This window comes from Bradyrhizobium sp. 31Argb (genome assembly GCF_043638955.1).
GTDB lineage: Bacteria > Pseudomonadota > Alphaproteobacteria > Rhizobiales > Xanthobacteraceae > Bradyrhizobium.
Genome location: NZ_JBEGDB010000042.1, coordinates 1 through 44,571 on the forward strand (window position 1 = coordinate 1; position 44,571 = coordinate 44,571).

At 63.5% G+C, this 44,571-nt stretch carries 44 protein-coding genes, 1 tRNA gene and 1 pseudogene; 26 read left to right on the forward strand and 20 right to left on the reverse strand.

What is annotated here, in order from left to right:
• Window positions 1-37: 37 nt before the first annotated feature.
• A complete protein-coding gene (locus AAFX91_RS11130; RefSeq protein WP_394566463.1) occupies window positions 38-1,072 on the reverse strand; it encodes a LysR family transcriptional regulator in 1,035 nt (344 codons plus the stop codon).
• Window positions 1,073-1,189: 117 nt separating this feature from the next.
• Here AAFX91_RS11130 and AAFX91_RS11135 point away from each other — a divergent pair, with 117 nt between their 5' ends.
• From AAFX91_RS11135 to AAFX91_RS11170, 8 genes are all read left to right on the forward strand, one after another.
• Window positions 1,190-1,495, forward strand: coding sequence for an aldehyde dehydrogenase family protein (locus tag AAFX91_RS11135; RefSeq protein WP_394566464.1), 306 nt, complete (start codon window positions 1,190-1,192; stop codon window positions 1,493-1,495).
• A gap of 20 nt (window positions 1,496-1,515) precedes the next feature.
• A complete protein-coding gene (locus AAFX91_RS11140) occupies window positions 1,516-2,661 on the forward strand; it encodes an isobutyryl-CoA dehydrogenase (protein WP_394566465.1) in 1,146 nt (381 codons plus the stop codon).
• Window positions 2,658-3,734, forward strand: a complete 1,077-nt coding sequence (locus tag AAFX91_RS11145) for an enoyl-CoA hydratase/isomerase family protein (protein ID WP_394566466.1) — start codon at window positions 2,658-2,660, stop codon at window positions 3,732-3,734. The genes AAFX91_RS11140 and AAFX91_RS11145 overlap by 4 nt, the downstream gene beginning before the upstream one ends.
• Before the next feature lie 25 nt (window positions 3,735-3,759).
• Complete coding sequence (gene mmsB / locus AAFX91_RS11150) at window positions 3,760-4,647, forward strand: 3-hydroxyisobutyrate dehydrogenase (protein ID WP_130582776.1); 888 nt, start codon at window positions 3,760-3,762, stop codon at window positions 4,645-4,647.
• A 134-nt stretch (window positions 4,648-4,781) separates the two neighbouring features.
• Window positions 4,782-6,515 (forward strand): AMP-binding protein, encoded by a 1,734-nt coding sequence (locus AAFX91_RS11155; protein ID WP_394566467.1) that lies wholly within the window; start codon window positions 4,782-4,784, stop codon window positions 6,513-6,515.
• Window positions 6,516-6,518: 3 nt separating this feature from the next.
• The gene (locus AAFX91_RS11160) at window positions 6,519-6,995 is read left to right on the forward strand and encodes a MaoC family dehydratase (protein WP_394566468.1); all 477 of its coding nucleotides are present in this window, start codon (window positions 6,519-6,521) and stop codon (window positions 6,993-6,995) included.
• A gap of 114 nt (window positions 6,996-7,109) precedes the next feature.
• Window positions 7,110-8,024 (forward strand): SDR family NAD(P)-dependent oxidoreductase, encoded by a 915-nt coding sequence (locus tag AAFX91_RS11165; RefSeq protein WP_394566469.1) that lies wholly within the window; start codon window positions 7,110-7,112, stop codon window positions 8,022-8,024.
• A 104-nt stretch (window positions 8,025-8,128) separates the two neighbouring features.
• Window positions 8,129-9,358 (forward strand): NAD(P)/FAD-dependent oxidoreductase, encoded by a 1,230-nt coding sequence (locus AAFX91_RS11170; RefSeq protein ID WP_394566470.1) that lies wholly within the window; start codon window positions 8,129-8,131, stop codon window positions 9,356-9,358.
• Window positions 9,359-9,432: 74 nt separating this feature from the next.
• Here the strand turns inward: AAFX91_RS11170 and AAFX91_RS11175 are convergent, their stop codons facing one another.
• On the reverse strand, window positions 9,433-9,570 hold the full coding sequence (locus AAFX91_RS11175) for a hypothetical protein (protein ID WP_394566471.1): 138 nt from the start codon (window positions 9,568-9,570) through the stop codon (window positions 9,433-9,435).
• Between the two features lie 49 nt (window positions 9,571-9,619).
• On the reverse strand, window positions 9,620-9,997 hold the full coding sequence (locus AAFX91_RS11180) for a hypothetical protein (protein WP_394566472.1): 378 nt from the start codon (window positions 9,995-9,997) through the stop codon (window positions 9,620-9,622).
• Between the two features lie 161 nt (window positions 9,998-10,158).
• On the opposite strand from AAFX91_RS11180, the gene AAFX91_RS11185 reads away from it, so the two are divergent.
• Window positions 10,159-10,234 (forward strand) — tRNA-Thr (locus AAFX91_RS11185).
• 665 nt (window positions 10,235-10,899) lie between these two features.
• Here the strand turns inward: AAFX91_RS11185 and AAFX91_RS11190 are convergent.
• The 4 genes from AAFX91_RS11190 to AAFX91_RS11205 all read right to left on the reverse strand — a co-directional run bounded on the left by AAFX91_RS11190 (window position 10,900) and on the right by AAFX91_RS11205 (window position 14,948).
• On the reverse strand, window positions 10,900-11,298 hold the full coding sequence (locus AAFX91_RS11190) for a hypothetical protein (RefSeq protein WP_130579716.1): 399 nt from the start codon (window positions 11,296-11,298) through the stop codon (window positions 10,900-10,902).
• A 243-nt stretch (window positions 11,299-11,541) separates the two neighbouring features.
• The gene (locus AAFX91_RS11195; protein ID WP_394566473.1) at window positions 11,542-12,621 is read right to left on the reverse strand and encodes a D-TA family PLP-dependent enzyme; all 1,080 of its coding nucleotides are present in this window, start codon (window positions 12,619-12,621) and stop codon (window positions 11,542-11,544) included.
• A 3-nt stretch (window positions 12,622-12,624) separates the two neighbouring features.
• Complete coding sequence (locus AAFX91_RS11200) at window positions 12,625-14,436, reverse strand: ABC-F family ATP-binding cassette domain-containing protein (RefSeq protein ID WP_394566474.1); 1,812 nt, start codon at window positions 14,434-14,436, stop codon at window positions 12,625-12,627.
• Window positions 14,436-14,948: a YaiI/YqxD family protein gene (locus tag AAFX91_RS11205; RefSeq protein ID WP_394566475.1), complete on the reverse strand. Its 513-nt coding sequence runs from the start codon at window positions 14,946-14,948 to the stop codon at window positions 14,436-14,438. The genes AAFX91_RS11200 and AAFX91_RS11205 overlap by 1 nt, the downstream gene beginning before the upstream one ends.
• Before the next feature lie 115 nt (window positions 14,949-15,063).
• On the opposite strand from AAFX91_RS11205, the gene AAFX91_RS11210 reads away from it, so the two are divergent.
• Entirely contained in the window at window positions 15,064-15,861 is a 798-nt protein-coding gene (locus AAFX91_RS11210; protein ID WP_394566476.1) for a hypothetical protein, read from the forward strand.
• Window positions 15,862-16,009: 148 nt separating this feature from the next.
• Here the strand turns inward: AAFX91_RS11210 and AAFX91_RS11215 are convergent, their stop codons facing one another.
• Entirely contained in the window at window positions 16,010-18,385 is a 2,376-nt protein-coding gene (locus tag AAFX91_RS11215; RefSeq protein ID WP_394566477.1) for a xanthine dehydrogenase family protein molybdopterin-binding subunit, read from the reverse strand.
• Window positions 18,386-18,581: 196 nt separating this feature from the next.
• Here AAFX91_RS11215 and AAFX91_RS11220 point away from each other — a divergent pair, with 196 nt between their 5' ends.
• Together AAFX91_RS11220 and AAFX91_RS11225 are read left to right on the forward strand one after the other, a co-directional pair.
• Window positions 18,582-19,637 carry a Ppx/GppA phosphatase family protein gene (locus AAFX91_RS11220; protein ID WP_394566478.1) on the forward strand — a complete coding sequence of 352 codons (1,056 nt, stop codon included), beginning with the start codon at window positions 18,582-18,584 and terminating at the stop codon, window positions 19,635-19,637.
• Between the two features lie 18 nt (window positions 19,638-19,655).
• Window positions 19,656-20,357, forward strand: a complete 702-nt coding sequence (locus AAFX91_RS11225; RefSeq protein ID WP_394566479.1) for an RlmE family RNA methyltransferase — start codon at window positions 19,656-19,658, stop codon at window positions 20,355-20,357.
• A 9-nt stretch (window positions 20,358-20,366) separates the two neighbouring features.
• Here the strand turns inward: AAFX91_RS11225 and AAFX91_RS11230 are convergent, their stop codons facing one another.
• The 3 genes from AAFX91_RS11230 to AAFX91_RS11240 are packed head-to-tail and all read right to left on the reverse strand — an operon-like array spanning window position 20,367 to window position 22,381.
• Window positions 20,367-21,134 (reverse strand): hypothetical protein, encoded by a 768-nt coding sequence (locus tag AAFX91_RS11230; RefSeq protein ID WP_394566480.1) that lies wholly within the window; start codon window positions 21,132-21,134, stop codon window positions 20,367-20,369.
• Window positions 21,135-21,186: 52 nt separating this feature from the next.
• Window positions 21,187-21,636 (reverse strand): hypothetical protein, encoded by a 450-nt coding sequence (locus AAFX91_RS11235; RefSeq protein WP_394566481.1) that lies wholly within the window; start codon window positions 21,634-21,636, stop codon window positions 21,187-21,189.
• The gene (locus AAFX91_RS11240) at window positions 21,626-22,381 is read right to left on the reverse strand and encodes a hypothetical protein (RefSeq protein ID WP_394566495.1); all 756 of its coding nucleotides are present in this window, start codon (window positions 22,379-22,381) and stop codon (window positions 21,626-21,628) included. The genes AAFX91_RS11235 and AAFX91_RS11240 overlap by 11 nt, the downstream gene beginning before the upstream one ends.
• Before the next feature lie 343 nt (window positions 22,382-22,724).
• Here AAFX91_RS11240 and AAFX91_RS11245 point away from each other — a divergent pair, with 343 nt between their 5' ends.
• Entirely contained in the window at window positions 22,725-23,390 is a 666-nt protein-coding gene (locus AAFX91_RS11245; protein ID WP_394566482.1) for a response regulator transcription factor, read from the forward strand.
• Complete coding sequence (locus AAFX91_RS11250) at window positions 23,384-24,691, forward strand: HAMP domain-containing sensor histidine kinase (protein ID WP_130579726.1); 1,308 nt, start codon at window positions 23,384-23,386, stop codon at window positions 24,689-24,691. The genes AAFX91_RS11245 and AAFX91_RS11250 overlap by 7 nt, the downstream gene beginning before the upstream one ends.
• A gap of 9 nt (window positions 24,692-24,700) precedes the next feature.
• Here the strand turns inward: AAFX91_RS11250 and AAFX91_RS11255 are convergent, their stop codons facing one another.
• The 3 genes from AAFX91_RS11255 to AAFX91_RS11265 form a co-directional block, all read right to left on the reverse strand.
• On the reverse strand, window positions 24,701-26,572 hold the full coding sequence (locus tag AAFX91_RS11255; RefSeq protein ID WP_130579727.1) for a ferrous iron transporter B: 1,872 nt from the start codon (window positions 26,570-26,572) through the stop codon (window positions 24,701-24,703).
• A 19-nt stretch (window positions 26,573-26,591) separates the two neighbouring features.
• Entirely contained in the window at window positions 26,592-26,867 is a 276-nt protein-coding gene (locus AAFX91_RS11260; protein ID WP_130226273.1) for a FeoA family protein, read from the reverse strand.
• A gap of 93 nt (window positions 26,868-26,960) precedes the next feature.
• A complete protein-coding gene (locus AAFX91_RS11265; protein ID WP_130579728.1) occupies window positions 26,961-28,436 on the reverse strand; it encodes an MFS transporter in 1,476 nt (491 codons plus the stop codon).
• Between the two features lie 186 nt (window positions 28,437-28,622).
• Here AAFX91_RS11265 and AAFX91_RS11270 point away from each other — a divergent pair, with 186 nt between their 5' ends.
• From AAFX91_RS11270 to AAFX91_RS11285, 4 genes are all read left to right on the forward strand, one after another.
• Window positions 28,623-28,865, forward strand: a complete 243-nt coding sequence (locus tag AAFX91_RS11270) for a type II toxin-antitoxin system RelE/ParE family toxin (protein WP_394566483.1) — start codon at window positions 28,623-28,625, stop codon at window positions 28,863-28,865.
• Between the two features lie 9 nt (window positions 28,866-28,874).
• Window positions 28,875-29,285, forward strand: coding sequence for a helix-turn-helix transcriptional regulator (locus AAFX91_RS11275; RefSeq protein WP_394566484.1), 411 nt, complete (start codon window positions 28,875-28,877; stop codon window positions 29,283-29,285).
• Between the two features lie 298 nt (window positions 29,286-29,583).
• Window positions 29,584-31,080 (forward strand): IMP dehydrogenase, encoded by a 1,497-nt coding sequence (guaB, locus tag AAFX91_RS11280; RefSeq protein WP_282531858.1) that lies wholly within the window; start codon window positions 29,584-29,586, stop codon window positions 31,078-31,080.
• A 114-nt stretch (window positions 31,081-31,194) separates the two neighbouring features.
• The gene (locus AAFX91_RS11285; protein WP_394566485.1) at window positions 31,195-32,217 is read left to right on the forward strand and encodes an NADP-dependent oxidoreductase; all 1,023 of its coding nucleotides are present in this window, start codon (window positions 31,195-31,197) and stop codon (window positions 32,215-32,217) included.
• A gap of 235 nt (window positions 32,218-32,452) precedes the next feature.
• On the opposite strand, the gene AAFX91_RS11290 is transcribed toward AAFX91_RS11285, so the two are convergent.
• Window positions 32,453-32,695: a hypothetical protein gene (locus AAFX91_RS11290; protein ID WP_394566486.1), complete on the reverse strand. Its 243-nt coding sequence runs from the start codon at window positions 32,693-32,695 to the stop codon at window positions 32,453-32,455.
• A 43-nt stretch (window positions 32,696-32,738) separates the two neighbouring features.
• Window positions 32,739-33,578 (reverse strand): metallophosphoesterase family protein, encoded by an 840-nt coding sequence (locus AAFX91_RS11295; protein ID WP_394566487.1) that lies wholly within the window; start codon window positions 33,576-33,578, stop codon window positions 32,739-32,741.
• A gap of 124 nt (window positions 33,579-33,702) precedes the next feature.
• Between AAFX91_RS11295 and AAFX91_RS11300 the strand changes: the two genes are divergently transcribed.
• From AAFX91_RS11300 to AAFX91_RS11320, 5 genes and pseudogenes are all read left to right on the forward strand, one after another.
• Window positions 33,703-34,086, forward strand: a complete 384-nt coding sequence (locus AAFX91_RS11300; protein ID WP_394566488.1) for an MAPEG family protein — start codon at window positions 33,703-33,705, stop codon at window positions 34,084-34,086.
• A gap of 9 nt (window positions 34,087-34,095) precedes the next feature.
• A complete protein-coding gene (locus tag AAFX91_RS11305; RefSeq protein ID WP_394566489.1) occupies window positions 34,096-35,397 on the forward strand; it encodes an RsmB/NOP family class I SAM-dependent RNA methyltransferase in 1,302 nt (433 codons plus the stop codon).
• A gap of 190 nt (window positions 35,398-35,587) precedes the next feature.
• The gene (gene guaA / locus AAFX91_RS11310) at window positions 35,588-37,186 is read left to right on the forward strand and encodes a glutamine-hydrolyzing GMP synthase (protein WP_394566496.1); all 1,599 of its coding nucleotides are present in this window, start codon (window positions 35,588-35,590) and stop codon (window positions 37,184-37,186) included.
• Complete coding sequence (locus tag AAFX91_RS11315) at window positions 37,183-38,454, forward strand: Hsp70 family protein (RefSeq protein WP_394566497.1); 1,272 nt, start codon at window positions 37,183-37,185, stop codon at window positions 38,452-38,454. The genes guaA and AAFX91_RS11315 overlap by 4 nt, the downstream gene beginning before the upstream one ends.
• A gap of 31 nt (window positions 38,455-38,485) precedes the next feature.
• Window positions 38,486-38,689 (forward strand): annotated as a pseudogene (locus tag AAFX91_RS11320) (GMP synthase (glutamine-hydrolyzing)); the annotation flags it as partial.
• A gap of 260 nt (window positions 38,690-38,949) precedes the next feature.
• On the opposite strand, the gene AAFX91_RS11325 reads toward AAFX91_RS11320, so the two are convergent.
• Together AAFX91_RS11325 and AAFX91_RS11330 are read right to left on the reverse strand one after the other, a co-directional pair.
• Window positions 38,950-39,549, reverse strand: a complete 600-nt coding sequence (locus AAFX91_RS11325) for an NADPH-dependent F420 reductase (RefSeq protein ID WP_394566490.1) — start codon at window positions 39,547-39,549, stop codon at window positions 38,950-38,952.
• 40 nt (window positions 39,550-39,589) lie between these two features.
• Window positions 39,590-40,324, reverse strand: coding sequence for an SDR family NAD(P)-dependent oxidoreductase (locus AAFX91_RS11330; RefSeq protein ID WP_394566491.1), 735 nt, complete (start codon window positions 40,322-40,324; stop codon window positions 39,590-39,592).
• Window positions 40,325-40,610: 286 nt separating this feature from the next.
• Here AAFX91_RS11330 and AAFX91_RS11335 point away from each other — a divergent pair, with 286 nt between their 5' ends.
• Window positions 40,611-41,507: a LysR family transcriptional regulator gene (locus tag AAFX91_RS11335; RefSeq protein WP_394566492.1), complete on the forward strand. Its 897-nt coding sequence runs from the start codon at window positions 40,611-40,613 to the stop codon at window positions 41,505-41,507.
• A 297-nt stretch (window positions 41,508-41,804) separates the two neighbouring features.
• On the opposite strand, the gene AAFX91_RS11340 is transcribed toward AAFX91_RS11335, so the two are convergent.
• The gene (locus AAFX91_RS11340; protein WP_394566493.1) at window positions 41,805-42,710 is read right to left on the reverse strand and encodes a LysR family transcriptional regulator; all 906 of its coding nucleotides are present in this window, start codon (window positions 42,708-42,710) and stop codon (window positions 41,805-41,807) included.
• 125 nt (window positions 42,711-42,835) lie between these two features.
• On the opposite strand from AAFX91_RS11340, the gene AAFX91_RS11345 reads away from it, so the two are divergent.
• Window positions 42,836-43,258 carry a DoxX family protein gene (locus tag AAFX91_RS11345; protein WP_282529886.1) on the forward strand — a complete coding sequence of 141 codons (423 nt, stop codon included), beginning with the start codon at window positions 42,836-42,838 and terminating at the stop codon, window positions 43,256-43,258.
• A gap of 40 nt (window positions 43,259-43,298) precedes the next feature.
• Window positions 43,299-44,171, forward strand: coding sequence for an NmrA family NAD(P)-binding protein (locus AAFX91_RS11350; RefSeq protein WP_282529887.1), 873 nt, complete (start codon window positions 43,299-43,301; stop codon window positions 44,169-44,171).
• A 187-nt stretch (window positions 44,172-44,358) separates the two neighbouring features.
• On the opposite strand, the gene AAFX91_RS11355 is transcribed toward AAFX91_RS11350, so the two are convergent.
• Window positions 44,359-44,571 (reverse strand): hypothetical protein (locus tag AAFX91_RS11355; RefSeq protein ID WP_394566494.1); only part of this gene is annotated, 213 nt, incomplete at its 5' end.

Consider the following 44,571-nt stretch of genomic DNA (forward strand, 5'->3'; position numbering starts at 1 on the left):
CGCGCATCCCATCTTGGCCAGCGATCATCCGATCGCATCAAACAGGCCGGACATATGGATGCAGCGATCCGATCACCTCAAAAGCTCTTGTGCCACGGGGGCCGTCCACATATGGGTCCCGGCTTTCGCCGGGACGACGCGGTGTTGTTGTGGCGGGCGGCTCATACCCATTGAACAGCGCGCGCTCGTCCTCGACCGTCTCGTAGATGTAATCCGCCACCGCGCGGATGCGGGCGAGGTCCTTGCTGTCGGCGTGCATCAACAGCCAGAAGGTGCGTGAGATCCGCACCTCGTCCGGCAGCACAGGACGCAATTCCGGATGCGCCGTTGCCATGAAATGCGGCAGCACCGCAATGCCGTAGCCGGCGATGGTCGCGTTAAGCTGCGCGATCAGATTGGCGCTGCGGAATTTGGCGGAGATCTTCGGCGAGACCTGCGGCAGATAGTCGAGCTCGGGCGTGAACAAGAGTTCATCGATATAGCCGACGAAGCGATGCGTCGGCAGATCGCTGCGCGCGGTGATCTTCGGCGCGCGGTCGAGATAGGCGGGCGCCGCGTAGAGGCCGAGGCTGTAATCGAGCAATTTGCGGCCGACGATGCGGCCTTCCTTCGGCATCGACAGGCTGATCGCGATATCGGCCTCGCGCTTCGACAGGCTGAACAATCGCGCGGTCGCCACCAACTGCAGATCGACATCGGGATACCGGTCGGTGAATTTAACCAGGCGCGAGGCCAGGAAGTGGCTGCCGAAGCCGTCGGGCGCGCCGATCCGTACCGTGCCGGTCAGATGCGCGCGCGAGCCGCCGACCGCCTCCTGGTTGGCGACGATGGTCGATTCCATCGCCTCCGCGCTGTCGGCGACGCGCTGGCCGGCTTCGGTCAGAAGGTAGCCGGTCTTGCGGCGGTCGAACAACTTCGCCGAAAGGTGATGCTCCAGCCGGTCGACACGGCGGATCACCGTGGCATGATCGACGCCGAGTTGTTTTGCCGCAGCCGACACCGATCCGCCGCGCACGATGGCGAGCACGAAGCGAAAATCATCCCAGTCGATCGCGCCGCCTTGATCCAGCATTTCCGCACATCTATGGTGCAATTTATCGGACTTGAATCCCATAAAATGCGGGTCGATAGGGTTTGTAAAGCGATCTAGGTGCGGATCAGGCGTTCGGCCGGGACCAGGGAGGTTTTCATGCGTTCAATCGGACATTTCATCGGTGGCAAGGAGGTCAAGGGCACCTCGGGCCGGACGGCCGACGTCTTCGAGCCGATGACCGGCGCCGCCAAGGTGAATGTCGGCATGGTCGGCGTCAACGTGCCGATCCCGGTGCCGATCGCCTATTACACCTTCGGCGGCTGGAAGAAGTCTGGCTTCGGCGACCTCAACCAGCACGGCCCGGATTCGATCCGCTTCTACACCAAGACCAAGACGGTCACCTCGCGCTGGCCGTCGGGCGTCAAGGAAGGTGCGGAGTTCTCGATCCCGACGATGAAGTGACCTCGCGCGAGGCGGGCGCTATGCAGTTCGCTCTGAACGAGGACCAGATAGCCATTCGCGACATGGCGCGGGCGTTTGCGGCGGAGAAGATCGCGCCGCACGCGCTGCGCTGGGACGAGGAGAAGCATTTTCCGGTCGACGTGATGCGGGAAGCGGCGGCCCTCGGCATGGGCGGCATCTACATCAAGGACGATGTCGGCGGCTCAGCGATGACGCGGTTCGACGCGGCGCTGATCTTCGAGGCGCCCGCGACCGGCTGTCCGACCGTGTCGGCTTACATCTCCATCCACAACATGGCGTCCTGGATGATCGATGCCTTCGGCAACGACGCCCAGCGACAGAAGTGGCTGCCAAAACTCTGCACCATGGAGCTGTTGGCGAGCTATTGCCTGACCGAGCCGGGCTCGGGTTCGGACGCCGCGGCGCTGCGTACCCGCGCGGTGCGCGACGGCGATCATTATGTGCTGAACGGCCAGAAGCAGTTCATCTCGGGCGCCGGCGGCGGCGATCTCTATGTGGTGATGGTCCGCACCGGCGGCGACGGCCCCGGCGGCATCTCGACATTGGTCATTCCCGCCGACACGTCCGGCCTCTCGCTCGGCACCAATGAGCGCAAGATGGGCTGGAATGCGCAGCCGACCCGCGCGGTGATCTTCGAGAACGCGCGCGTGCCGGTCGAGAACCGGCTCGGCGAGGAGGGCATCGGCTTCAAGATCGCGATGGCCGGGCTCGACGGCGGCCGGCTCAACATCGCCGCGTGTTCGCTCGGCGGCGCGCAGAGTGCGCTCGACAAGGCGCTCGCCTATATGAAGGACCGCAAGGCCTTCGGAAAGCGGCTCGATGAATTCCAGGCGCTGCAGTTCCGCGTCGCCGACATGGCGACTGAGCTGGAGGCCGCGCGCACCTTCCTTTGGCGCGCCGCCGCCGCGCTCGACCGTAGGGATCCCGAGGCGACCAAGCTTTGCGCGATGGCAAAGCGCTTCGGCACCGATGTCGGTTTTGAAGTCGCCAACCAGGCGCTGCAGCTCCACGGAGGCTACGGTTACCTCAGCGAATATGGCGTCGAGAAAATCGTGCGCGATTTGCGCGTGCACCAGATCCTGGAAGGAACCAACGAGATCATGCGGCTGATCGTGGCGCGGAAGTTGATTGAGGGAGCGCGATGACGGCTGCCGTGCAGGATGAAGGCGACCTGATCGTTCGCCGCGAAGGGGCGGCGGGCGTGATCCGCCTCAACCGTCCCAAGGCGATCAATGCCATGACGCTGGAGATGTCTGAGGGCATCGACGCGGCGCTGGACCAGTTCGAGGCCGATCATGCTGTTGCCGTCGTGCTGCTGGAAGGCGCCGGCGAACGCGGCCTCTGCGCTGGAGGCGACATCCGCGGGCTCTATGAGAGCTCCAAGGCGGGAGACGATCTCGGCAAGCGGTTCTGGCGCCAGGAATACATCATGAACGCGCGGATCGCGAAATATCCGAAGCCATACGTGGCGTTCATGGATGGTTTGGTGATGGGCGGCGGCGTCGGCCTGTCCGGCCACGGTTCGCACCGTGTCGTCACCGAGCGCACGAAACTGGCGATGCCCGAAGTGGGCCTCGGCTTTTTTCCTGACGTCGGCGGCACTTGGCTGTTGTCGCGTTCACCGGGCGAAGTCGGCGCTTACTTTGGCCTGACCGGGCAGACCATGAACGGGCCCGATGCGATCTATGCGAAATTCGCCGACGCCGAGGTGCCGTCGTCGAAATTGCCCGAATTGCGCGCGGCGCTGACGAAGGTCGGCGCCGGTGTGACACACGCCGAGGTCAGGAAACTGATCGACGGCTTTGCGACCGGCGAGACATCAGGTCCTGCCGCGGCGATGCAGCCCAGGATCGATTCCTGGTTCGCGCATGATCGCATGGAAAACATCATCGCATCGCTGCAGCGCGACGGCTCGGAGTTCGCGCTGTCGACGTTGAAGGTGCTGAACGAGAAGTCGCCGCGCGGCATGGTGGTGACGCTGAAGCTGTTGCGGCTGGCACGCACGTCGTCCTCGCTGGAGGAATGCCTGGTGCGGGAATATCGCGCCGCGCTCGCGGTGTTCGCCAGCGACGATTTTCGCGAGGGCGTGCGCGCCGCCGTGATCGACAAGGACCGCAATCCGAAATGGTCGCCGCCGCGGGTCGAGGACGTGACCGCGGAGATGCTGGCGCCATACTTCGCCGAGATCGGCGCCGACGAATTGACATTCGAAAAATAGAAGACAGGACGGGGAGGACATCGAGATGGCAACGATCGCATTCATTGGCCTTGGCAACATGGGCGGCCCGATGGCTGCCAATCTGGTAAAAGCCGGCCACAAGGTGACGGCGTTCGACCTGGTGGCGGCGTCGCGCGATCAGGCGAAGGGTGATGGCGCTGCGATCGCAGAGAGCAGCGTCGCCGCGGTGAAGGGTGCCGACATCGTCATCACCATGCTGCCGGCCGGCAAGCACGTGCTGTCGGTGTGGAACGAGGTCCTGCCTGCGGTGACCAAGGGGGCGCTCATCATCGACAGCTCGACCATCGATGTCGAAAGCGCCAGACAAGCGCATGCGCTTGCGGCGAAGTATGGGGTGTTGTCGGTAGATGCGCCGGTCTCCGGCGGCACTGGCGGCGCCAAGGCGGCGACGCTCACCTTCATGTGCGGCGGCGAGGAGAAGGCGTTCGCCGCGGCCAAGCCCGTGCTCGAGAACATGGGCAAGAAGATCGTGCATTGTGGCGGCCCCGGCGCAGGGCAGGCGGCCAAGATCTGCAACAACATGATCCTCGGCATTTCCATGATCGGCGTCGGCGAAGCGTTTGTGCTGGCGGAGAAGCTCGGGCTCTCGCATCAGGCGCTGTTCGACGTCGCCTCGACGTCGTCAGGCCAGTGCTGGGCGATCACGAGCTATTGCCCCGTGCCGGGCCCGGTTCCGACCTCGCCCGCCAATAACGGCTACAAGCCCGGCTTCGCCGCGAACCTGATGGTGAAGGATCTGACGCTCGCGCAGGACGCCGCCAACACCGCCGGTGCGGTCACGCCGCTCGGCAAGCATGCCCAGGAAATCTATAAGGCGTTCGATGCCTCTGGTAACGGCGGGGTCGACTTTTCCGGAATTATCCAGCACGTTAGGGCGCTCGCCGGAAAATAACTTTGCTCGTAGCCCGGATGGAGCGAAGCGAAATCCGGGACAGCTTCGTCCACTGGCGCGACCGGCCCCGGATTGCGCTTCGCTCCATCCGGGCTACGGTCTAGCGACCACGAGGGCGCGGAGGGAATGACCTGATGACGACCTTTCAGGAAACGCGCGCGTTTCTGCTTCAGCACCGCACAGACTATGAGACCGCGGTAAAGAGCTTCCGCTGGCCCGATCCGGTGCCCTTCAACTGGACGCTGGACTGGTTCGATGCGGAGCTCGCGCAAAATCCTGACAGCCGCGACCGCGCGGCGTTGTGGATCGTCGATGCCGGCAGCGACCGTGAGACGAAGCTCTCCTTCGCCACGCTGTCGCGCCGCTCCAATCAGGTTGCGAATTTCCTGCGCGCGCAAGGATTGAAGCGCGGCGATCATCTGCTGCTTCTGCTCGGCAATGTCGTGCCGCTGTGGGAGACCATGCTGGCCGCGATGAAGCTCGGCGTCGTCGTGATCCCTGCGACCACGCTGCTGACGTCAGACGAATTGCGCGACCGGCTCGACCGCGGCAAGGCGAGGGCGGTAATCGCAACGCAGGATCAGGTCGGGAAGTTTGCCGATCTCGGCAGCGACAAGCTCGTGCGCATCGTGGTCGGCGCGACGTCGCAGCAAAACGGCTGGCTGCCGTTCGAGCGGGCGGCGGATGCGTCGGAAACCTTCACGCCTGACGGACCGACCAAGGCCGACGATCCGATGCTGCTCTATTTCACTTCGGGCACCACGGCCAAGCCAAAGCTGGTGCGGCACAGCCAGCGCAGCTATCCGGTCGGTCATCTCTCGACCATGTACTGGATCGGCCTGCAGCCGGGCGACGTACATCTCAATATCTCTTCGCCCGGCTGGGCCAAGCACGCCTGGAGCTGCTTCTTCGCGCCCTGGAATGCCGGCGCGACCGTGTTCGTGGTCAACCAGCCGCGCTTCGACGCCAAGTCGCTGCTTTCAACCATCGGCCGCTGCGGCGTCACTACGCTCTGCGCGCCGCCGACGGTGTGGCGCCTGTTCATCCAGGAGAAGCTGTCGAGCTTCAAGGTGTCGCTCCGCGAAGTCTGCGGCGCCGGCGAGCCACTCAACCCTGAGGTGATCGATCAGGTGCAGGCGGCATGGGGCCTGACCATTCGCGACGGCTATGGGCAGACCGAGACCACTGCGCTTGCCGGCAATTCGCCGGGCCAGAAGGTCAAGATCGGCTCGATGGGCCGGCCGCTGCCCGGCTATCGCGTCGAGATCACCGATCTCGACGGCAATCCGACCCGGGAAGGCGAGGTCTCACTGGTACTCGGTGCCGACAGGCCCGCCGGCTTGATGCAGGGCTATCAGGGCGATGACGGCAAGCTCTCGGGCGCCGACGGCGCGATCTATCGTAGCGGCGATGTCGTGTTCAGCGACGAGGAGGGGTATTTGACCTTCGTCGGCCGCACCGACGACGTGTTCAAGTCATCCGATTACCGCATCAGCCCGTTCGAACTAGAGAGCGTTCTGCTCGAGCATGAGGCGGTCGCGGAAGCCGCCGTCGTGCCGAGCCCCGATCCAATTCGGCTCGCGATCCCGAAGGCCTATGTGCTGCTGGCCGCAGGCGTCGAGCGCACGCCGGAGACGGCGCTGTCGATCTTTGGGCATCTGCACACGCGCCTCGCGCCGTTCAAGCGCATCCGCAAGATCGAGCTCGTCACCGAGCTGCCCAAGACCATCTCCGGAAAAATCCGCCGCGTGCAGTTGCGCCGGCTCGAACATGAGGATAATCGCGAGGACAGTTTGCGTGGCGTCGAGTTCCGCGAGGAAGAATTCCCGGAGCTGCAGCGGGTGCGCAATCCGGGATCGGAGAATTAGCGAATGAACGAAGTCTGGACGAAGCCGCCCGTGTCGCTGGAAACGTATCAGGGCATGGTCGGCAAAGAGATCGGCGTGTCCGCCTGGCACCTAATCGATCAGCAGCGGATCGACACCTATGCGGACGTGATCGAAGATCACCAGTTCATCCATGTCGATCCCGAGCGCGCGAAGGAAACCGCGTTCGGCACCACGATCGCGCACGGTTTCCTGACGATGTCGCTGCTCAGCATCATGTCGTATCAGGTGATGCCGGTGATCCAGGGCACGACGATGGGCGTCAACTACGGCTTCGACAAGCTGCGCTTCATCTCGCCGGTGCGCTCCGGCAAGCGCGTCCGAGGCCGTTTCGTACTTGCCGAGGCCAAGCTGCGCAAGCCGACCGAGCTGGCGTCGCGCACCAATGTCACCGTCGAGATCGAGGGCGAAGAGAAGCCGGCGCTGGTCGCCGACTGGCTCGCCCTGATCTACTTCGCCTAGAACTCCGGCCGTCATGGCCGGGCTTGACCCGGCCATCCATCGCTGCTCAAAACGCTCTGATTTTTGATGGATGCCCGGGTCAAGCCCGGGCATGACAAACCGGGAACACACTTCATGACAATCAGGTTTGACGGACGCGTCGCCATCGTCACCGGCGCCGGCAATGGTCTCGGACGGGCGCACGCGCTGGGGCTCGCGAGCCGCGGCGCCAAGGTCGTCGTCAACGATTTCGGCGGCGCGCGCGACGGCACCGGCGCCTCGCTGTCGCCGGCGGAGACCGTGGTCGAGGAAATCCGGAAAGCCGGCGGCACCGCGATGGCCGATGGCGCCGACGTCTCGAATTTCGAGCAAGTCACGGCGATGATCGAGCGCGCGACCAAGGAGTGGGGCAGCGTCGACCTTTGCGCCAATGCCGGCATCCTGCGCGACAAGTCGTTCGGCAAGCTCGAGGTCGCGGACTTCCAGAAGGTGCTGGACGTCCATCTCGTCGGCACCTTCTATTGCTGCAAGGCGGCGTGGGCCGGCATGCGCGACCGCAACTACGGCCGCATCGTGCTGACCACCTCGTCCTCGGGTCTGTTCGGCAATTTCGGCCAGGCCAATTACGGCGCCGCCAAGGCCGGCATGGTCGGGCTGATGAACGTGCTCGCCGAGGAAGGCCGCAAGAACAACATCCGCGTCAACACCATTTCGCCGACGGCCGCGACCCGCATGACCGAAGAGCTGCTGCCGCCGCAGGCGCTCGCGCTGATGAAGCCGGAAGCGATCACGCCGGCAGTGGAATATATGCTGAGCGAGGATGCGCCGACCCGCACCATCATGGGCGCCGGCGCCGGCTCGTTTGCGGTGATCAAGATCCTGGAGACCGAAGGCATCAACCTGCCGCCCTCCGAATGGACGCCCGACGCCATCGCCGCGCATTTCGCTGAGATCAGCGACATGTCGAAGGCTAGGGCGTTGCAGGGCGCATTCGAGCAGACGCAGAAGTACGTCGCCCAGGCGGCGGCCAGAGCAGGGATCAAGCTTTAGGCCGTCGTTCCGGGGCGATGCGCAGCATCGAACCCGGAACCTCGAGATTCCGGGTTCGCTCGCTGACGCGAGCGCCCCGGAATGACGAGTTCTAAACTCACGCCATGCCTGCAGACCAAGCAAACATCGCCGTCGTCGGCGCCGGTCCCGCCGGCCTGATGGCGGCCGAGGTGTTGGCGCAGGCCGGCGCGCAGGTTGCGATCTATGACGCGATGCCGTCGGCCGGCCGCAAATTCCTGATGGCCGGCCGTGGCGGGCTCAATCTCACCCACAGCGAGCCGCTGCCAAAATTCCTCGCGCGCTATCGCGAGGCGATGTCGCATCTTGAGGCCGCCATCGAAACGTTCCCGCCGCAAGCGTTGCGCGACTGGTGCGAGGCGCTGGGTCAGCCGACCTTCGTCGGTTCCAGCGGCCGAGTCTTCCCGAAAGCGTTCAAGGCCTCGCCGCTGCTGCGCGCCTGGCTGCGCCGGCTCGACGGCGTCGGCGTGCGGCTCTTGCTACGGCATCGCTGGACCGGGTGGGACAATGACGGCCGCCTGCTGTTTCAAACGCCGGAAGGACAACGCGCGGTCAAAGCCCGCGCCACCATCCTGGCGCTCGGCGGCGCGAGCTGGCCGCGACTCGGATCTGACGGATTATGGGTGGATGTGCTCGCGGCGAGAGGCGTGAAGATCTCGCCCCTGCGGCCGGCCAATTCCGGCTTCACTGTTGCCTGGTCGGATATCTTCCGCGATCGCTTCGAGGGCCAGCCGCTTAAAGGCGTCGCGCTGAGTTTTGGCGGGCAGCAACTGCGCGGCGAAGCGATCGTTACCCGCACTGGCATCGAGGGCGGCGCCATCTATGCGCTATCGGCCGATTTGCGCGAGGCGATTCTCCACGACGGCGAGGCAACGCTCCATATCGCTTTGCGGCCCGATCTCGCGATCGATGAGCTCACCACGAAGCTATCGATGCCGAAAGGCAAGCAATCCTTCTCGAACTTCTTGCGCAAAGCCCTGAATCTCGCGCCCATCGCCGTCGGCTTGTTGCAGGAGGTGGCAAAAACCTCAGGCCTGTCTCTGCCGTCGCAGTGTCCCGCCGATCTCGCCCGCCTCATCAACGCCGTACCCCTGCGTCTCACCGCCATCGCGCCGATCGCCCGCGCGATCTCCACCGCCGGCGGCATTGCATTCGACGAACTCGACGACAACTTCATGCTTCGCCGTTTGCCCGGCATCTTCGCCGCGGGCGAAATGCTCGACTGGGAAGCCCCGACCGGCGGCTATCTATTGCAGGCGTCGTTTGCGACCGGTGTCGCCGCGGGGCAGGGCGTGCTGAAGTGGCTCGACGCGTAGGGTGGGCAAAGCGAAGCGTGCCCACCTTCTCTTGTACCGACCGTGAATGGTGGGCACGCTACGCTTTGCCCACCCTACAAGGCTAACGCTTCACGGATGGCTATGTGCCGTTTGTCCGGCGGCAAATCCTCAACAGCCGGCATACATCGCTCAATATAAAATGAAAGAGAATCTTTCAGCTTCGCATATTCCAATTCAGGGTCATCTTGCATCCCAACCATCCGTCACTGCCCGCGAGCCCTAGGCGCCGGCTGTGGTCAACTATGGTCCGGTGAAAACCGGTTCTACCGTGAGAACTTTTAGTTTCCGGTCTTCGTCCAACTGAATTTTTGTCGATGCGTCCTTCTGGATCAGAAATCCACCGCCCCAAATGAAATGTATCATCGCATAGACTTCATTGATGTCCTTGATATAGCTATGTTCAATCCTATTCTCCGTGAAATATCTGTCTATTTCCGAAAGTGGTGTTCCGCGGGGCAAATCTATCGTCACCCTCTCGGTGATCTGTTTGAGAGTGAGCCAGTTGTTGAGCCTGTCTGCACGCAAGAACACAACCAGCCCCCAAATGGTACATATGAAAAATATCAATCCGACCGCGGCAACAACTGGTTGGCTGGCTGCAGCGAGCAATCTCTTCATGAGTATGTCTTCGGGATGATTGCTGAACGAGCGTCTTTTTGAAAATACTACCGAGAATTGTATATCTCTTTCGTCCCGCTTAAACAACACCGTCGCTTCAGTACCGCAACGTGTCCCGATCCGGGGGCGCCTCGGATTGTGAGTACAGACCCTAGTTTTCAGTCGGCTTAGCTCAACAGGTAGAGCGCCCGCATCGTAGGTGGGCGGTTGTTGGTCCAACTCCGGCAGCCGGCTCCAAATCAATGCGGGCTGGAGCAGGGGTAACTCGCGGGCTCATAACCGTGAGATCGCCGGTTCGCGGACCCTTGAGGCGGCCCGCGTGGTTCGTCGTGGTCCTTCTGGCTCTGATCTTTATTACGACGCTCTCGAAGAGCTAGCCCACGCTAGTTGCACATAGCCTCGCAATCGCAGCCGAAGGCGCTGTACGACGTCCAGATTTCTTGCGCAGCGCGGCACAGTTTTAACTGCCATCAGTTCGACGGTTGTGCTCTCCTTGGCAGCGCGACCTCTCCTTGACCACTCAGCCCCCAGCCCCGGTCGGCGGAGAGGAAGCGCGCCCCGGCGTTGATCCCCACGATCGCGCCGGGGCACGATCGCGCTGGTCGCCTTGTTCATGAGTTGAGCTGGAGTGGCAGCCATGGTGCAGAACCTCGTAGCCGGATTGGTCGTAGTGGCTTTGATTGTCATGGGCGTGCTTGCCTACGCCCAGAAACATGAAGGGTGCTTGCACGGGCACTCGCTTCAAACCTTCAAGCCCTGTGGATCAGTCAGCGCTGAAATGTAGCGCTGGCCGCGATGCTACCAATGCTTGTCGATTAGCACGAGCCACTTTGCTCGATTGAGAGAGAAAACGAGCGCCCGCCTACAATGCGGGCGTTCGGATAGCTCATCAGGGCCGACGCCTAAATCCCATTCGGCGTGCAGGCCATCAGCAGCTTGGCCGATTCGAGAAGCTGATGTTGGCTTGAGCCTTTGATTATCCGGCTTAGGTTCGGCAGCACAAAGACGATTTCGTCATCGTCTTGCATGGCATAGTGATTATCGTGCTCTTCTTCGGTGATGATGACGGCACGCCTCAGTGCCATGCCGGTTTCTCGATTAATCAGTTCTGTAGCCTCAGCCACGGCCTGTTTCGTCGGAATGTTGCTGTCGGGGGGGTCCCGGTCCAATATGTGTCCACGGTTGTTCCACACCTCAACGATCACTCTCGGAAGGTCGGTGTCGGGGTAGGAAAGAGTTGGCTGTGTGATGTCTCTATCTTCAGTGCCCCGAGCTGTCTTCACTTTCCTGATGATGGCCACGGTCAATTCCTCCCTAATGAAAAGCATTTTGCAGTAGGGCGCTACTCAGTCGTAGCAATTTATGCCTGCAAGCTAGCGTTGTACATGCGCCAGATTAGCGCGTGAACTAGACAGCGCCTCTGTCATATAGGCGCTGCGGTCGACCGGATGTTCTCCATCGGCTTTTCGTCGCAGACACGCGGAGTGCTGGTTCGTGAGTTGAGGTCGACCAGCGTATCCTGACAGATTCAGGCAAAGATCCAGCTAGCGCAGCTTGCCGCGCGCGGCGACCGGCAGTGTGCCGATGATCTCCTCGCCGCGCACCATTACCACTTCGTCCATCATGTTGACGACGACGCAGACGTGATTGGGCACGATGCGGACGACGTCGCCGACATTGGGCCGCGTGTTGCTGCGGGAGAGATCGAGAAAGCCGTGCTCCTCGGCAAAGCGCGCGATCTTGGCCTCGGGATGTTCGAGGATCAGCCCGTGGCCTTCGAGCCCGCCGGTGTCCGTGGTCAGCGTCTTCGAGCCGGCATCGAGGATGCCGCGATCGGTAGCGGCGCGGCTCACCACCGTCGAATAGATGTGCAGCGCGCAGTCGTCCCAGGTGGCGACGCCGGCGGCGACCTGCATGCGGTCGTTGTAGATGTAGGTGCCGAAGCGATGCTCGGTCGCACCTTTCAGCTTGCCGAGATTCTTCAGGTTCGGCGTGCCGCCGGTGGACACGATGGCCGCGTCAAGGCCGTGCGCGCGCACGCCGGCCAGCGCCTCGTCGAAGAACTTCTGCGCATCCGCCCAGCCGGTTTCGGTCGGATACAGCATGAAGCCGGCAAATTGCAGCCCCTTGCTGCCGGCGATCTCCCGCGCCAACGCGACCGCCTCAGTCGGCGTCTCGACGCCGGCGCGCTTGCGTCCGGTGTCGCATTCGACCACGACTGACAGCGTGCGGCCCGAGGCAGCCGCGGCCTTCGGGAGGTCGGCGACAACAACCGAATTGTCGGCCGCCACGGTGACGTTTGCCTTGCCCTGCAGCGCGCCGAGCCGCGCCATTTTCTCGTCGCCGAGCAAATTGTAGCTGATCAGGATGTCGGAGATCCCGGCATCCGCCATGATCTCGGCCTCGCCGAGCTTCTGGCAGGTGATGCCCTTGGCGCCGGCCGCGATCTGCATCTGCGCCAGCATCGGGTTCTTGTGCGTCTTGATGTGCGGACGATGCGCCACGCCCGCGGCATCGCACGCCGCCTGGATGCGCGCGATGTTGCGCTCGACGCGGTCCATGTCGATCACGGCGCAGGGCGTGCCATGTTCACGGGCGATCTTTGCGGCGAGGGGAGAGGTCATGGATTATGCCTGTTCAATTTCTTCGCGGAGTACTTCAAGCTCGAGCCAGCGGTCCTCTGCTGCCGAAAGCTCCTGCTGCGCCTTGGCGATCGCGGCGGAGGCGTCGTCGAATGTCTTGCGATCCTTCGCGTAGAGGTTCGGATCGTCAAGCAGCTTCTGCTGCTTCGCGATTTCCGCATGCAGCTTCTCGATTGTCTTCGGCAGCGTCTCCAGCGCATGCTTTTCGTTGAAACTCAGCCGCCTTTTTGGTGCGGCCGTCGGCGCCGCAGCCTTCGCTTCCTTTTTCTCCTCGACAACCGCCGTCTTCACCGCCTCGCGCTTCAAATCCGCGCCGCGCTGCGCCAGCATGTCGGTGTAGCCGCCGGCATATTCGATCCAGCGGCCATTGCCCTCGGGCACGATCACCGACGTCACCACGCGATCGAGGAAATCGCGATCGTGGCTGATCAGGATCACCGTGCCCTCGTAGTCGCCGAGCATCTCCTCGAGCACGTCGAGGGTGTCGAGATCGAGGTCGTTGGTCGGTTCGTCCAGCACCAGGAGGTTCGATGGCTTCGCCAGTGCGCGCGCCAGCATCAGCCGGCCGCGCTCGCCACCGGACAGCACCTCCAGCGGCGTGCGGATCTGCTCCTGCGAGAACAGGAAATCCTTCATGTAGCTGACGACATGTTTCGGCTTGCCGCCGACCATCACATGGTCGCCACGGCCGCCGGTCAGGGCTTCCGACAGCGTCGATTTCGGGTCGAGGCTTTCGCGGTGCTGATCCAGCGTCGCCATCTCCAGGTTGACGCCGAGCCGCACACTGCCGCTGTCGGGCGCTTCCGCGCCGGTCAACAGGTTGACGAGCGTGGTCTTGCCGGCGCCGTTCGGGCCGACCACGCCGATGTGGTCGCCGCGCTGGATGCGGATCGAGAAATCCTCCACGATCCTGCGGTCACCGAATGCCTTGGCGATGTTCTTCGCCTCGATCACCAGCCGTCCGGATTTCTCTGCCTCCGCAGCAGCGAGATTGGCGCTGCCCGCAGTGCCGCGATAATTCCGCCGCTGCGAACGCAGCGCATGCAGATTGGCAAGCCGCTTGACGTTGCGCTTGCGCCGTCCCGAGACGCCGTAGCGCAGCCAGTGCTCCTCGTTGACGATCTTGCGGTCGAGCTTGTGCTGATCGCGCTCTTCTTCCGCCAGCACCTCGTCGCGCCAGGCCTCGAACGCACCGAAGCCGCGGTCGATCTGCCGGATCTCGCCGCGGTCGAGCCAGGCGGTCGCGCGCGACAGATTCGTGAGGAAGCGGCGGTCGTGGCTGATCAGGACCAGCGCGCTGCGCCGGCTCTGCAATTCGCTCTCCAGCCATTCGATGGTCGGCAGATCGAGGTGGTTGGTCGGCTCGTCCAGCAGCAGGATGTCGGGCGAGGGCGCCAGCACCCGCGCCAGCGCCGCGCGGCGTGCTTCGCCGCCGGAGAGATGGGCGGGATCTTCGTCGCCGTGCAGTCCGAGCTGCTCGATCAGATAACGCGCCTGATAATGGTCATCGCCCGGCCCGAGCCCGGCTTCCACATAGGCGAGCGTGGTGGCGTGATCGCCAAAATCCGGCTCCTGCGGCAGATAGCGGATGGTCGCGCCCGGCTGCACGAAACGGCTGCCGGCGTCAGGCTCGACAAGTCCGGCCGCGATCTTGAGCAGCGTCGATTTGCCGGAGCCGTTGCGTCCGATCAGGCACACGCGCTCTTCGGCCGACACCGACAACTCGACCCCCGTCAATAGCGGCGTGCCGCCGAACGTCAGCCTGATGTCCTTGAGTTGGATGAGAGGAGGCGCCATCAACCTTGTCCCGTTGCGGTCTGTTCAGCGCGGCGGCGCTGGATGCGGCGGATCGCGGTGTCGAGCGCCGAGAGGAATGCCGAGCGGTCGCGCGGCGAGAATGATCGTGGCCCGCCGGTGACCTCGCCCGACGAGCGCAGGTCGGTCATCAAATTGCGCATCGCCAGTGTCATGCCGATCGATTGCTCCGTGAACGGTTTGCCGTTCGGAGCAATCACGTCCGCGCCCGCCTTCACGCAGCGGCTTGCCAGCGGAATGTCGGCGGTGATGACGATGTCGCCATCTCCGGCGCGCTCGGCGATCCAGTTATCAGCAGCATCCATGCCGGAACCGGCGGCGACGCGTTCGATCAGCGGGTCCTGCGGCACACGGATGAAATTGCCCGCGACCACGCTGACGGGCAGCCCGTGGCGGAGCGCGACACGATAGATCTCGTCCTTCATCGGACAGGCGTCGGCATCGACATAGATGCGGGTGGGGTTTTCAGTTGGCATCACGGCTTGGCGGTTCATTCGTGGGCCGCATGTAACCCATCGGGCGGAAAATTGCGAGGCCGCCCGCAGGCTTGCCACGGACGGTTGATGGCGTACGATCCTGTCAGAAAATAACTGAAATAAGGGGAACCCCATGAGCAATCCTCAAACCCACCGCGTCTCGGCCTATAACACCTCGAAAGAGTCCGAGAACAAGATCCATGACGACACGGTAGCGCGGCGGTACGGCTTCTCGGGCGGGCTGGTCCCCGGCGTCGACGTGATGGCCTATATGATGCACCTGCCGGTTGCGAAATGGGGCCGCGATTTCCTCGAGCGCGGCCTGATCGACGCGCGTTTCGTTAAGCCGGTCTATGACGGCGAACAGGCCAAGGTGAGGGGCGAGGAGCGCGACGGCGCGCTGGCGATCGAGGTGTTCAGCCGCGGAGAGCTTTGCGCCACCGGCAGCGCGTCGCTACCGACTGCGGCGCCCGCTGTTTCGATCAAGGATTACACCGAGGTCCCCGCGGTCGCCGAGCGCAAGCCGGTGAACGCATCATCCTACGAAGTCGGCAAATGGCTCGGCACCCGCCCGTACGTCTGGGCCGGGGACGCCGCGACGGGATATCTCGCCGATATCAGGGAGACGGACACGATCTACACGCGCGAAAATCTCGGCCATCCCGGCATGCTGCAGAAAGTGATGAACAAGTTGCTCGTCGACAACGCCATCCTCGGCCCCTGGATTCACGTCGGCAGCCGGATGCAGCTCCTCTCGGCCGCGAAGACCGGCGACGAGCTGACGGCCCGCGCGCGCGTCACCGCCAATTACGACAAGAAGGGCCACCGCTTCGTCGAACTCGACGCGATCGTGGTCGCCAACGGCACCACGCCGCTCGCGCATTGCTGGCACATCGCGATCTACCAGCCACGCGAGCAAGCCGCGGCGTAGCCTCTTCGCCTCTCTCTACGGGAGATCCATAGCCCGGGTGGAGCGCAGCGTAACCCGGGGCCGCTCGCCAACGCTGATGCAGAAGTCCCGGGTTGCGCTGCGCTCCACCCGGGCTACGAGCTCCCTTCGCCTCTCCTCGGCGGGCGGCCTACGCCGCCTCCGCCTTCTTCGCGTCCTGGATCGCGCGCCACACTTTTTCCGGCGTCAACGGCATGTTGATGTGCTTGATGCCGTATTCCGACAGCGCATCGACCACCGCATTCACCACCGTCGCGAGGCTGCCGGCGCATCCCGCTTCGCCGCAGCCTTTGGTGCCGAGCGGATTCGACTTTGCCGGCGAGGGGTGATCGCCGACTGCCATGGGCGGAATGTCCTCGGCGCGCGGCAGCGCATAATCCATGAACGAGCCGGTGATCGGCTGGCCGGAGGCATCGTAATTGACCTCTTCCATCAGCGCCTGGCCGATGCCCTGCGCGACGCCGCCGTGCAACTGTCCCGCGACGATCATCGGATTGACGATGGTGCCGAAATCGTTGACGCCGGTGTAGCGCACGATCCTGATCACGCCGGTGTCCGGGTCGATCTCGACCTCCGCGACATGGCAGCCATTGGGGAAGGTCGACGGCGTCTCCTTGGTGGCGTGGTCGACGTCAAGCGTATCGGGCCCGCCCTCGGCAATCTGGCCCTCGCGCATCCGCTGCGCGAGCTCCATGATGCCGATCGAGCGATCGGTGCCGGCGATGGTGAAGCGGCCATCGGCGAATTCGATGTCGGTTTCGGAGGCTTCCATCACATGCCCGGCCGCTTTCTTGCCCTTCTCGACGACGAGCGCGGAAGCCTCGACGATGGCCTGGCCGGTCGCGGTGATCGAGCGCGAGCCGCCGGTGCCGTTGCCGAACCGCACGAGATCGCTGTCGCCCTGTTCCAGCTTGATCTTGTCGAAGGGCACGCCGAGCTGGTCGGACAGCACCTGTGCGAATGGCGTCGCATGGCCCTGGCCGTAATCGAGCGTGCCGGTGGTCAGCGTCACCGATCCGTCCGGATCGAAGGTGATCTTGCCGAGTTCGCCGCTTGGCGGCGCGGTGACCTCGAGATAGGAGCCGACCGCGATGCCGCGTAGCTTGCCGTCCTTCTTGCTCTCCCGCTTGCGCTTGCTGAAATTCTCGTAGTCCGAAATCTCCAGCGCCTTCTCGAACACGCCCTGGAAATCGCCGCTGTCATAGGTGACGCCGGACGCAGCCGGGAAGGGCAGTTGTGACGGCTTGATGAAATTGCGCTTCCGCAAGGTCAGCCGGTTGATGCCCATCTCGTCGGCGGCCTTATCGATCAGCCGCTCCATGTAGTAATTGGCCTCGGGCCGGCCGGCCCCGCGATAGGCGCCCATCAGCGTGGTGTTGGTCAGCACCGTCTTGATGTCGACGCCGAGCAGCGGCGTGCGATAGACGCTTGCGAGGTTCTTGCCGGTGTTGAGCGACAGCGGCCCCGGCGCCACGCCGGTGATGTAGGCGCCGAGATTGCCGTAGCCGGAAAGCCGCACCGCCAGGAACTTGCCGTCGGCATCGAGCGCGAGCTCGGCATGGATGAGCTGGGCGCGGCCCTGGCTGTCCGACAGGAAGCTGGTCGAGCGCTCGTCGGTCCATTTCACCGGACGCCCGAGCTCCTTCGCCGCATGCGCGATGCAGGTATATTCGGGATAGTTGAGGTTCTTCATGCCGAAGGAGCCGCCGACATTGGCGGTCAGGATCCGCACCTTCTCCGGCGGCACGTTGAGGATTTTTGCCAGTGTCACCTTGTTGCCGGAAACGCCCTGCGTCGGCACCTGCAGCGTATAGCGCTCGGTCGTCTTGTCGTAGGCAGCAAGCGCCACGCGCGGCTCCATCGAGACAACAGCGACGCGGGTGTTGACGATGTCAAGCTTGGTCACATGCGCGGCGCCGGCGAAGGCGGCATTGATTTTGTCGGTGTCGCCATAGTGGTAGTCGAGCGCGACATTGTTCGGGATGTGGTCGTAGAGCTGCGGCGCGCCAGGCTCGGCGGCCTCGGCGGCATCCGTCACCGCCGGCAGCGATTCGATATCGAGCTCGACGGCTTCGGCCGCATCGCGCGCCTGCGCCGCCGTTTCCGCCACCACGAAGGCGACGGGGTCGCCGACGAAGCGGACCTTGTCGGTCGGCAGCGGCAGGCGGTTGGTCTGCAGCAGTGGGGAGCCATCCCGGCTTTTCAGCGGCATGCCACAGGTGAAGGGGTTGTAGTTGGCGGCCGCGAGGTCGGCGCCGGTCCACACCCCGAGCACGCCCGGCATCGCCCGGGCCGCCGAGGTGTCGATCCCCTTGATGACGCCGTGGGCGTGGGAGGAGCGCACCATCCAGCAATAGGCCTGGCCGGGCAGGGCGAAATCGTCGGTGTATTTGCCCTTGCCGCGCACCAGCGTGTCGTCCTCCTTGCGGCGGACCGGTTGCCCGACACCGTATTTTTGCAGTGCGATGGCATTTTCGAGGGCGGCGGGAGATGTGTGATCTTGCATGGTAAATAACCTGAAATGCCGCGATTTGGAGCAATTCCGCGGAGTTTCGACCAGATAACGTAGGGTGAGTTCAGCGACAACGCCCGATTAGGCATGTCGCGTGTGATGATTTGTTGCGTAGGCCTTTGGCGCTGCTAAAGTTTCCGTGAAGGGAAATTCTTCGGCGGGCGCCTGCGCCGGCGGAAAGACAGTGTTGATGAAGGATGACACGCGGCCTTGCGTCGGCCTTGCGGCCCGCGAGAGCCCGTCAGGGTTGGCTACGGCGGCCGTCGAAAGCGGCGTCTACGCTGCGCTCGACCTTGGCACCAACAATTGCAGGCTCCTGATCGCCTGTCCCACCGGGGACGGGTTCCGCGTGGTCGACTCCTTTTCGCGAATCATCCGGCTTGGCGAGGGCATTTCGGCGACCGGTTCCATCAGCGACGCCGCGATCGAGCGCGCGATCGCCGCGCTCTCGATCTGCAGCGACAAGATCCGGTACCGCAGGGCCCGCCGGCTGCGGCTGATAGCGACCGAGGCCTGCCGTGCCGCCGCCAACGCCGACAGTTTCCGCGCCCGCGTCGCCGCGGAGACCGGCATCAAGCTCGAGGTGATCGACCGCGAGACCGAGGCGACGCTGGCCGTGATCGGCTGCTCGCCGCTGCTCGACCCAAGGGGCCGCGGCGCGATCCTGTTCGATATCGGCGGCGGCTCGACCGAATTGGTGCGGATCGAGCGCGATCCGGCAAGGCCGGATGCAGCGCCCTGGATCAAGTCCTGGATGTCGATCCCGTTCGGCGTGGTCAGCCTTGCCGAGCAATTCGGCGGTCGCGATGTCACAAAAGAGTTGTATTTGCGGATGGTCGCCGAGGTCGCGCAATATGTCGCCCCGTTCGCGGCCGAGCACGGCACGGATTTGCGCGACATGCATCTGCTGGGCACATCAGGCACGGTGACGACGCTGGCCGGCGTATTCCTCAACCTGCCGCGCTACGATCGCCGCCGCATCGACGGCATCTGGATGAACGACGCCGACGTGACCGCGACGATTCAAAAGCTGCTTGGCATGAGCTATGAGGAGCGCATCAACAATAGCTGCATCAGCATCGAGCGCGCCGACCTCGTGCTTGCGGGCTGCGCGATCCTCGATGCCGTCAGGAACGCATTCCCGCTGCCCCGGCTCAGGGTTGCCGACCGCGGCCTGCGCGAGGGCATGCTGGTCGAGATGATGCGCGAGGACGGCGCGCTGAAGGCGTGCCTGCACGTGCCGTAGCGAGATCGAGACAGATTCATGGCGAAAGATTCGACCGGCCGGCTGCACGTGACGGTCAAGAGCGGCGGCAAGCGGAAATTGTCGTCAAAGCTCTGGCTGGAGCGGCAGCTCAACGATCCCTATGTCGCGAAGGCCAAGGCGCAGGGCTATCGCTCGCGCGCGGCGTTCAAGCTGACCGAGATCGACGACAAATATCGCCTGCTCAAGCCGGGCATGACCGTCGTCGACCTCGGCGCTGCGCCCGGCGGCTGGAGCCAGGTCGCGGCCAAACGCGTCGGCGCTGTCGACGGCAAGGGCAGGGTGATCGCGATCGACCTCCTGGAAATGGGGGAGATCCCGGGCGTCACCTTCGCGCAGCTTGATTTCCTCGACCATGACGCGCCGGAGAAACTGATCGCGATGATGGGCGGCCGCGCCGACATCGTGATGTCCGACATGGCCGCCAACACCACCGGCCACCGCAAGACCGACCAGCTCCGCATCGTCGGCCTGGTCGAGACCGCCGCGGCCTTCGCCTGCGACGTGCTCAGCCCCGGCGGTGCGTTCCTGGCAAAAGTCTTTCAGAGCGGCGCCGATGCGGAGCTATTGGCGCAATTGAAGCGCGACTTCGCAACCGTGCGTCACGTGAAACCCGCCGCCAGCCGCCAGGATTCCTCCGAACGTTACGTGCTCGCGACAGGGTTCCGCGGCGGCGTCACCAAGAGCGAGGGCCGCTCATGACGAATCGCGTCAGGCTCGCTGGTCCGCTCGCTGCGGCAGGAGAAAAACCAGCGCCGCGATGGCGGCTGCGAGGGCGCCTGAAGCCGCATATCGGCTGAGAGCCAAGCCGCCGTGATCGAGGGGCTTGTCCAGGAAATCGCCCACGGTCGCTCCAAGAGGCCGGGTCAGCACGAAGGCGACCCAGAAGAGAAGCGTCCTGGACAGATTGGTCCAAAGGTATGCGCCAGCGACGATGGCGATGCCTGCTGCGAAGACCAGGGCTCCGCCGCGATAGCCAAGCCCGGTCGAGTCGGCCATCCAGTCTCCGAGCGCCGTTCCGAGCGTTTGCGAAAACAGGATCGTGACCCAATAGAAGGCTTCCGCCGCCTTGTTGTCGATCGATGCAATCGAGACCGACCCCATCGTTCGATGCCAGACCGCGAGCGATGCGACGAGCAGTGCCGCGAGCAGGGAGGAGCCGCCGAGATAGCCGATCCCGAGTGACCGGTCCACGAAGTCTGCCAGCGTCGTGCCGACGGTGGTCGTTGCGATGATGACCGTCCAATACAGGAACGGATGGAATCGCTTCGCTGCGATCTGGGCGGCGACCACCACGGCAAAGATGATGGCGAAAATCGCCGTACCAACCAGATAGCCGAGACCCATCGACATCGTCACGGCATCGCCGCCGGTTTCGCCCAGCGTCGTGGCCGAGATCTTGACGATCCAAAAGCCCAACGAAATGGCCGGCACCTTGCCGGCGTCGTCGACGCCGCCGTTCTCGTTGATGAATTCCATAGGCTCTTCACTCCGGAGATTGAGGGGATCGAATGGAGGCACTTCTAGGCCTCTAGGCCTTCATCGAATCCATCACAGCCAGCAGCTCGGCGAGGGCCTTCTTGCATTTGGCGGCATCGGGAGTGCTTTCGCGGACGGCTTCGAGCGCGCGATCGATAGCCTTGTCGACCGTGTGCCAATCGGCGGCGGCCCGTGGTTTCAATCCGGCCTCCACCTCATCCCACTTTGTCTCGAGGTCCTTGATCCGCGCCTTGGCGCCCGGAAAATCGCCCTCGTCGACCAGGGCGGCGACGTCGATGACAATGCTGCGGAACGGGCTCAGGTCTCCGAGCTTCGACGCGGCGGCTTCGGCGCGTGGCCATAAGGACACGCCTCCATTGGCGTTGGGGACCGACTGAGCGGCAACGACCGCAAGAAGCCCGGCGGCGAGGGTAAGAATCTTCCTTTTCATCATGCTCTCCATGGTTAACTGGCACGGACCTTGGTCGATCTCATTCGCCAAGGTAGGCTGCGGCCTTGTGGGTGCGGCCGTCTTCGAAGGAAATCCAGGCAACCAGAGCCACGATCACCGCGAGGAAGACGAGGCTGGTGTGGATCGTGCCGAAGCCGAGACCGCCATATTCGCGTGCCTGCGACAGCAGGTCTCCGAACGACGCGCCCAGTGGACGTGTCAGGATGTACGCCAGCCAGAACGTCAGCACGGCGTTGGTGCCGAGGGCATAGGACGCCGCGATCGATGCGATCAGAGCCGCGAACGCCACGACGCCGACGTTGAACCCGAGGCGCAGGGCTTCCGTCGCAAGATCGCCCGCCGCTGTCCCGAGCGCGAAAGTGGACAGAATCGCAGCCCAGTAGAAAAGCTCGCGGCGCGTGGTCACGATGGTTTGGATCGACAGCGTCCGCTCCACGGCGTACCAGACGGCGAATATGGCGGCGAGGATGAGGGCGAAGACCGCCGTGCTGACGTAAAGGCTTATCTCCAGCCTGTCCGTCAATGCATCGGTGATCTGGGTGCCGACGACGCTGACCAGCACCACTGTCAGCCAGTATATCCAGGGTGTGTAGCGCTGCATGCGCAACTGCGCGATCAACGCCACGATGAGGAAGCTAGCCATCAGGAGCCCGGTTACGGTGGCCCCGAGACCCACATGCACGGCAAGGTAGTCCGCGCCCGTCTCGCCGACTGTCGTTGACATGATCTTGATCACCCAGAAGATTAGCGTGACTCCAGGGACCTTGTTCAGCATCGGCGCGCCAGTGCGTTCAGGATAGGACACTTTGCGGAACTCCAATCGGGGATGTCTTGCGGTGTTGCCGAATTTCGAATGGAGCGTGCCTGTCCCAACTTAGCTCCGACTTAGGGGCGCGATCGTGCCGAAGGATGAACGGGAGTAGAGCTAAGTATCGGCTAAGTCGGAGCTGTCATGCTTCCCGCGGAGGCCCAGACCCGACAGGAGAACCAGAGGGAAGATGATGTCCCGTTCACGGACCGTAGCCTGCTCGCTGGCCACTGGCATTGCGACGGCCGAGACTCCCGGCGCAGCCGCGAACGATGCCGGTCCGCCGGCTCCATAGCGGGTGCCGACTGTCATGCGAGTGCTGCTGGTCGAAGACGACAAAATGATCGGCGCGGCCGTTCTGGAGGCGCTGAAGGATGCCGCCTACGCCGTCGATTGGGTCAGGAACGGCGATCTCGCCATCGAGGCGATCCACAGCGAGACCTACGATATCGCGCTGCTCGATCTTGGCCTGCCCCTCGTCGATGGCCTCGATGTTCTAAAACGAGTCCGCGCGGAACACGCGCGCCTTCCGATCATCGTACTGACGGCGTGCGACGCCTTGAGCGATCGCGTGGCTGGTCTCGACCTTGGTGCCGACGACTACTTGGTCAAGCCATTCGAGATCGGGGAATTGCTGGCGCGCATGCGCGCTGTACTGCGGCGCGAAGGCAGCGGTACGCCGCCGGTTCTCACCAACGGCCGGCTTTGGCTTGATCCAGCCACGCGCGAGGCGACCTTCTTGGGTGAGCAAGCGGTACTGAGCGCACGCGAATTCGCTCTGGTTCAGGCGCTGCTGATGCGGCCTGGTGCGATCCTGTCCCGCAGCGAACTCGAGCGCCAGATCTACGGCTGGACCGAGGAAGTCGAAAGCAATGCTGTCGAATTCCTTATTCACGCGGTGCGCAAGAAGCTGGGTGCCATTGCGATCAGGAACGTTCGCGGCGTTGGGTGGATGGTGGATCGTCCTACATGCTGAAATCGTTGCGCGCACGTCTGTTCGTCGGCCTCACGGCGATTATCGTGCTGACGGGAGTGATCGGAGGCACCTTCGCTTATCTATGGGCCTACAGCGAAGCCATCGAAATGCAGGACTCGGTCCTGATCCAGGTCGGCACGTTCGCGCTGAACGCTTCGGTCAGGGAAAGCCAGCCCGTCAACGGTGTCGACGCGGAGGCCGAGGTTGCGGTCATCGAACTGGGAACGTCGCCGCGCGGCTCGGCCGACGACCGTAATCTCTGGACGCTGCCGGACGGATTGCACAACGGCGTATATAGAGGGCAGCCGATTCGCCTGTTGCTGCGCACGCGCGCCGACGGCAGCCGATTCGCGGTGACGCAGCGCACGGAGATCCGCACCGAGATCGCAGACGACATGGCGTTGCGGACATTGCTGCCGATTGTCGCGCTGGTTCCATGTCTTCTGCTGGTGACAGCATTGGTGATCGCAAGTTCGTTCCGACCGATGGTCAAGCTGGCTCATGATCTCGATGCGAGAAGGGGCGACGACATCCATGAATTGAAGGCGGCGGGAATGCCGAGCGAGTTACATCCGTTTCTCGTGTCGATTAACGGATTGTTGGATCGCATGCGCGGCATGATGGAGCAACAGCGGCGGTTTATCGCAGACGCGGCCCACGAACTCCGGACGCCGATTACGGCGCTGAGCCTTCAGGCCGAAAATCTGGATCCGCGCGAAATGCCGCCCCAGGCGCGCGAGCGTCTCAACGCGTTGAAGAGCGGCATGCGGCGAACCAAGCATCTGCTCGAGCAACTCTTGGCACTTGCGCGCCAGGATGCCGTGCAAGCCACGGTTTGGGAGACCGTCTCTCTCGACGAGATAGCGAAGGAAGTCGTCGCCGATCTTCTGCCGGAAGCCGCCGCGCGAGACATAGATTTGGGCTTTAGGATGGCCGAGACTGTTGCGGTCAGCGGTGATGCGCTGTCGCTTGCCTCGGCCGTGCGCAATCTCGTCGAAAACGCGGTCAAGTTCACGCCCGATGGCGGAAGCGTCGACCTTGGGGTCTATCGTGAAGGCGAGATGGCGGTCCTGCAGATCGAGGACACCGGGCCGGGGATTCCACCGAGCGATCTCGACCGGATATTCGAGCCGTTCTTTCGAGGTGAGCGGCCGACGGGGGAGGGATCCGGGCTTGGATTATCGATCGTGAAACGGATCATCGATCGTTGCGGTGGCTCGATCGCGTTCGAAAACGTCAACGGGACCGGCCGATCGGGCCTTCGCGCGACCATCAAGATGCCGTGCAAGAGCAACCCATAGTTTTGGGGTTTAGCCTGCCCCCAATGCGACCGCGATATTGTAGGTCGCAAAGCTCGCCAGATACGCCAGTGTGAGCATGTAGAAGAAGGTGACCGCCATCCATCGCCAGCCGCCGGTCTCGCGGCGGATCACCGCGAGCGTCGAGGCGCATTGTGGGGCGAAGATGTACCACACAAGCAACGACAAAGCGGTGGCGAGGCTCCATTTGGTGGCGAGCACATGGCCGATCTGGTCGGCGGCTTCCTTGCCACCTTCGATGGCGTAGACGGTGCCAAGCGCTGCCACCGCGACCTCGCGGGCGGCCATGCCGGGGATCAGCGCCACCGCGATCTGCCAGTTGAAACCGAGCGGCGCCAGCAGTGGCTCGATCGCCTTGCCGATGATCGCGGCGAGGCTGTAGTCGATGGCGGGATCTTGGGCACCGGTCGGCGCGGTCGGGAATGATGCCAGGAACCAGATCAGCACCATCATCGAGAAGATCGTCGTGCCGGCCCGCTGCAGGAACATCTTCGCCCGCGTGTAGACGCCGATGGCGATGCTCTTCAGCCGCGGCAGTTTGTAGTCGGGCAATTCCAGCATGAACGGCGCAGGGGCGTAATCGCGCAGCATGAAGAATTTGACCAGGAACGAGACGCCGAGCGCGCTGGTGATTCCAGCCGCATAGAGGCCGAACAGGACGAGGCCACGCAGGTTGAACCAGCCCCACACATCGCGGTCCGGAATGAACGCCGAGATGATCAGCGTGTACACGGGAATGCGTGCCGAACACGTCATCAGCGGCGCGATCAGGATGGTTGTCAGGCGGTCGCGCCGGTTGTCGATCACGCGCGTCGCCATGATGCCGGGGATCGCGCACGCAAAGCTCGACAGCAGCGGAATGAAGGCGCGGCCGTGCAGGCCGGCGCCGCCCATGATGCGGTCCATCAGGAACGCCGCGCGGGCCATGTAGCCGAAATCTTCCAGCAGCAGGATGAACAGGAAGATGATGATGATCTGCGGCAGGAACACGATGACGCTGCCGACGCCGGAGATGACGCCGTTCTGCAGGAAGCTCTGCAGCAGCCCTTCCGGCAGCGTGTCATGCACGAACTGGCCGAGCGCGTCGAAGGCCGAGGACAACAGCTCCATCAGCGGCTGTGCCCAGGCGAACACGGCCTGGAACATCAGGAACAGGATCAGCGCGAGGATGAAAAGTCCCGCCACCGGATGCAGCACCACCGCGTCGATCCGGGCGGTCCAGGTGTCGGGCTTGGCCGGTAGCGAGACGGCGGAGGCGATGATGCGGTCGGCCTCGCGCTGGGTGGCGCGCAACTGGGAGGCGGTGAGGGGCTGCCATCGATTCGGCCCGACGGGTGATTGCTCTTGCGCCGCGATCTCGTCGGTTCGACGCAACAGTTCCGCGATCCCGCCTTTGCGAACTGCGATCGACGTCACGACGGGCACGCCGAGCGCCTCGGACAATTTCGGCACGTCCACGCTCACACCGCGGCGGGCCGCAATGTCGAACATGTTGAGCACCAGCATCATCGGCCGGCCGGTGTTCTTCAGCTCCAGCAGCAGGCGGATCGTCAGCCGCAGGTTGGTCGCGTCCGCGACACAGAGGATGAGGTCGGGCACGGCCTCGCCAGGGGTGCGGCCGAGCACCATGTCGCGGGTGATTTCCTCGTCCGGGCTGCGCCCGCGCAGCGAATAGGTGCCGGGCAGGTCCACCAGCGAAACCTGCCGTCCGGCGGGGGTGACGAAAAACCCTTCCTTGCGCTCGACGGTCACGCCCGGATAGTTCGCGACCTTCTGGCGGCTGCCCGTCAGCGCATTGAAAAGCGAGGTCTTGCCGCTGTTGGGCGTGCCAACCAGCGCGAGATGCAGCAGTGGGGCTTCCATCGCGTTACCGCTCGCTCCATCAGGCGACGATGATCGCCATGGCCTCGCGCCGGCGCAGGGCGATCGTAACGTTCTCGACCCTGACCGCGATCGGGTCGCGTCCAACGATCCCCTCGTGCAGCACCTCGACCCGGGCGCCCTCGACGAAACCGAGCTCGATCAACCGGCTCTCGAGTTCGTGGCCGGCGAGCGCTGAAGCTGCCTCAGCTACGGCCAGATGCTGGATCACGCCCGAATATCCCCGCTTGGCCAGTCCCAACGGCTGAGATGTTCGGATATCGGTTTGTTCGCTCATCACACGTGTTTTTCAGCCGGGCGCGAAACGGTCAAGCGCTGCGACCAACACGAAGCTGGGATTTAGAACGATTACAAGTTGGTGACGCGGGCGCTATCCCAATCGCTGATCCCGCGCGTCCTGCGTTCCTTCGGTTGCGGCCTTCACGGCGGCGGTGGCCGCGCCCTTGCGGCTGGAGATCTCGACCGCCTTGCGGCCGGAGATCTCGTGGCCGGCATCGTCGGGCATTTGCCAGAAGAACCAGGCCGACGCCGCGGAGATGACTGCAACTACCAGGAAGGCGGGCGCGAACATGATCGCGCTCAAATCGCTCGCACCGTGCAGCAACATCGTCGTCTCCACCGAGAACGCGCCGACCGCGACGCCGGCGGAGATCGCAAGCTGCTGGTTGACGCTGACCAGCGTTGTGGCGCGGCTCATCTGCGCCGGCTCGACCTCGGCATAGGCGACCGTGTTGATGGCGGTGAACTGCAGCGAGCGGAAGAAGCCGCCGACCACCAGGATGATCATGATCAAGAGCAGCGGGGTCGTCGATGTGAACAGCGCGCAGGCGGCAAGGAAGAGCGAGCTCACCACAGCATTCACCGTCATCAGGTTGCGGAAGCCGAAGCTGCGGATGATGCGTGCGGCAAGCGTCTTCATGCCCATGGCGCCGACGGCGGACGCGAAGGTGACGAGGCCGGACTGGAACGGCGACAGCCCGAAGCCGACCTGCATCAGCAACGGCAGCAGGAACGGCAGAGCGCCGACGCCGAGGCGGAACATGAAGCCGCCGATGATGCTGGCGCGCAGCGTCGACAGGTTCAGCAGGGAGAAATCCAGCACCGGCGATCCGGTCCGTCGTGCGTGGATGACGTAGAGCGTCATCGAGATCGAGCCGACCGCGATCAGCGAGGCGACAACCGTCCATGGCAAAAGGTTGAGGCCGGCGACCGAAAGCCCGAAGGCGATACCGGCAAGGCCGATGCCGGCAAGCACGAGGCCGTAGAGGTCGAACGGCTCCGGGTTCTCGCTCTTGATCGGATCGATGTATTTCAGCGCCATGAAGATGCCGAGGAACCCGATCGGAATGTTGATCAGGAAGATCCAGTGCCAGGAGAAATAGGTGGTGATGAAGCCGCCGAGCGGCGGCCCGATCACCGGTCCGATCAGCGCCGGCACCGTCACCCACGCCATCGCGTTGACCAGCGCGCTCTTGTCGACCGAGCGCAATAGCACCAGCCGGCCGACCGGTGTCATCATCGCCCCGCCGAGGCCCTGCAGGATGCGCGCGAACACGAAATCGGTGACCGAGGACGACAGCGCGCAGCCGATCGATCCCAGCATGAACACACCGACCGCTCCCGCAAAAACCATCCGCGCGCCGAACCGGTCGGCGGTCCAGCCGCTCGCCGGAATGAAGACCGCAAGCGAGAGCAGGTACGAGGTGATCGCGAGCTTCAGCGTCAACGGACTGGTGCCAATATCGGCCGCAATCGCCGGCAGCGAGGTCGCAATAACCGTCGAATCCATGTTTTCCATGAATAAAGCGGTGGCGACGATCAGCGGGATCAGGCGTTGCTTGTCCATCGGTATCGGAGAACAGGCGAGTCAGGGGCGGGATGCCGTGCGGCTTAGCACCGCGTTGCGTGCGAGGCTATTGCGGAGTGCCCGCGAAAGCTAAATCCTGTGTAACCTTCAGTTCCCGCCGTGCGCACTATATCGCACTATGCGAAGGTATCTTGTCGAACGAATCGCGTTGTGCGATAATTGCCAGTGAAAGAGATCGAATTCACCTCTGCTGCCGTCCGCCAATGGCGCAAACTCAGCGCTGCGACACGCGCCCAGATCGATCTCAAGCTAAAGACGTTCGCAGAAACCGGCGCTGGTGACGTGAAAGCGCTCAAGGGCGTATCAGGCATGCGATTGCGTTCGGGTGACTGGCGCGTCCTGTTCACGATGAAGGGCAATACCATCACGGTTCACGCCGTAGGCCACCGCCGCGAGATCTATGATTGAGAGGATGCCATGGCAAAAGCCGGCACAGCAAAGAGCAATGTCCAGTTTATCCGTACCCCCGGCGGCGACGATCTCGCCGTGCTGCCGCGCAACGAATATGATCGACTGGTCGCCTTGGCCGCCGAGGCGCAAGAGGATGCCGGCGCGAGCCGGATTGTCCGTAATTCCGTGCGTGCCCTGAAGGAGGGGCGCGAGGTCGTGCTGCCGAAGGCCGTCGCCGATCGTCTGGCGAACGGCGATAATGCAGTGCGCGTCATCCGTGAGTGGCGTGGCATGATTCAGGGCGAACTGGCTGTCGCGGTCGGGATCAGCCAGAACTACCTGTCCGAGATCGAGACGGGGCGCCGCAAAGGCCCGGCCGAACTGCAGAAGAAATTCGCTCGCGCGTTGGCTGTACCGGTTGACCTGTTGATCGACTAGGGCAGCGGGCTCGGTCGCCACGACCGGATCCGGCTATTGTTCCCGGCGGAAAACCACCTAAATCCCAGCCTGACGCGGCCATTCAGGCCGAAGGCGATCGGCGGCGCGGTTGCCGGCGGGCGCTGAAAAAGCCTGTGCATGGCTGGCAAACACTTTGATTCGTCATGTCGCCATGCTATCGACCAGCGTCAACCCCACCGATGGGCTCCGATTCGACGGCGATGCAGCAGGCAGCGCCGGGAGGCGGCGCTCATCCTTTTACGTTATCGCGGCGGATCGCCGCCGAAAGGAGTTGGCAATGGCGACGGTACAGGCATCCCCCGCGATCCGCGAGGCCTTCACGTTTGACGACGTGCTGCTGAAGCCGGGCCTCTCGGACGTGCTTCCCTCGGAAGTCGACATCCGCTCTTACGTCACCCGCGCCATCCCGCTCAATATCCCGATCATCGCTTCCGCGATGGACACGGTCACCGAAGCGCGCATGGCGATCGCGATGGCGCAGTCCGGCGGCATTGGCGTCATCCATCGCAATTTCGACGCCGAGGGCCAGGCCGCGCAGGTGCGGCAGGTGAAGAAGTTCGAATCCGGCATGGTGGTCAACCCGCTCACCATCGGTCCCGACGCGACGCTCGCGGATGCGCTGACGCTGATGAAGGACCACGGCATATCAGGCATTCCCGTGGTCACCGGCGCGGCGAAGAATGTCCCGGGCAAGCTGGTCGGCATTCTCACCAACCGCGACGTGCGCTTTGCCACCGATCCCAGGCAGAAGGTCTCGGAATTGATGACGCACGAAAACCTCGTGACGGTGCGCGAGGGCGTCAGCCAGGACGAAGCCAAGCGGATGCTGCACAAGCATCGCATCGAGAAGCTCTTGGTCGTCGACGATCAATATCGCTGCGTCGGCCTGATCACCGTGAAGGACATCGAAAAGGCGGTGGCGCATCCGCTGGCCGCAAAGGACGCACAGGGCCGCCTGCGCGTGGCCGCGGCGACCACGGTCGGCGAGGGCGGTTTCGAGCGCACCGAGCGCCTGATCGACGCCGGCGTCGATCTCATTGTCGTGGATACCGCGCACGGCCATTCCTCGCGCGTGCTCGAAGCCGTCAACCGCATCAAGCGGCTCTCCAACGCGGTGCAGGTGATCGCCGGCAACATCGCGACCAAAGACGGCGCGCAGGCGCTGATCGATGCCGGCGCTGACTCGATCAAGGTCGGCATCGGCCCGGGCTCGATCTGCACCACCCGCATCGTCGCCGGCGTCGGCGTGCCGCAGCTCACGGCGATCATGGATGCGGTCGAAGCGGCGAAGAAGGCCAATGTGCCCGTCATCGCCGATGGCGGCATCAAATATTCCGGCGACCTCGCCAAGGCGCTTGCGGCCGGCGCCGACATCGCGATGGTCGGCTCGCTGCTCGCCGGCACCGATGAGACGCCCGGCGAAGTCTTCTTGTGGCAGGGCCGCTCCTACAAGGCTTATCGCGGCATGGGCTCGGTCGGCGCGATGGCGCGCGGCTCGGCCGACCGTTATTTCCAGCAGGACATCAAGGATACGCTCAAGCTCGTGCCTGAAGGCATCGAAGGGCAGGTGCCCTACAAGGGCCCGGTCGCCAATGTGATGCACCAGCTTGCCGGCGGCCTGCGCGCCGCAATGGGCTATGTCGGCGCCAGGAACATCGCCGAATTCCACAACAAAGCGGAGTTCATCCGGATCACCGGTGCTGGCTTGCGCGAGAGCCACGTCCACGACGTCACCATCACCCGCGAATCCCCGAACTATCCGGGCGGGGCGTAAGCTCCGTCTCTCTGTTATTCCGGGCTTCATGCGTCGTATCGTCCCCGAATGACGCTTCCGATTGATTGGCTGCTTCGCTACGGTGACGCGAAGCAAACAATCGGAGGAAACATCATGCCCCAGGGCAAGCGCATCGTTCTCGCCTCGCGTCCCGTTGGCGAACCCAAACCATCCGACTTCCGCCTCGAGGAATATGCCGTGCCGGAGCCGGGCGCGGGCCAGGTCCTCTTGCGCACGATCTGGCTGTCGCTTGATCCCTACATGCGCGGGCGCATGAGCGATGGCCCGTCCTACGCGCAGCCGGTGCCGGTCGGCGGCGTGATGGAAGCCGGCACGGTGAGCGAAGTGGTCGCTTCCAACAACCCTGGCTTTGCCAAGGGCGACATCGTGCTGTCGCGCGCCGGCTGGCAGACGCACGCGCTCTCCGACGGCAAGGGCCTGTCCAAGATCGATCCAAAGCTTGCGCCGATCTCGACCGCGATCGGCGTGCTCGGCATGCCCGGCATGACCGCCTATACGGGGCTGCTCGACATCGGCAAGCCGCAAGCAGGCGAGACTGTGGTCGTGGCTGCGGCGTCAGGCGCGGTCGGTTCCGCGGTCGGGCAGATCGCAAGGATCAAGGGTGCTCGCGCGGTCGGCATTGCCGGCGGCAAGGACAAATGCGACTTCGTGAAGAACGAGCTTGGCTTCGACGATTGCCTCGATCATCGCGATCCCGACCTCGCGGCCAAGTTGAAGGAAGCTTGTCCGAAGGGCATCGACGTCTATTTCGAGAATGTCGGCGGCGCCGTGTTCGACGCGGTGTTCCCTCTGCTGAACCCGTTCGCGCGCGTGCCGGTCTGCGGCCTGATCGCGCACTACAACGATACCGAGAGCAAGCCGCCGAAATGGGCCGGCGCGATGATGCGCGCGATCCTGACCAAGCGCCTGACGTTCCGCGGTTTCATCGTCAGCGATTTCGCCGCCCGTCACGGCGATTTCCTGCGCGACATGTCGCAGTGGGTGCGCGAGGGCAAGGTCAAGTACAAGGAGTTCGTCACCGACGGTCTCGAGAGCGCGCCCGAGGCGTTCATGGGCCTCTTGAAGGGCGCCAATTTCGGCAAGCAGCTCGTGCGCGTCGGGCCGGACAGGGCGTGAGCCGCGGCGCCGTCCTACGGCTCTGACGGGCCGTCACGGGTTCCCCGATAACATTTGGAAATTAACACCGTCCGCCGCGCCAACGCGGCGGACTTTTTTATGGCAGCGGCTGCGATATCGCAGGCTTCGGGCAAGGGCCACCGTACCAGAAAGGTCACAGCGTTAACCAAATGATTCCCGTAGGAGTCGCCTTTGCTTGACTGTGCATGCAACACATTGAATTAATACATTATTTTCAGGTGTAGTCATGTTTGAAATCGGCATATTCTGTGTCATTTTGCTGGCGGCCGGCTATGGGGTGGCCATGTGGCTCATCCGCCGCCGCGCTGATGTTTTGCACGGCAAATTCGTCGAGGCCGGGCCCGACCTTGAGTCGCTCAGCATCGGTCCGCTGGTGCCGCCGCCCGCGCCACGCCCCAACGCGGAATCCCTGCAGGCGCTGCTGACGGTGATCCAGCAGGATCTGAACGACAGTCATCCAGCAGGATCCGAAGGATACGGCGCAGACTTGACGCGTCGGCCTAATCCGCCGCCATCTCTGCGAGCAGCGCGTCGAGGCTGATATCGACTTGGCCTTTCGCCCTGACGTGGCGGACCTCGAAACTGTCGGGCCGGAAGCGGTACTCGACAATCCCGGTTTCCTTGATCCCGATCACGTCCTGCATGTGGTCGGGAATCATGAAGCCGACGGACGGCGCCCAGACATGGCGGACGCCCCGATGGGTGAAATCGCGCCGCTGATGCACATGGCCGCTGCCGACCAGGCGCCAGTCGACCGCGCCGAACATCTCGATCAGGCGGCACCGCGCCGGCTGCGGGACATAGCGGATCGCGGTTTCCGCAAGCTCGGCGTCATCTGGCAGATTCAGGAACAGCGGCTTGTGCAGGAACAGCGCAACCGGCTTGCCGTTGACGTTGCCAAGCTGTGAAGCGAGCCAGTCGAACTGCTCGGCCTCGCTATCGAGCCCGGTATTCATGATCAGCGAATTGAGCCCGATGAAGCGCCAGCCGGCGGCCTCGAAGCACCAGCGATCCTCGCCGACGATGGCGCGGAACGCATCGCAATTCTCCTCCGTTGCCGGCTCTGTCGGCGGCGTGCCGACCGCGGTCGGGTTGTCGCCGATGTCGTGATTGCCGGGCAGATAGCGGCAATCGACCGGCAGCGCCGCATGCAGCGACTTGGCAAATTCGAGATCGGCGCGGCTGTTCGGCCCGTCGAAGGCGACGTCGCCGCTGTTGAGGACGAGCTCGGGCCGCGTCGCGTCGATATGCTCGGCGACCGCCTCAAAATTCGCGATCAGCGTCGGCCGGATGCGGGCGAGGTGGGTGTCGGAAATCTGGGTCAGGCGAAATTCGGACATGCAACCTTCCTTTTGAAACGATGTTAGATCGGGCCGAAGTCGGAATGATGACGGTGTCACGTTGTCAGTAGCGGAAGCGTTCGCCATCAGCTATCGCTTGCGTTTTAAACGGGGTATGAATCCCATGTCGGTTCAAATGGTTCTGCTGCCGGTCTTCGTGCTGGTCGCGCTCACCTTTGCGCTTCTGTTCGGCATGACGCGAACGCAGCGCGGAGCGCCGGCCAGTAGCGCGCCGAACCGGGCGACGCAGCTTGCCGATTGCTACCGCGACCAATTCGAATTGCCTGTGTTATTCTATCTCCTGATCGCACTTGCGCTGCCGCTGCGCCGTGCCGATCTCATCATCGTGATGCTGTCCTGGGTGTTCGTGGTGACGCGCTTTGCGCATGCCGGCATCTTCGTCACCTCAAACGATTCCGCACCCCGCTCGACGGCCTGGCTCGCAAGCGCGCTGGTGCTGTTTGCGATGTGGCTCTATTTCGCTCTGAAACTCCTGCTCCTGATCTGAAAGTTCCTGATGACCCCCGCCGCGCGTCTCTCCGCCGCCATCGAATTGATCGACACCATCGACGCTGAGCGCGTGCCGGCGGCGAAAGCCTTGAAGGAGTGGGGCACCGCGCATCGCTACGCCGGCTCCGGCGACCGCGCCGCGATCTCTGGCCTGATCTGGGACGTGCTGCGCCGGCAATCCTCCAGCGCCTACCTGATGGATGACGACAGCGCCCGCGCCCGCGTGCTCGGCATGCTCCATCTCGAGCGCAGCATGGATGTCGACGCCATCGCCGCGCTCTGCGACGGCGGCCGCTTCGCCCCAGTGCCGCTCACGGATAGCGAGCGCACTGCGCTCACCTCGCGCTCGCTGCAAGGCGCGCCGGCATATACCGCCGGCGATTATCCGGAATGGCTCGATCCATATCTCGCAAATGTGTTCGGCGACGACCGCGCGGCGGAAGCGACCGCGATGGCGAGCCGCGCGCCGCTTGACCTGCGCGTCAACACGCTGAAGACGAGCCGCGACAAGATGCTGCCGCGGCTGAAGCATCTCGGCGCCAAGGAAACGCCGTGGTCGCCGCTTGGTCTGCGGATCGAGCTCGGCGCCGACGCCCGCAATGTCGGCGTCCATGCCGAGGAGGATTTCATCAAGGGCGGCATCGAAGTACAGGACGAAGGCTCGCAGCTCGCCGCGCTGTTCTCGGCCGCAAAGCCCGGCGAGCAGGTGATCGATCTCTGCGCCGGCGCCGGCGGCAAGACGCTGGCGCTCGCCGCGATGATGCAGGGCAAGGGCCGGCTGATCGCGACCGACCGCGACAAGCGCCAGCTCGCGCCGATCCACGAGCGCCTGTCGCGCGCCGGCGTGCACAATTGCGACGTCCGCACGCCCCGCGGCGACAGCGATCCCCTTTCGGACATCAAGGCCTCCGCCGATCTCGTCGTGATCGACGCGCCCTGCACGGGCACCGGCACCTGGCGCCGCAATCCGGACGCCAAATGGCGGATGCGCCCGGGCGCGCTCGAGGTGCGGCTGAAGGACCAGGCCGAGGTGCTCGCGCGCGCGGCGCCCCTGGTGAAGCCGGGCGGGCGCATCGCCTACATCACCTGCTCGGTGCTGCCGGCCGAGAACGGCGAGCAGGTCGGAGCCTTCCTCGCCCGCCATGGCGAATTCTCGATCATCCCACCCGAACAGACCGCCAGCATCCTCTGGGACAAGGCGGAAGCCTTCGCCGCCGCGGCCCTGCCGTCACCCGAGGGCTGGCTGATGACCCCCCGCCGCACCGGAACCGACGGCTTCTTCGTCTCGATTTTGAAGCGAACGGGGTAGGTGCGGAAGGGTGGGCAAAGCGAAGCGTGCCCACCCTCCACGGGCGGTGCAAGAAAGGTGGGCACGCTCCGCTTTGCCCACCCTACGGCAGCCCTGACACCGGCAAAACCCCGTGGATGGCCGTCACCAGCCCGCACCCGCCGCCCCCGGGAGGGTTGCGATGCCGCCCCCCGTCGCGTATCTGCTGTCCATGACAGCCGCCAAGCCCGACCGCTCGCCGTCGACGCCCTCCGTGGCCTCGGCGCATGACAAGATTCTGATTGTCGATTTCGGCAGTCAGGTGACGCAATTGATCGCCCGCCGCGTCCGCGAGGAGGGCGTCTATTCCGAGATCGTGCCATTCCAGAAGGCGGAGGCCGCCTTCAAGGACATGAAGCCCAAGGCGGTGATCCTCTCCGGCGGCCCGGAATCGGTGCATGAGGAGGGCTCGCCGCGCGCGCCGCAGCTCATATTCGACTCGGGCGTCCCCGTGCTCGGCATCTGCTACGGCCAGATGACCATGGCCGCCCAGCTCGGCGGCGAGGTCGAGGGCGGTCACCACCGCGAGTTCGGCCGCGCCGATCTGGAAGTAAAGACCGCGAGCAAACTGTTCGACGACACCTGGTCGCTGGGCGAGCGCCACCAGGTCTGGATGAGCCATGGCGACCGCATCACCAAAATGCCGCCGGGCTTCACCGTGGCCGGCATCTCGGCCAACGCTCCGTTCGCGGTGATCCAGGACGAGAAGCGGAAGTATTACGGATTGATGTTTCACCCCGAGGTGGTGCACACGCCCGACGGCGCCAAGCTCCTGCGCAATTTCGTCCGCAAGGTCGCTGGCCTGACCGGCGACTGGACCATGCGTGCCTTCCGCGAAGAGGCGATCGAGAAGATCCGCGCCCAGGTCGGCAAGGGCAGGGTGATCTGCGGCCTCTCCGGCGGCGTCGATTCAGCGGTCGCGGCGGTGCTGATCCATGAAGCGATCGGCGACCAGCTCACCTGCGTCTTCGTCGACCATGGCTTGCTCCGGCTGAACGAGGCCGAGACCGTCGTCGACCTGTTCCGCCATCACTACAACATCCCGCTGGTTCACGTCGATGCGTCGAAGCAATTCCTCGGCGAGCTCCAAGGGGTCACCGACCCCGAACAGAAGCGCAAGACCATCGGCCGCCTCTTCATCGACGTGTTCGAGCAGGAGGCCAAAAAGATCGGCGGCGCCGAATTCCTGGCGCAGGGCACGCTCTATCCCGACGTGATCGAAAGCGTCTCCTTCACCGGCGGCCCGTCGGTGACGATCAAGTCGCACCACAATGTCGGCGGCCTGCCTGAACGCATGAACATGAAGCTGGTCGAGCCGCTGCGCGAACTGTTCAAGGACGAAGTCCGCGTGCTCGGCCGCGAGCTCGGCCTCCCCGAAGCCTTCGTCGGCCGCCACCCCTTCCCGGGCCCCGGCCTCGCCATCCGCTGCCCCGGCGACATCACCAGCGAGAAGCTCGACATCCTCCGCCAGGCCGACGCCGTCTACATCGACCAGATCCGCAAAGCCGGCCTCTACGATGCGATCTGGCAAGCGTTCGCGGTGCTCTTGCCGGTGAAGACGGTCGGCGTGATGGGCGACGGCCGGACGTATGAATACGTTGTCGGCCTGCGCGCGGTGACGTCGACCGACGGCATGACCGCGGACTTCTATCAGTTCGACATGTCGTTCTTAGGGGCGACGGCGACGCGGATCATCAACGAAGTGAAGGGCGTCAACCGCGTGGTGTACGACGTGACGAGCAAGCCGCCGGGGACGATTGAGTGGGAATAACTCACGCCCGCCCGGGAGCGATTTGCGGTCTGGATTTTGGGACGTCGAACACTACGCTTGGCACAATCATTGGCAATAGCCCGGTGCTGGCCGCGCTTGAGGGCGCTCACGTCACGGTTCCAAGCGCAATCTTCTACAAAGCCGACGCCGGCACCCATATCGGCCGTCGTGCCATCGAAGCTTATGTAGAGGGTGACGCCGGGCGACTGATGCGCAGCCTCAAATCGGTGCTCGGCACGACGCTGATCGACGAGACCACCCGCGTCGGCCGCGCGCGCGTCAGCTTCCGTGATGTCATCGCTTACTATATTGGTGCGGTGAAGCGGCGCGCGGAAGAGGTCGTCGGATACCCGTTGCGTCACGTCGTACATGGCCGCCCGGTACACTTCGTCGATGACAATCCGACTGGCGATGCCAAGGCGGAGGCGACTTTGCGCGATATAGCCAAGCAAGTCGGCTTTGGTGACATCTCATTTCAGTTCGAGCCGATCGCAGCGGCGCTTGACTACGAACGTCAAATCGGGACCGAGGAAATCGCGCTGATCGCCGACATCGGCGGCGGAACGTCGGACTTTTCAGTTGTTCGGTTGTCGCCGGAGCGGCATCGCCACGCCGAGCGCAAGGACGATATCCTGGCCAACGACGGCGTCCGCATCGGCGGCACCGATTTCGATCGGTATCTCAGTCTTGGTGTCGTGATGCCGTTGCTCGGCTATCGCTCGGCTATGAAGCGGGAGGATCTGGAAGTCCCGTCGAGCTATTTCCATGACCTCGCGACGTGGTCGAGCATCAACCGCATGTATGATTCAAAAGTCATCAGCGAAATACGTCAGGTGCGTTATGAGGCGAAGCAGCCGGAATTGCTCGATCGCCTGGTGCGGGTGCTCGACGAGCAGCGCGGACACACGCTTGCGATGGATGTCGAAGGCGTCAAGATAGGGCTCTCGGAGACGCCGAAATCCAACATCGCGTTGGAGTGGATTGAGAAGGGCCTGGAAGCTGGGGTACGACGCAAGGATCTGGTCAGTTACACCCAGCGTCTTGCCGACCGCATCGAGGCGCGGATAGACATTTGCCTGAAGCAGGCCGGCCTTGCGGGAGCCGACATCGACGCGGTGTTTCTGACCGGAGGGTCGGTTCAACTGGCCCATGTCCGCAAGGCAATCACGGCGAAACTGCCAGCGGCGCGGGCGATTGATGGAGATACGTTCGGGGCTGTCGGCAAGGGACTGACCATCGAGGCCGCACGGCGTTACGGGACCTCTTAACCTCAGGGGCTTTCATGCCGGCCGCGAGCCCGTGATGGGCGACGGCCGGACGTACGAATACGTCGTCGGCCTGCGCGCGGTGACCTCGACCGACGGCATGACGGCGGACCTCTATCGGTTCGACATGAGCTTCCTCGGGGCGACGGCGACGCGTATCATCAACGAGGTGAGGGGTGTCAACCGCGTGGTGTACGACGTGACGAGCAAGCCACCGGGGACGATCGAGTGGGAGTGAAGGGGAGTACCGTGGAGTAGTATCGGATAGCAGAGGACACTCGAGCGAATCCTAGGCCATCGATAGTAGTCGATAGATTCTAGGCGACCCGCAGATCTGCCGCTCTGTCGGGCGTCTCCCCGCTCTTCGAACGGCGCCCATACGCCGTCAGGCCCACCCCAACCTTCGCGACTTTGTGGCCTTCAAATATTCGGTCGCGCGCTCGAAGAAGTTAGCGCGCGCGACCAGTTCTCGGCGTCGATCACACGGTCGTAGATCGATTACTGCTCCTTCTTGAACAAATCCTGGAAGATGAGCTGGCCCCAAACGCGGCCGCGTGCGTGCACCAGCGCGCCACCCTCGTTGAGCTTTCCCAGCTTGACGGGTGCGAACCCGAGTTGTTTGGCCAAGGCCGCCACGGGAGCGGTCGCGTCCTCGTCGTCGCTCGACAGAAAGACGACCCGGTGGCCGCCCTCGACGATCGGATCGGCAGCCAGGGTGGCCGCAATCAGGTGATTGAAACCTTTCACGAACTTGGCGCCGGTGAACGCCTTCGCGACGAAGGCGGAGGACGGGAGACCGTCCAGCTCTTCAAGGGGAACTAACGCGTTCATCGCGTCGATGACCGTCTTGCCTTTCCAGCTCGACAGGGCCTTCGCAACCTCGCGATGCTCCCCGAACGGGACCGCCAGGATGATTGTGTCGGCCTCGAGCGCATCTTGCAGCGACTTGGCGACGACCGTGGGTCCAATCGCCCGAGCCTGCGGCGCCAATGCCTCGGGCGGTCGGCGGCTCGCGACGGTCACGTCGATATTTTTACGGGCGAAGGCGCGGGCGAGGGCCTGGCCTATCTTACCGAATCCTACAATTGCATAGCTCATAATGCTTCTCCGATCCGTGTTGTATTGATTCCCCGGCCTTTCAGATGGCCGAGAAGCCGCCGTCGACAGACAACTCCACCCCATTCACGAAGCTCGAATCGTCCGAAGCAAGAAACAGCGCGACCGCCGCAATTTCCTCTGGACGACCCATCTTTCCCCGCGGGATCAGGGATTCGAACATCCGCTTCGCCTCCTCGGTGAGAACTTGGTCCTGCATCGGTGTGGCGATCGGCCCCGGGCTCAGCACGTTCACCCGGATATTCCTGCCCTTCAGTTCGTTGAGCCAAGTGCGTGCGAATGAGCGCAACGCCGCCTTGCTCGCCGAATACACGCCGTAACCAGGAAAACCTTTCACCGAAGCAACTGACCCGGTCATGAAGATCGATCCGCCATCGTTGAACAGCGGCAACGCCTTCTGAACCGTAAACAGCGTGCCGCGCGCATTCAGGTTGAAGGCCGCATCGAAGTGCTGCTCGGTAATCTCGCCCAGTGGGACGGCTTCGCCCATGCCGGCGCTCGCGTACAGGACGTCGATCTTGCCCTTTTCCCGCTTGACTGTATCGAACAGGCGGTCGAGGTCGTCGAGATTGGACGCGTCGCCGCGCACGCCGGTCACGTTCCGGCCAATCAGCTTGACGGCCTCATCGAGCGCCTCCTGCCTCCGGCCCGTGATGAAAACATAAGCGCCTTCTTCAACGAACCGCTTGGCGCTCGCCAGCGCCATGCCGCTCGATCCACCCGTGATGACTGCAACCTTGCCCTCAAGCTTTCCCATGACTTCTCCTTTCGGCTTTCCTCAGTTGCCCCCAAGCATTCGTCCGGGGACGGTGTCGAGGCTGAAATGGGTCCGGCCGCGTCAGGCGTTCAGTGCGGAAGTTCGCACATCGGTGGTGCAAAATCGAACCAGGCGAGCTAGTAACTTCAGCCACGGCATGCGGTGTGCGCGGTGAGCGACGCCCCAGGCGCCAAAGTCGCCGCCCCACTTGTCCGAGGACGAGACGTTATTCGATGGTATCGGACACGGGCTTTGGAAGGCGCACCCCGCGGTGCCGGATTGCACCATGATCGACTGGGATGACGTTCGCTACTTTCTCGCCGTCGCGCGCGGAGGCTCGGTGCGGGCTGCCGCCGAGCGCCTCGGTGTGAACCACGCGACAGTGCTGCGACGCATCGCCCAGCTCGAGGAACGCCTCGGGGTCCACCTGTTCGAAAAGCTGCCTTCGGGCTACCGCCTGACGGCTGCAGGCGAGGAGGTCCTCGAGTTCGCGGACCAGATGGAAGTGTCGTCGCACCTGCTGGAGACGCGCGTCTTCGGGCGCGACCAGAGCGTGCGCGGGCGTCTGCGGGTGACGCTGGCGCCGCCGCTCGCGACACACCTGCTCATGCCGGATTTCGCCGATTTCGCGCGTCTGCATCCGGACATCGAGATGGAAATCCTGTCGTTCGGCGAGCTGGCAAATCTGACCAACCGGGAGGCCGACGTGGCGATCCGCGTCGTCTACGACCGCAAAACCCTGCCGCTCAATCTTCACGGCCTGAAGGGACCGGAACTGTTCGGCGGCGTCTACATGTCCCGCGATCGACTGGCCGCGTGGCGTGCGGGCGCGCCTGATCCCATCCGCTGGATCGTCATCAGCATTCATGGAATTCCGGATTGGGCCAGCGAGGGTGAGGTTCGTACCACGGGGGTTCCATTCAGGACCAGTGACGCCGGGGCGCAGATCGTTGCTGTACGGCAAGGGCTCGGGATCACGACACTGCCGTGCTTCGTCGGCGATGCCGACCCGCTGCTGGTGAGGGTGCCGGGCACCGACCTGCACATGTACGGAACGGTCTGGCTTCTCACACAGGGGGAGACACGCAAGACGAAGCGCGTGCGGCTCTTCGCGGAGTTCGTATCCCGCAGGCTCGCCGCGTACGCTCCGCTTCTCGCCGGGCTGTCCCTATCGAGCGACTGACGCGCGGTGGGTCGCCGGCGACGCTTGCCATAATCCAGTCGGAAGCCGAGCTGCGATCGCTCCAAGCGAAAATCGCGGTCAATCCCTCGCGCTGCTGACGGTAGTCTTCGGCTATGTCGGCGCTGCGGCGTTGCCAGTGGATTCGAGAAAAGTGGACCGATCGATATTGATAGTCGCTGAAAGCGGCACGGCAGCAAGTGGTCTTCCCGGATATCTATTGCGCGTCGGAGGCTCGGCTCAGTGGCCTGAAATTACTCCGCCGTTGACATCGAGGGCCGGACGAAGATGTTCGGCTCGCTATTCCAGATACGGCGTCAGCACATCTTCGATCCATTTCATGAATGCACGGACTCGGCGCGACAGATTGCTCCGATGTGCTACGACGAGGGACACGGCGAGCGGCCGGCGACGAAAATCGGGTATGATCTCCACAAGCGCTCCACTCTCTAAGTATCGGCCAACCCCCAAGAGTGGCGCCTGAATCAGGCCAAGGCCGGCGAGGGCAGCGGCTTCGTAGGTCTGCGCGCTGTTGACGTGTAGCGCACCTGGCAACTGAAGCGTCGCGTAGCTGTCGCCGTCCGGATATTCCCATCCATAGGATCTTGCGCCCAGCATCGTCGAAAAATGAATTGTCCGATGTTCCTGACGCTGGAGATCTTCTAGCGATCGAGGAACGCCATAGCGCGCCAGATAGGCGGGACTGGCAGCGTTGACCATACGCAACAGGCCCAGCGGGCGGGCAACCAGCGTCTCGTCCCTGATGGGACCAAGCCGCAATACGCAGTCAAATCCCTCTTGAACCAAATCAACTTGCCGATCCGTACTCGACACCTCCAACTCCAACTCGGGGTGAGTCGCCATGAAATCCGGCAAGGCCGGCACGATCGTTGTGCGCGCCACCTCGGTCGGAAGATCGACCCGTAAGCGCCCGCGAAGTACCACTCGATCGCTCGCGAACATTGAGTGCAGATCATCAACTTCAGCAAGAAGATCGCGGGCGCGGGCATGAAATGCGCGTCCGTCCTCCGTCAACTGCACGCTGCGCGTCGTCCGGTGCAGGAGCCTGACACCGACATCTTCTTCCAGCTTCCGGACCGCGGTCGAGGCTCTCCCCTTTTGGATGCCCAGCCTATCGGCCGCGTGGGTGAAGCTCCCCATTTCCGCGACCGTTATGAAAATGAGGATGGGTTCGAGATTCTGCATTTTCGAGCCTTCGCATTGTTCACCGCGTGAGGAACAGTGAGTTCATTTCCTCGGCATTTATCACACACAGGAGACACAGTAAGTAGGGGGCCTCGAAGACAGGTGACCCTCTCGGAGAACGCCAAGTGTCTGAAACTATGAACCTTCATCAGGCGCCGGAAGTCATGAACTTGCATCGCGCCCTGTGGGCCGGCCGGATAATGACCGCAGCTGTCGTTGTCGCTCTGGTGGCAGACGGCACTATTCAGCTTTTCGCGCCGGCACAGATCGCGAGCATGTTGCAGGAAACCGGGTTTGCGATGGACCTGAGCCGTGTCGTAGGTCCGATCATCCTCGCCTGTGCCATCCTTTACGCCGTCCCGGCCACCGCCGTCCTCGGCGCGATCTTGGTCACGGGCTTTCTGGGCGGCGCCATCTGTGCCCATGTCCGCATCGGTGAGTTGGGATCGCCACCGGAACTCATTTCCCTGTTGCTGGGCGCGCTGACATGGGGCGGCCTCTACGCGCGTGATGCCCGTGTCCGGGCCCTTTTGCCGCTCATCCGCTGAACCAACAGGGGGCTCTGCCCCCAAGATCAGGAGAAAACACATGTTTTTAGTAATGGGAATCACGGGAAAAGTTGGCGGCGCAACGGCAGAACATCTGTTGGCGCACGGCAAGGAGGTACGCGCGCTGGTCCGCAATCGCGAGAAGGCGACTAACTGGGTGAACCAGGGCGTGGAAATGGTAGACGGCGATTGGAATGATCCGACAGCCATCGAGCAAGCGCTCAAAGGCGTCGACGGCGCGTTCGTCATGTTGCCGGCTGTCTGGGCGCCGTCGCCCGATTACAAAGAAGCAAAGGGCGTGATTGCAAACTATGTCGAGGCGCTCACCAAGGCAGCGCCGCCGCGAGTGGTTGCGCTTTCGTCGATGGGCGCGAACAGAACAAGCGGGCTCGGGATGATCACGGCCTTGTCGCTTCTGGAGCAAGGTTTTCGCGACCTGACATCGCCAACCGCGTTTGTGCGCGCAGGTGGATTCTTTGAAAATTTTCTCTACGGCTTGCAGGTCGCCCGGGGCGGAACGCTACCGGTCTACTACAATCCGACAAACCGGAAATCGACCATGGTCGCGACGAACGACATCGGCGCGGAGGCTGCAACCCTTTTAACCGGGCCAGCATGGTCAGGGCAGCGCGTCCTCGAGCTTGGTTCGATGGTCAGCGCGGATGAAGTCGCGGAGCAATTGGGTGAAGTCCTGAATCTCGACGTGAAGGCCTTTGCAGTCCCGCGTGCAGGATGGGCGGAAGCGTTCGAGCGATTCGGCATTCCGAAGGGCCACACCGGACCTGCCGAAGAAATGTTTGAGGCCGTGAATGCAGGATGGATGGACCTCGGAGTCGAGGGTACGGAGCACGTAGCGGGTACGACGTCCGCACGCGATGTATTCGAGGCCGCGCAGAACGCCGCCAAGGCGTAAGCCGCAGCGGCGGCATGCTCGCGTAGCCGACCCTTTTACGGGTTGATGGCGTCAAGCGATCAGTCGGACCAAGGATCAGCGCAGAAAAGCTGGGTTGGTGCTCAGCCGACGGGAGTTGACGGGCTCGAAGCGCCTAACAGGTGAGTTTGCTTTGACAGTGGCCTCAGGCAGGCCTTGCGGGCCTAGTTCAGGTTTTGCAGCTGCTGCGCGGCGGTCGCCGTGTCACGGCATCGTGCAGCAGCTCTGCGACGCTTTCGAGGTCCCGGGCGTTAATCGCCGCAATGTAGTGACCATAGAACTCCTTGAGGTCCGTATTTGACATTAGAGCATGATCCGGAAAAGTGGACACCGGTTTTCCCTCGCGACAAACGCGAAGCGTTTGCGCGGAGATCATGCTCAA

What these genes read in the sequence shown, in the direction of transcription:
- AAFX91_RS11275 (WP_394566484.1), top strand. Translation starts at nt 28,875, where the DNA reads ATGGCAAAAGCCGGCACAGCAAAGAGCAATGTCCAGTTTATCCGTACC.
- AAFX91_RS11205 (WP_394566475.1), bottom strand. Translation starts at nt 14,948, where the DNA reads ATGAACCGCCAAGCCGTGATGCCAACTGAAAACCCCACCCGCATCTAT.
- AAFX91_RS11140 (WP_394566465.1), top strand. Translation starts at nt 1,516, where the DNA reads ATGCAGTTCGCTCTGAACGAGGACCAGATAGCCATTCGCGACATGGCG.
- AAFX91_RS11130 (WP_394566463.1), bottom strand. Translation starts at nt 1,072, where the DNA reads ATGCTGGATCAAGGCGGCGCGATCGACTGGGATGATTTTCGCTTCGTG.
- AAFX91_RS11295 (WP_394566487.1), bottom strand. Translation starts at nt 33,578, where the DNA reads ATGTCCGAATTTCGCCTGACCCAGATTTCCGACACCCACCTCGCCCGC.
- AAFX91_RS11175 (WP_394566471.1), bottom strand. Translation starts at nt 9,570, where the DNA reads ATGCAAGATGACCCTGAATTGGAATATGCGAAGCTGAAAGATTCTCTT.
- AAFX91_RS11170 (WP_394566470.1), top strand. Translation starts at nt 8,129, where the DNA reads ATGCCTGCAGACCAAGCAAACATCGCCGTCGTCGGCGCCGGTCCCGCC.
- AAFX91_RS11265 (WP_130579728.1), bottom strand. Translation starts at nt 28,436, where the DNA reads ATGGACAAGCAACGCCTGATCCCGCTGATCGTCGCCACCGCTTTATTC.
- AAFX91_RS11250 (WP_130579726.1), top strand. Translation starts at nt 23,384, where the DNA reads ATGCTGAAATCGTTGCGCGCACGTCTGTTCGTCGGCCTCACGGCGATT.
- AAFX91_RS11350 (WP_282529887.1), top strand. Translation starts at nt 43,299, where the DNA reads ATGTTTTTAGTAATGGGAATCACGGGAAAAGTTGGCGGCGCAACGGCA.
- AAFX91_RS11165 (WP_394566469.1), top strand. Translation starts at nt 7,110, where the DNA reads ATGACAATCAGGTTTGACGGACGCGTCGCCATCGTCACCGGCGCCGGC.
- AAFX91_RS11220 (WP_394566478.1), top strand. Translation starts at nt 18,582, where the DNA reads ATGAAGGATGACACGCGGCCTTGCGTCGGCCTTGCGGCCCGCGAGAGC.
- AAFX91_RS11180 (WP_394566472.1), bottom strand. Translation starts at nt 9,997, where the DNA reads ATGAAGAGATTGCTCGCTGCAGCCAGCCAACCAGTTGTTGCCGCGGTC.
- AAFX91_RS11195 (WP_394566473.1), bottom strand. Translation starts at nt 12,621, where the DNA reads ATGACCTCTCCCCTCGCCGCAAAGATCGCCCGTGAACATGGCACGCCC.
- AAFX91_RS11305 (WP_394566489.1), top strand. Translation starts at nt 34,096, where the DNA reads ATGACCCCCGCCGCGCGTCTCTCCGCCGCCATCGAATTGATCGACACC.
- AAFX91_RS11300 (WP_394566488.1), top strand. Translation starts at nt 33,703, where the DNA reads ATGTCGGTTCAAATGGTTCTGCTGCCGGTCTTCGTGCTGGTCGCGCTC.
- AAFX91_RS11160 (WP_394566468.1), top strand. Translation starts at nt 6,519, where the DNA reads ATGAACGAAGTCTGGACGAAGCCGCCCGTGTCGCTGGAAACGTATCAG.
- AAFX91_RS11330 (WP_394566491.1), bottom strand. Translation starts at nt 40,324, where the DNA reads ATGGGAAAGCTTGAGGGCAAGGTTGCAGTCATCACGGGTGGATCGAGC.
- AAFX91_RS11325 (WP_394566490.1), bottom strand. Translation starts at nt 39,549, where the DNA reads ATGAGCTATGCAATTGTAGGATTCGGTAAGATAGGCCAGGCCCTCGCC.
- AAFX91_RS11135 (WP_394566464.1), top strand. Translation starts at nt 1,190, where the DNA reads ATGCGTTCAATCGGACATTTCATCGGTGGCAAGGAGGTCAAGGGCACC.
- AAFX91_RS11200 (WP_394566474.1), bottom strand. Translation starts at nt 14,436, where the DNA reads ATGGCGCCTCCTCTCATCCAACTCAAGGACATCAGGCTGACGTTCGGC.
- AAFX91_RS11290 (WP_394566486.1), bottom strand. Translation starts at nt 32,695, where the DNA reads ATGACTGTCGTTCAGATCCTGCTGGATCACCGTCAGCAGCGCCTGCAG.
- AAFX91_RS11285 (WP_394566485.1), top strand. Translation starts at nt 31,195, where the DNA reads ATGCCCCAGGGCAAGCGCATCGTTCTCGCCTCGCGTCCCGTTGGCGAA.
- guaB (WP_282531858.1), top strand. Translation starts at nt 29,584, where the DNA reads ATGGCGACGGTACAGGCATCCCCCGCGATCCGCGAGGCCTTCACGTTT.
- AAFX91_RS11145 (WP_394566466.1), top strand. Translation starts at nt 2,658, where the DNA reads ATGACGGCTGCCGTGCAGGATGAAGGCGACCTGATCGTTCGCCGCGAA.
- AAFX91_RS11245 (WP_394566482.1), top strand. Translation starts at nt 22,725, where the DNA reads ATGCGAGTGCTGCTGGTCGAAGACGACAAAATGATCGGCGCGGCCGTT.
- AAFX91_RS11255 (WP_130579727.1), bottom strand. Translation starts at nt 26,572, where the DNA reads ATGGAAGCCCCACTGCTGCATCTCGCGCTGGTTGGCACGCCCAACAGC.
- AAFX91_RS11215 (WP_394566477.1), bottom strand. Translation starts at nt 18,385, where the DNA reads ATGCAAGATCACACATCTCCCGCCGCCCTCGAAAATGCCATCGCACTG.
- guaA (WP_394566496.1), top strand. Translation starts at nt 35,588, where the DNA reads ATGACAGCCGCCAAGCCCGACCGCTCGCCGTCGACGCCCTCCGTGGCC.
- AAFX91_RS11340 (WP_394566493.1), bottom strand. Translation starts at nt 42,710, where the DNA reads ATGCAGAATCTCGAACCCATCCTCATTTTCATAACGGTCGCGGAAATG.
- AAFX91_RS11240 (WP_394566495.1), bottom strand. Translation starts at nt 22,381, where the DNA reads ATGCTGAACAAGGTCCCTGGAGTCACGCTAATCTTCTGGGTGATCAAG.
- AAFX91_RS11225 (WP_394566479.1), top strand. Translation starts at nt 19,656, where the DNA reads ATGGCGAAAGATTCGACCGGCCGGCTGCACGTGACGGTCAAGAGCGGC.
- AAFX91_RS11210 (WP_394566476.1), top strand. Translation starts at nt 15,064, where the DNA reads ATGAGCAATCCTCAAACCCACCGCGTCTCGGCCTATAACACCTCGAAA.
- AAFX91_RS11260 (WP_130226273.1), bottom strand. Translation starts at nt 26,867, where the DNA reads ATGAGCGAACAAACCGATATCCGAACATCTCAGCCGTTGGGACTGGCC.
- AAFX91_RS11335 (WP_394566492.1), top strand. Translation starts at nt 40,611, where the DNA reads ATGATCGACTGGGATGACGTTCGCTACTTTCTCGCCGTCGCGCGCGGA.
- AAFX91_RS11155 (WP_394566467.1), top strand. Translation starts at nt 4,782, where the DNA reads ATGACGACCTTTCAGGAAACGCGCGCGTTTCTGCTTCAGCACCGCACA.
- AAFX91_RS11230 (WP_394566480.1), bottom strand. Translation starts at nt 21,134, where the DNA reads ATGGAATTCATCAACGAGAACGGCGGCGTCGACGACGCCGGCAAGGTG.
- mmsB (WP_130582776.1), top strand. Translation starts at nt 3,760, where the DNA reads ATGGCAACGATCGCATTCATTGGCCTTGGCAACATGGGCGGCCCGATG.